This is a genomic window from Actinoallomurus sp. NPDC052274 (assembly GCF_040679475.1).
In the GTDB taxonomy this organism is placed as follows: Bacteria; Actinomycetota; Actinomycetes; order Streptosporangiales; family Streptosporangiaceae; genus Actinoallomurus; species Actinoallomurus liliacearum.
Genome location: NZ_JBFAUT010000023.1, coordinates 32,019 through 89,176, shown reverse-complemented (window position 1 = coordinate 89,176; position 57,158 = coordinate 32,019). Strand labels below are relative to the sequence as shown.

The following is a 57,158-nucleotide window of genomic DNA, read 5'->3' as shown; positions in this document are numbered from 1 at the left end:
GACCTGGTGGCGCGCGGCCGGCACCCCCACCAGGGCCTGTTCCGCCAGTGGTCGGCCGACGACGAACGCGTCGTCCAGGAGTCGATGGCCGCCACCGGCGTGGCGGAGCTGGCCGGCGCCTGCGTCGACGAGTTGTCCGGCGGTCAGCGCCAGCGCGTCTGGATCGCGATGGCGCTGGCCCAGGAGACCCCGCTGCTGCTCCTGGACGAGCCAACGACCTACCTGGACATCGCCCATCAGATCGACGTGCTCGACCTGTGCGCGCGCCTGCAGCGGGAGCAGGGCCGCACCCTCGTCGCCGTGCTGCACGACCTGAACCACGCGGCACGGTACGCCGACCATCTGATCGCGATGCGCGGCGGGCGGGTGGTCGCCGAGGGAGCCCCCGCTGAGGTGGTCACGGCCGAGCGGGTGGAGGAGGTCTTCGGCCTGCCCTGTCGCGTGATCGACGATCCGGAGACCGGGACGCCCCTGGTCGTGCCCGCGGCACGGCGGCGGTAGGGCCGGCGCGGACGGGGCGGGGCGGGGGCCGGTCCACCGCTCGGCGGCGCCCCGCGCGAGGTACCGGCGGCTCAAAGATTCCGTCGAATCGCGTTTCACAGGGGTGGCCCGGCCGGTCACCCGTGATCGTCTTCTTGGCGGAAACGACCTCTGCCAAGGAGATCAGATGATCAAGTCTTTCGACCGACGCATCGTCACCGCGGCCACGACCGTCGCACTCGGCCTCGTCCTCACCCAGGCGCCCGCAAGCGCGGCCCGTTTCTCCATGGTCTACACGTGCGCGGTGCCGATCCTCGGGGACCGGGGCGTGCAGTTCGACGGCACTCTGACCGCGACGCCGAACCGACCAACGGTCGGCACGTTCACGCGGGTCGACCTGCACGTCTCCCGGCTCAGCCTGCGTCCGCCGGTGGCGGTGACCTCCTGGACCGCCGTCGCCGTCGCCGACGTCGACGTCGCCGGCGCGCAGACCGGTACGTTCCGGCTGTCGGGTTCCGGCGGTCCGGTCGCCGCGTACGAGCCCGTCACCGGCGACCTCGCGGGCGGGTGGGTTCCGAGGGCGATCGGCGTCGATCGGCTCCGGCTCGCCAAGGTCGTGCTCAAGGTGAGCACCGCACCCTTCGGCGACGTCGTCGTTCCGTGTTCGCCGCGAGATCCGCGTCCGGTGGCCGAGACGCTCACCGTCTTCACCCGCTGACAGGCGGGAAGGACGCGGGACCCCGCCGGTCGAGCCGACCAGCGGGGTCCCGTCGTATCCTCCGGCGTTCACGTCGAAGAGCGCGGCGACCGCCTGCCTCGTATCACCGTTTCGCGAGTCAGTGGCCGCAAAAGCGGTATTGCCCGGTTAATTGGCGATGATCGATACTATGATGCTCAAATTACCGGGGATCTACCGATGCGCGCCTCCGTTCTGCCGTGATGAGCCGCGCATCTTTCTGCGCGAAGTGGGGTCATCAGTGCGCATCAGTCGATCGGGTCGATGGGTCATGCCGGCGGCGGCCGCGGCCCTTCTCACACTGGCCGCGGCGTGCTCATCGAGCGGCGACGCCTCCACGACGGGCAAGTCCGCCAAGGCACCGGACGCGGCGGCCACCATCACGCCGGCCAACGGGGCCGCCAAGGTGCGCCCGGACAAGGGCGTGACGGTGACGGCGGCCAGCGGCGTCCTGCAGCAGGTGAGCGTTCAGGCCGGATCCGGCACCGTCGACGGCGCCCTGTCCGCGGACAAGAAGACCTGGCAGACGAAGTGGACGCTCAAGCCCGGCACCGCGTACACCGTGACCGCCACCGCGAAGAACGCGGACGGCAAGGTCACGACCGCCACGAGTAAGTTCACGACCCTCAGGGCGTCCTCGACGGTGAAGATCAGCGACGTGATCCCACGGGCCGGGGAGACCGTCGGCGTCGGCATGCCGATCACCGTGAGCTTCGACCGGCCGGTCGCCAACAAGGCCGCCGTCGAGAAGGCGCTCGAGGTGCGGTCGACCTCCCCGATGCAGGGCGCCTGGCGCTGGATCACCAGCCAGCAGGTCATCTTCCGGACGAAGGACTACTGGCCCGCGCACAGCAAGGTCAGCCTCGTCGCGCACATGGCGGGCGTCCGGGCGTCCTCCGGCGTGTACGGGACCAAGGACGTCACGAAGAACTTCTCGATCGGCGCGTCCCACATCGCCAAGGTCAACCTCAAGACCCACCTGAACAAGGTCTACGTCGACGGCAGGCTCGCCAAGACCATCAAGGTCAGTGGCGGCATGGGCGGCGGCGACTCCCACGGCAACGACTTCCGCACCACGAGCGGCGTCCACCTGGCGATGGGCAAGTCCCCGGTCGTGACCATGACCTCGCCGAACATCAAGGAGGGCGAGCCCGGGTACTACCACGAGCTCGTCTACAAGGACGTGCAGATCAGCAACAGTGGCGAGTACCTCCACGAGAGCCCCGGCGAGTACGGGTGCCTCGGCCACAGCAACTGCAGTCACGGCTGCGTGCGGCAGACGCCCGCCGGCGCCAAGTGGTTCTTCAACCTGAGCAACCGCGGCGACGTCATCGTCATCAGCGGCACGACCCGTGACCTCGAGTGGAACAACGGCTGGGGCTACTGGCAGCTGTCCTTCACCAAGTGGATGAAGGAGAGCGCCACGAAGCAGCCGGTGACGACGACCGCCCTCACGGCGTCCTCCGGAGCCCCGGCGGGCAACTGACGAGCGACGAAGCCGGGCGGGTCGCACCGATCCGCCCGGCTTTCGCTTGCCCGAAGCGGCTCTCGCCCGGTCCCGGCACCTTACGCGGGCGCGAGTGGGACGCCCGGCTCTGTCGGCCGATGATAGGGGGCGAACCCTCCCCTCTCTAAGGAGCCTGAGTGGCAGAGTCGCTGACCTACGCCGACGCTCTGAAGATCCTCGGCGGCCGTCCCAGCCGGCTGATCGGCCTCGCCGACCGGCTGGCGGCCGCGGGCCTGGTGACGTGGTCCGTCGCCGCGCTGGCGACCGGGAACGACATGTCCGCCGCCCTCAACCTGTTCGACCTCAAAGAGGAGATCGTCAGGTTCGGGCACGACACCGTGCGCCGGATCGCGGAGCGGCGCAACGGGCTGTCGCGCTTCGACCGTACGCAGCGGCTCGCGGCGGCCCACGCCGTCCTCGTGGTCTGCTCCTACTTCGAGGCGCTGGAACAGTCGGATCCCGCGATCGGGCTGGAGCGTTTCGACCTGGCCCCCGGCGAGAAGGTCGCCCAGGCGACCGGCGGTCTGCCCGCGCGCGGGGGCGCCGAACTGGTCGACGGGCTGCTGAACGACCGGCTCCCGCTGCCCGAGCCGCACGTCCCGTACGAGAGCACCCGAGCGGCGATCAGGTCGACGTACGAGCAGATGTCGCGGCGGCTGACGGCCTTTCTGCGGGGCGTCGCCGCGTGGGACGCGCTCTCCGGCCCGGAGCGCGCTCGCCTGACCCGGGCGGTGGCGGCCGTGCCACCGGCCGCGCTCGAGAACTACGAGAAGGCGTTCCGGAGGCTCGCGACGGACAACCGGGAGTTCGAGGTCTGGGCGAATCTCACCCGGCTGGAAGCGCTCGGCGCGGGACTGTCCGAGGTGGGAAGGCTCCTCGGCACCATGGCGGCGAACCGGCCGGGCGACCGGCCGAGACGCCACCTGCTCCGGGGATACCGCGCGGCGCTGTCCGAGCCGATCGTCGCGACCGGCCGGGCGCCCGACGGGGTCGTCCTGCCCGCCCTCGGTGACGCGTACGTCAACCCGCGATGCAAGGTGGCGGAGGTCCCCCCGTCGGAGAGCCCGGCCGACCCGGAGTTCTGGGCGGACGAACAGGTGCGGGAGCCGCATGCCGCGGCGTTCCTGTCCGGGTTCCTGACCTCTCCGCGGGCGGTCCGGGCCCCGCTGGTGGTCCTCGGCGAGCCGGGATCGGGCAAGTCGAAGCTGACCGAGGTCCTCGCCTCCCGCCTGCCGGAGGAGGACTTCCTGCCGATCCGGGTCGAACTCCGGCAGGTCGCCGCCGAGTCGATGGTCCAGGAGCAGATCGAGCAGGCGATCCACCGCCAGTCGGGTGAACGGGTGAGTCTGCCCGACCTCCTCGAGGCGGCCGACGGCGCGTTGCCCGTCGTGATCCTCGACGGCTTCGACGAGATGCTGCAGGCGGCGGGCGTTAACCGGTACGACTACCTGGAGCAGGTCCGTGATCTGCAGCGCCGGCAGTCGGCGCTCGGGCAGCCGATCGCCGTGATCGTGACGAGCCGTACCGTGGTCGCCGACCGCGTACGGTATCCGGCGGGCACCGTCGCGCTGCGACTCCTGCCCTTCACCGACGACCAGGTGCGCTACTGGCTGGACGTCTGGCACCGGCACAACGCGGCGCTCCTCACGACGCGGTCCCGCCGGCCGCTTCCCGTCGAGACCGTCCTGGCCCATCGAGAGCTGGCGCGCCAGCCACTGCTCCTGCTCATGCTCGCCATCTTCGACGCCCAGGACAACGCGCTGCAGGCCGCTACCGGGAGCCTCGGCCAGGCCGACCTGTACGAGGCGCTGCTCCTGGACTTCGCGTTCCGCGAGATACGCAAGGCGCCGGAGACCGCGTCCCTGCCGTCGGACGCGCAGCGGCGGCTGGCGGAGGCGGAGCTGGAGCATCTGGCCGTCGCCGCGCTGGCCATGTTCAATCGCGGCCGGCAGACCGCCGACGAGGCCGAGCTGGATCGCGACCTGTCCGTCCTGCTGCCCCAGCACCGGGACCCCGGCGTCGACGAGCGGGCCGCGCTGAGTCCCGCGCAGCGCACGACCGGCCGGTTCTTCTTCATCCACCGCTCCGAGGCCCGGATCCACGATCAGCGGACCCGGACCTTCGAGTTCCTGCATCCGACCTTCGCGGAGTTCCTGGTCGCCTGGCTCGCCGTCCGCGTGCTCGACGACCTGACCGCCGTGAAGGAGGTGATGAGCGCGCGGTCGACGGCGGCCGGTGGCCGGCCGGACGACGGTTTCCTGTTCGCGGTCCTGTCCTTCGCGTGCGTCGCCGAACGCGGGCCGATCGTCGACTTCCTCGGCGAGTTGCTCCGCCGCCGGCCGGAGGAGCGTGGGCGCCGGGCACTGCTGTGCGAGCTCCTCGACGGCGCGCTGTACCCCCACGCCGGACGGTCCTACACCGCCTACGAGCCGGTGACGCATCCCGTCACCCGGCGGCTCGCCGCGTACACGGCGAACCTCACCGTCCTCCTCGTCCTCCTGTCCGGCGAAGGGATCACCGTCGCCGAGATGTTCCCCGGTTCCGGGGCCGCCGCCGTGGAGCGCTGGATCGGGCTGAGCAGACTCTGGAAGGCCCAGCTGTCCCCGTCCGAATGGGACAGGATCCTGAAGACCCTGCGGGTCAGGGTCTGGCTGGCCGATGAGCTGCGGATCCGGGTGAGCCGGGAGGACGGATCCGCGGTCTCGGTCCTCGACGCGTTCGCCATCGCGCCTCTGGGCAGCCGGCCCGAGGCGACCGACTATGAGGTCTTCCTCTCCGGCGATCCCGGATCGTACGACCTTCGGGTGGCCGCGACGAGCGACCTGGGGATGCTCGTACGGACCCTGGCGTTCCTGCCGGACTGGCGGATGGGGCTGCTGCTCCTCCAGTCCGTGCCGTCGTCCCATGCCATGGGCGACCGCGTTCGGTTCAGGTCGGCCGACGAGGAGGCCGACCTGCCCGGGTACCGGCTCGGGCGGCTCGACCACGCCCGCGACTCGGCCGGCGACGAGCGCGCGGCGCTCTACCGCGAATCCCTCCGGGCGGCGGCCGCCTTCCCCGAGCTGCACCGGCTCGTCCTCCTGCGCCTGCGCGACGACGTCGGCAGGCTGCCGGCCGCGGCGGTGCTCGACCTGCTCCACCAGGCGAACGCCGTGCGGCCGACCGACGCCTACCTCGAGACCGTCAACGAGCTGTGGCACCGGCTGCCCGAAGACGGGGCGGCGGGCCGCGGGGTCGACGGCCGCGACCTGGTGGCCGCGCTCGTCAGGGCGGTCGAGCAGCGGTGGCCGGACACGGACCTCGACCACCTCGCCCCGGGACTCCGGGTCGCGGCCGCCGGAAGACGGCGCACCGCCGATACCCGATGACCCGGAGCGGGCGGACGGGGCCTCAGGCGGGCAGGTCGAACGCGGTGAACGGGTAGCCGTCCCAGAGGGCGCGCTCCCGGCCACGCGGATCGTTCGCGACCGTGGCGTCGACGTTCCACATCATCGTGGCGCGCTGCGGCGCCCGGTACGCCGGCCAGGTGGGGCGCTGGACGGTACGCCGGGCGTTCGGGTCGCCGGCGCGGGTGAACGACGTCCAGGCGTCGATCATCTGGTCCGACAACGTGGTGAGGCGGGCCCGGTCGGCCTGGAACGCCTTGTCACCGCCCAGGATCCCGGTGAACCGGAACGACCCGAAGACGAACGGCAGCTCGATCGTGTGCACGGCGCCGTACTCCTCGGTCGGCCGCCAGCCGAACTCGTACAGGTACGTCGGCCGCCAGCGGCTCTGCGCCTGTGCGAGCCGGGTCGCCGGCACACGCATGCCCTGGTCGGTGAACATCGCCAGCGCCGCCGCGGTCGCCGACCGGCCCTTGCGGTAGGCCACGACCATGCGCTTCCGGCGCGCGGCGAGTTCGTGCGGGAAGAACACCGTCTCGTACTGCTGCGCGATGCCGGTCATCGCCTCGGGACCGAGCTGGCCGAAGAAGTTCATCTCGTCGCGGTTCGTCCCGAGCAGCAGGTCCACGCCGCGGGCGTTGCCCTGGGCGACCCGCTTGACCACCGAGTCCCGGACGAGGGTGCCGTCGATGTACGGGGCGAAGTACGTCGCACCGAGGATGCCCGGCTCGTCCTGGTCAATGACCTTGTTCTGCATGTCGAGGATCTGCTTCGTCGACATGCGGCGCAGCTCGGCCACGCTCTTCACCGGCAGCGCCGAGGCGACCTTGCGCTCGTACGCGGCGGAGTGCACGAGGGCGCCACTGCCGCTCTCCAGGATCACCCGCCGGAACAGCCGCTCCGGATGGTCGGTGGCCAGCATCGCGCTCAGGGAGAAGGCGCCCGCGGACTCCCCGACCGCGGTGACGTTCGCCGGGTCGCCGCCGAAGTCGGCGATGTGGTCGCGCACCCACCGCAGGGCGGTCATCTGGTCGCGCAGGCCGTTGTTGCCCGATCCCTTGTAGGAGGGGTCCAGCCCGCCAAGCTCGGACCAGCCGAGCACGCCGAGCCGGTAGTTGATGGAGACCACGACCGCATCCCCCCGGGTGGCGAGCTTCGCCCCGTCGTAGCGCGGTTCGTTGGCCGTGCCGAAGCGGGCGGCGCCACCATGGACGAACACGATCACCGGCCGGCGGCGGTGGTCGGTGGCGGGGGTCCACACGTTGAGGCGCAGGCAGTCCTCGTCGGTGAACAGCGTGCGGGCGTCGGGATAGTCCTCCGACATGGTGTCCCGGTCCTGCGGGCAGACCGCCTTGTCGTCGGTCGCCTGGAGCGTGCCGCGCCAGCGCCCGACGGGCCGCGGTGGGCGGAAGCGCAGCGACCCGACCGGCGCCTGGGCGTACCGGATGCCCCGGAACGCGCACAGGCCGGCGCGGGCGGTACCCGCGACCACCCCGAGCGAGGTGGTCGTGGTGCAGCCCGCGCGGCTCCCGGTGCCGGCGGGCGTCGCGGACGACGCGCAGGAGGACATCATCACCGCGGCGCCGGCGAACGCCAGCGCCGCGGAGATCCGTTTCAGCATGAGCAGACTCCTTCTCGAAGACCGCCGCAGCATCGGCCACCGGAGCGCTCCGCGGGATCGCCGACGCGAGTGAACCCCGTCTGGTCCCGCGGAACGAGACCGCTCAGTCGTCGCCGGGGACGACCAGCCCGGACTCGTACGCGAAGACCACCGCCTGGGCGCGGTCGCGCAGATCCAGCTTGGTCAGCAGGTTGCTCACGTGCGTCTTCACCGTGTGCTCGGTGACCAGCAGCTCGGCCGCGATCTCGGCGTTCGACCGGCCCTGCGCGAGCAGCCGCAGCGTGTCGATCTCCCGGCCGGTCAGCTCGTCGAGCCGGCGGCGCAGCCCGGGACGCGCCTTGCCCCGGCCGACGACGTCCGCGATCAGCCGCCGGGTGACGCTCGGTGCCAGCAGCGACTCGCCGGCGGCCACCAGGCGCACCGCCCGTACGAGCTCGTCGCGCCGCACGTCCTTGAGGAGGAAGCCCCCCGCGCCGGCGCGCAGCGCGTCGTAGACGTACTCGTCGACGTCGTACATGGTCAGGACGAGGACCTTCGCCGTCGTCCGCCGGCACACCTCGGCGGTGGCCTCGACGCCGTCGACGCCGGGCATGCGAATGTCCATGAGCACGACGTCCGGTCGCAGCTCGACCGCCTTCGCGATCGCCTCCGCTCCGTCGGCGGCCTCACCGACGACGGTGATGTCGTCATGGGCGTTCAGGATCATCGCGAAGCCGCCCCGGAACAGATCCTGGTCGTCGGCGACCAGGACGCGCAGGGCTCTCATGCGGCCTCCTCCGCCGAAGGAGTGACCGGAACCGTCGTGCTCATGATTCGTTCGCTTCGCTCGCTCATGCGATCGGCAGCGTGGCGGTCATCGTGCAGCCGCGGCCGCCGGAGCGCACGGCGAGCCTGCCGCCGCAGCCGGCGACGCGTTCCCGCATGCCGATGAGGCCGTGCCCCTCGCGCAGGTCGGGGAAGCCCCGGCCGTCGTCCGTCACTTCGATCTCCAATGTGTCGGGGGACCAGCAGAGCCGTACGGCCACGGTTCGGGCGCCCGCGTGCCGGATGGTGTTGGTCAGCGCCTCCTGGACGACGCGGTACGCGGCGGCGTCCACGTCGGCCGCGACCGGCCGTGGTTCACCGCGCACGTCCAGGGCGGCGTCGAGGCCCGCTCGGCGGGCGTTGCCCACCAGCCCGGGTATGGCCTCGACCCCGGGCACCGGCCCATCGTAGGGCCGGCCGCTCCGCAGGGCGCCGAGGATGAGGCGGAGCTGGCCGACCGCCTCCCGCCCGGCCTCGGAGATCGCCTCGAAGACGGCCTCGGCCTTGTCCGGGTCGTCGCGTACGACGAGCGATCCGGCCTCCGCCTGCACCACCATCACGCCGACCGAGTGGGTGACGATGTCGTGCATGTCGCGGGCGATGCGGGTGCGTTCGCGCTCGACCGCGGCGGCGCGCTCCTCCCGGATCCGGCGCTCGCGTTCCCGGTCGGCGGCGCGCGCGGCCCGCCGTGCCCGCGCGCCGATCCCCACGGCGTACGCCGCGACGACGGCCGTGACGAGATAGCGGTAGGTCTCCAGGTCCTCGCCCGGGACGGCCAGGGACACGAACACGCCGAAGGCCAGCGCGCCGATGCCGACGGCCCGCCGCGGTGGCGACAGGGCCCCCGCCGCGAACGTGTAGACGGAGACGAGCACGCCGTACGGCAGCAACAGCAGCGGCGGGTGCGGCAGCGAGGGGGCGATGATCGCCAGGACCGTCGTCGAGCCGCCGACCACGCCGCCCACGGTGAGGACGGCCCGGCGCCGCCAGACCACCGGCACCGAGGCCGACAGCGTCAGTACCAGGAACCACCACGGCTGCCGGTACGGGACGAACGCCGTCGTCACCGTCCCGACGGTGACGACGGCGGTCACGGCGACGTCGAGCCGTGAGACCCGGAAGATGCCAGTTCGCACGGCCGACTCCTGCGCTCAGCGGAATACCGCGGGCGAGTATGCCTCCTCGCGTCACTCGCCGCCTCCCTCCCTCGACCGATGCCCCCTCCCTCCTCCGAATGAACAGCCGTCCCGGCGTCCGCGCCAGGCCGTTGAATTACGAGACATAGCAGAGTTATGGTCGAGCTCGGCCCGCAGGCGCTCGCGTCGTGTGGTCATCGCGACCCGGCCCCCTCATCGATCCCCTGGCCCGACCAGGCTAGTCCCGGCGGCCGGCAGGAGCCGTCCGGGGCCGCGTCCCGGCCCCTCCCGGCGGCCCGCCGCGGCCGGTCAGCGCAGGTCGGTGACGTGCACGGCCTCGACCCAGGCGGGCGGGGACGGCGGGTCGGCGCCGATCAGCGCGGCGATGATCCGGGACGACGCCGGCTCCTCGGGCCAGGGGGTGAAGCCGTCGGTCAGCACGATGACGACGCCGGGGCGTTCGGGAAGGGCGAGCGCGGACCGGATCCCCACCCGCATGTCCGTGCCGCCGCCCCCGGCGAGCTCCACCTGCCGCGCGGAGGTCACCCGCGCGGCCGTCTGCACGTCGGCGTCGCAGGCCAGCACGGTGACCCGGTTGCCGCCCACGCCGACCTCGCGCAGCACGCCGGTCACCTCGGCCAGGGCCGCCGCCAGCTCGTCCTCGCCCATGGACCCGGAGGTGTCGATGACGATCGCCACGACGGGCAGAGGTCGGCGCAGGCTCGGCAGCACGACGCCGCGGAGGGCGGCGGTGCGCCGAGACGGGCGGCGATAGGTGTAGTCGACCGCTCCGGCGGCCCAGGCCACCGCCTCCCGCACGGCGCCCGCCAGCACCCGGCGCCAGTCGACCGACGGCTCGAGGACCTGCTCGGCCCAGCGCCGCCAGCCCCCCGGGAGGTCGCCGCGATTGCGGAGGTGGGCGCGCATCGCCTCGGCGGTGTGCCGGCGCAGCGCCTCGGCCTCGACCGAACTGACGCCGCCCGGTCCGTCCGCACCGGAGATCTCCCAGTCCGCCGGCGAGCCGTGGGCGCCGGACCCGCAGTCGGAGCAGGTCACCGACGGAGGAAGGTGGGGAAGGTACGTCTCGAACAGCTCGCCGGTGGCCAGCCCGAAGGAGCGGGGCTCCACCCGGCCGGCCGGCAGCGTCAGCCCGTCGGCGAGCAGGTCGTCGTTGATCTCGCAGTCCTGGGCGACGTTCACGCGCAGCCGGTCCCGCCGGTCGGCGGGGGAGAGCCGGTCGGCGCGGCCGTGGTGGTCGCGGAGCAGGTGCGCCACCTCGTGGATCCACACGCCCGCGAGCTCCGGCACGGGCGTGGCGTCCACGAACGCCGGGGACACGTAGCACCGCCAGTGCCGGTCGACGCCCATGGTCGGCACGCCGGTGCTCGGCACGACCGTCAGCGAGTACAGCGCCGACGCGAGGTACGGCCGGTCGGTCGCGGCGCGGTACCGAGCGGCGAGCAGTTTGACCCGGTCGAGTCCGGCCATGCTCAGGCACCGCCCGGCAGCGCGCCGGACAGCTGGAGCAGGTCGATGAACGCGTCGATGCCGCGGGGCACCGGCCAGTCGGTGTCGCGCAGCACGGCCAGGTCGGCGGCGGCCCGGGCCGCCACGTCCGGCACTCCCGCGTCGACCGCCTTGGCCAGGACCGTCCAGCCCGCCTCCCAGCGCCGGCGGGTGAGGTTCGTCTGCACCGCGGAGACGACGGCGGTGAGGAACGCGAGCTGCCGGTCGCCCCGCTCGGGCAGCGCGAACGCGTCCGGGTCGGCCAGCACGCGGTTCGGGTCCGGGAGGTCGAGCTCTTCGAGGTAGGAGAGCAGTTCCAGGCCGGTGCCGTCCCCCACCGCGCCGACCACGGCGGCGGCGACCGCCTTCTGGTCGGCGCCGGTGGCGTAACCGGTCGCGAGCAGCCGCAACGTCATCTCCCAGGTGCGCGGCGACGGCCAGCCGCGGCCCCGGCCCTCGGCGTCCTCGGGCAGGTGGTGCGTCAGGCCGGGCCGCGCGGTGAGGAACCCGGAGATCGCGCCTCGGGCGCGGGCGACCGCACTGGGCACCCGGCCCGGGTCGACGCGGGGGATCACGACCTCCGGCCAGGTTCCGGCCATGCCGCGCGCCACCGTTCTCGGGTCGTGCGTCCACTGCAGGTGGACGAACCGGTTGGCGAGGGGCGGGCTCAGGTGCCACCCGTCCGCCGCGCTCGACGGCGGATTGGCGGCGGCGACCACGCGGACCGGTTCGGGCAGGGTGAGGCTGCCGACCCGGCGTTCGAGCACGACCCGGAGCAGGGCCGCCTGCACGGCCGGGGGAGCGGAGGACAACTCGTCGAAGAACACGAGACCGCGCCCCGCCGTGGCCAGCCGGACCGCCCAGTCCGGCGGGGCCATCGGCACCCCCGAGGCGGCGGGGTCGTCCCCGATGATCGGCAGGCCGGCGAAGTCGGACGGCTCGTGCACGCTGGCGATCACGGTCTCCAGCGGAACGCCGAGCCCGGCCGCGAGCTGCTGGAGCGCCGCGGACTTGCCGATGCCGGGCTCGCCCCACAGCAGCACGGGAAGGTTCGCGGACACGGCCAGGGCCAGTGCCTCGAGCTGCGGGTTCGCGGCCGGCTCCGTCCGCCGCGCCCCGAGCCGGCGCACCAGGTCGTCGGCGGCGCTCAGCGGATCCCCGGCGGAGGAACGATCGGCGGTGCTCAGGGCATCCGCGGCGGAGGGGCGGCCGGTGGCGCTCAGGGCATCCGCGGCGGAGGGGTGAGCGGCACCGCTCCGGGCATCCGCGGCGGGGCGGTCGGCGGCGGTCGGTTCCTCGGTGGACAGGCGGTCGGCTGCGCTCACGCGTTCTCTTTCTCTTACGACCGGCGCCAGCGGCCGTGGCCGACGCCGGGATGGTCTCGGTCCAGCGCCTCGGCGAGGAAGGCCAGGTCCGTGCGCCTGCACCGATGAATGTGGTCGCGTATCGACGAGCCCCAGCGGTCGGTGACGTCGAGCCGCGCACCGGCGTCCAACAGCGCCCGTACGACCGGGACCGGGGCGGAACGGCACACGGCGAGAAGCAGCGGGGTGCTCCCGTCCTGGTTCACGGCCTCGATCCCCGCCCCGGCGGCCAGTAGCGCCCGCACCAGGTCGGGCGATCCGTCGCCGCTGACCGCGGCGTGCAGCGGGGTGGAGTCGTAGTGGTCACGGGCGTCGATGTCCAGGCCGGCCGCCAGGAGTCGCGGCAGCAGCCGTTCGTGATCGAGGAGGTGGAGCACGTGCAGCAGCGTGCGCCTGCCGCCGTCGCGGATGTGCGGGTCCATCCCGGCGTCCAGGAGCCGCAGCACCCCCGATGTGTCCCCGTGCGCGGCCCGGGCGAACAGCTCGCGCCGCTGCGCTCGCAGGGCCTTCGGCAGCCGGCCGGTACCGGACCGCACCACCGGCAGCACGGCGAAGCAGCCGGTGACGGCGCCGCCGAGCGCTCCCAAGGCGCGTTCCCGCCGTCGCTCGTCCTCGTCGTGCGGGATGTGGAGCGTCCCGTCCCGGAAGGCGGCGACGTGCCATTCGCCGCGGCACCGGACCCGTACGGGGGCGGGGACCTCGGGGCCCGGCGGGCCGATCGGGCCGCCGGAGTCCGCACGGCGAGGGAACAGCGCGGCGCGGACCAGCGGATGGAGGTGGTCCGGCTCGGTGTCGCCGTGCCGCAGCGCGTCCAGGTCCGGCAGCCGCCGCCAGCAGGGCTCGGGCAGGACCGGGACCCCCTCGGCGTGCTCGCGATCGACCACCCAGGCCCGCAGGCCGCCATCGTCCTCGACCTCCACCAGCAGGACGCAGCGCCAGTCGTGCACGGACGGCACCTGGAACCGGCGACCGAAGCCCTGGTCGGCCCGCCGCCGGATCTCCGGTCCGAGACGGGCCAGGGCGAGGGGGACCCTCTCCAGCATGGCCGACGGCCGGGTGTGCGGCGGGAATTGGCCCGGCCGCTCGGTCGAAGGGGCCCAGCGGGTCCGGTGCCGGGAGGCGTCCAGCCGGATCCCGGCCACGGCGAACGCCGCCTCCACCTCGCCCGCCTCGTGCAGCAGGGTGACCCATTCGGTGTGTCCTGCCGGGTCGCCGGGGCCGGGGTCGGCGGCCGGCAACGCCAGGGGAGCACCGTCCGCCTCGAAGAACGGCGCGCGCTCCGAGCCCCCGCAGCGCGCGAGCAACTCGCCGGCGCGGCGTGCGTCCCACAGCTCCCGGATCAGGGTCCAGTCGTGCAGCAGCCACGGGTCCTCCGGCAGCCACGGCCTTCGTGCCCGGTCCTCGGACCGGACCGGGCCGAAACGCAGCACGAGACGCTGCGGCGCGAGCGCACTCGGCGGCGTGGTCACGTGCAGCAGGGCCGGCGCGCCCGTGGACCGGTCGCCGTAGCCGCCGAGCAGCACCTGCTGGGCGGCACGGATCGTCGTCTGCGCGTAGGGGCCCCGGGGGACGTGCCAGCGCAGCAGGTCGGGGGCGAAACTGAGGAGGTCGTCCTCGAGTTCGGCGGCGATGGCGGCGCCGTACTCGTCGGCCACGTCGGCGAGGTCGAAGGCGACGTCGACGTTCGCGGCCGCGCAGGCGCCGCGCCAGTCGCCGGCGAGCCGGCGTTCGGTGGCCTGCTCGATCATCGACCGGGGCACGGCGTACCGCCGGATCCGGCGCAGGCTCCCCGCCTCATCCGGCGGATAGGACGCCGACCGGGCGTGGCGCCGCCGGGCGGGCCGGGGGACGGGCGTGCTGATGGCGTTCACCATTCCTCGGTGAGCTCCGGATGTTCGCGCTCGATCCGCTCGACGAGGAAGTCCAGGTCGTCGCGGACGTGCAGGTCGAGGAGCCGGTGGATCGACATCTCCTCCTCGTGGACCTCGCCCTTCAGGTCGATCCGGGCGCCGGCGGCGAGCAGCGCCCGCACCAGTGCCGGCGAGCCGTCTCCGCAGATCGCCGCGAACAGCGGCGTCCGCCCCTCCACGTCGCGCGCGTCGATGTCCACGCCCGCGGCCAGGAGCCGGGCGAGCAGACCGTCGTGGTCGAGGAGGCTCAGCCGGTGCAGCAGTTCGCGGCGCTTCGGACCCACGCCCCGGACGTCGACGCCGGGGTCCAGCAGATGCAGCAGGTGCAGCAGGGTGCGCCGTCGGCCGTCGCGGATCCGTGGGTCGACACCGGCGTCGAGCAGCTCGATGACTCCGGGCAGATCTCCGTGCTCCACCCGGGAGAACAGCTCCCGACGCTGGTCGCACAGCGCCTTCGGCAGCCGCCCGGCGCCGGACGTCCACGTCTCCCGTACGGCGAAGCAGCCGGCGATCGCGCCGCCGAACGCCCGCATCGCGCTCTCGCGCCGCTGCTCCTCTTCGTCGTGCGGGATGTGGAGGACGCCCCCGCGGGAGGACACCTCGTGCCAGGCGTCCCGGCAGCGCACCCGGACCGGGGCGGGTGGCTCCGGGCCGGGCGGGCCCACCGGGCCGTCGGCGGCCGCGCGGCCGGGGAACAGCGCCTCCCGTACGAGCGGATGCAGCCGCTCCGGCGGGGTGCCGCCGTCGCGCAGCAGGTCCAGGTCGGGCAGGCGGCGCCAGCACGCCTCGGGCAGCACCTCGGCGTCGTCCGGCTCCCGGCCCCCTTCGTTGGCGACGACGCGGGCCCGGACCTGCGAGGGACCGGCCTCGAAGATGACGGCGGCGTAATGGGTGTACGGGATCCAGAAGCGGTCCCGTCCCGTCCGCTCCGCCAGTCTCCGGATCTCCGCCTCCAGCCGCGTCAGGGCCAGGGGCATCCGCTCGAACACGTCGAGCGGTTCGACCTGCTTGACGCTGAAATAGGGGTCGATCTCGACGGGTTCGGCGTCCAGGGCGACGCCCGCCGCGGCGAAGGCCGCCGCGACCTCGCCCCTCTCGTGCAGCAGGGTGACCCACTCGGTGTGCGCCGCCGGATCGGCGCGGCCGGGGTCGGCGGCGGGCAGCGCCCGGGGAGTGCCGTCGGCCTCGAAGAACGGCGCCCGGCCCGCGTCCCCGCCACAGCGTTCGCGCAGGTCGCCGGCGTGCCGCACATCCCACAGGTGCCGGGCGGTGCTCCACCGCTGGACGAGGCCGTGCCAGAACGCGCAGTAGGAGACGTCGGTGTCCAGGAAGACGTAATCGGCCGACGCGTGGCCGAAGTCGAGGGTCAGCCGCTGCGGGCCGTGGACCATCCAGCGCGGCGTCCGGACGAACAGCGAGCGGAGCGCGGAGGAGGGGGCGCCGGGCGGCGTCCCCGGCGCACTGAGGACGATCAGCTGGTCGGGGACGATCGTCGTACGCCCGCGGTCCAGCCGGGGCAGGTGCCAGCGCAGCAGGTCGGGGGCGAGGTTGAGGAGGTCGTCCTCGAGTTCGGCGGCGACGGCGTCGCCGTACTCATCGGCCACGTCGGGGAGGTCGAAGGCGACGTCGACGTTCGCGGCCGCGCAGGCACCCCGCCAGTCGCCGGCGAGCCGCCGTTCGGTGGCCTGCTCGATCATCCAGCGGGGCACGGCGTACCGCCGGATCCGGCGGAGCCGGGACGCCTCGTGCGGCGGATGGGACCGCGACGGTGGCCGGGGCGGCAGCCCCGGGACGACGGCGGAACTCACCGGTACAGGCTCGCGATCGCGTGCACGTCCGGATGAGGCCCGGACACGATGGGCCGCAGCCGGGGCACCAGGGCGCGCTTCACCCGGCGCGGCACCCCCGGCCCGAACCCGACGAACTCCAGCCGGGTGTCGTCCGGAACGGCGGCCAGCACGGCCTTGGCACCATGGCCCGTGATCCCCGTGTGGCGCAGGTCCAGGCGGCGCAGCGGGCTGCCGGGCAGCGCGGCGGCCAGCGTCGCCGCGCCCGCGTCACCGGTGACGTTGGCAGGCGCTCCCAGGGCGCGCTCGGACGGCGGGCGTCCCAGGTCCAGCGCCTCGACGCCGTGGAGGGCGTCGGCCAGCGCCCGCGCGCCGTCCGGGCCGATGCCGTTGCCGCCGAGGCCGAGGGACACCGGTCGCGCCGGGTCGGCCGCCGCGGCGAGCGTCGCGGCGCCGCCGTCGCCGAGGTGGTTGGCCGGGGCGTACAGTTCGCGGACTCCCGCCTCACGGACCAGCGCGGCGAGGGTGTCCGCCGACTCGGGACCCAGCCCGTTGCCGCCGAGGAACAGCCGTTCGACCGGCGTCGGCCGCTCGGTGAGCGCGGCCAGCAGGGCCCGCAGCCCATCGACGGTGAGCCCGGTGTTGACCAGGTCCAGCGTGCGGATCGTCGTGTTCCGGCGCAGCATCGCGGCGAGCGCGCGCACGCCGGCGTCCCGCACCGGGTTGCGCTTCAGCCACAGGGCACGGACGGTGGTGTCGTCGGCCAGCCGGTCGGCGAGCGCCTCGGTGCCGGTCGCGTCGATGCGGTTGCAGCCGAGGTACAGCGTCCGCAGGCCGTGCCCGGGGACCAGCGCGGCGGCGACGGTTCGCGCTCCCTCGGTCCCGATCGCGTTGGTGCCGAGCAGCAGGTGCGCGGCGTGCGGCGAGGCCGCCGCGACGGGGAGCAGCAGGGCCGCGCCCGCCGGGCCGAGGCCCTGCTTGCACAGGTCGACCCGGCCGTCCGGGCGTACGGCGCCGAGCGGAAAGGTCTCGTCGGCCGTCACGGGGGCCGGGGCGGCGAGCCGGTCGAGCAGCGGTGCCAGGTCCGCCGGGTCGGCGGGCGGCACGTCGGGATGCTCGATCGCGGGGCAGCGTACGGGCGTCGGCTCCATCTTCACCAATCCACCGGTCGGTAGTCCTTCAGGAACAGGCCGGACAGCCGTTCGCCGCCCACCCCGCGCACGATCGGGTCGTAGACGCGCGCGGCGCCGTCGATGACGTCCAGCGGCGGACGGAACCCGGCCTCGCGCTGGGCGAGCTTGTCCGGATGGGGGCGTTCGTCGGTCACCCAACCGGTGTCCACGCTGGTCATGTAGATGCCCGAGGCCGCGTAGTCGGCGGCGGAGGTACGCGTCAGCATGTTCAGCGCGGCCTTGGCCATGTTCGTGTGCGGGTGACGTACGGTCTTGAACCCGCGGGAGAAGCTGCCCTCCATCGCCGAGACCTGCACGACGTAGCGGTCCGGCCAGGGAGACGCCTCCAGCAGGCCGCGCAGCCGGGCCGTCAGCAGGAACGGCGCGAAGGAGTTCACCATCTGGACCTCCAGCCACTCGGCCGGGTCGACCTCGTGCAGCCGGAGACTCCAGCTGTTGCGGTCGCGCAGGTCCAGCGGCTGCCCGGTCTCGTCCGTGCGACCGGACGGGAAGAGCGCCTCGATCGCATCGCCCCTCGTCTTGATCGCGTCTCCGGACGCGGCGCGGGCGGGGCCGGTCGCCGGCACCGCCGCGTCGGCGAGTGGCGCCGAGCCGTCGGGCGCCGGGAGCCCGGACGCCGCCGCGCCCGGCAGGGCCGACACCTCGAACGCGAACCCGGCGGCCCGCCGGGCGTCGGTCACGTCGATCCGCGCGGCGAGGCCGGTCAGCGGGACGTCCTCGGCCTCGCGCACCGCACGGTGGTACGCCGCGGGCCGGCGGATGGTCTGCGCCGCGTTGTTCACGAGGATGTCGAGGGAGGAGAAGCGGTCGTGGACGGAGTCCAGCAGGCGCGCGACGGCGGCCAGGTCGAGCAGGTCGACGCCGTGGACGTGCAGCCGGTCCAGCCAGTCGGCGGCGTCGGGCACGGCCGCGAACCGGCGGGCGGCGTCCCGGGGGAAGCGGGTGGTGACCAGCACCTCCGCCCCGTCGCGCAGCAGTTTCAAGGCCAGCTGGAAACCGATCTTCACCCGGCCGCCCGTCACGACGGCCCGGCGGCCGCGCAGGTCGCACCGGGCGTGGCGGCGGGCGGAGTTCTCCTCGGCGCAGGCCGCGCACAGCAGGTGGTACTCGGGATGCACCTGCCCGTACGAGGCCTTGCAGACGTAGCAGCGCCGGGTGCCGGCCAGTGGGCGCGCGGGCCGTGCGGACCGCTCCTCCACCGGATCGGGCCCGGACGAGGGGTCCTGATCGTGGAACCGCGCGGACGCGGCCATGGCCTCGCGGTCCTGGCGTCTGCGGTCGGCCCGGCGTATCGCCTTCCGCGCCTTCTTGTCGGCCTGATAGAGCTGCGCGGCGGCCTCGCGGACGGCGGCCCAGCGCGGATCGTCCGGGTGCGTCCCGCGGGCCTGCGTGAGCACCCGAAGGCAGGCGTCGAGCTCGGCGTCGCCGGGGCCGGTGCCGGACCCGGCCCACGCCTCGGTCAGGTCCGGATCGACCACCACCACCGACACCCCCGCCGAGCGCATGACGAAAAGGGGCAAGGCCGGCCGGATTCGAACCGGCGTCCTCCAACCCGCTGTAAGGCGCGACGACCTCTGCGCTACGGCCTTGCCGTGGGAGAGCGTAGCGAACGTCCCGGACATTGCAGGAACGGCTCGCGATTCCCGGCCTTCCCCGCGAAAAGGCCACGGCGCGGGGGTCGTTCCCGCGCCGGCTTCGGGCGGGTACGGGCAGCCGGGGCAGGCAGGACGGGACCGGAGCGGCCGAGGCGGAGCCGGCCGGAATCGAACCGGCGTCCTCCCGCTTTGGCGTCGGGCGCGACGACCTCTGCGCTACGGCTCCGCGGAGCGAGCATAACGGACACGGGGCAGGGCCGACCGGAATCGAACCGGCGTCCTCCCGATGTGCAGTCGGGCGCGACGACCTCTGCGCTACGACCCTGCGGGAGCGAGCGTAACGGATGCGAGGCCGCGTCGTTCGCTGCCGTCGCGAGCGTACGGAGACGGGCAGCCGACCCCTCGTGGAGGGCCGGAGTTCAGCCGTCGGACATCGTCTGGTCGTCGACCTGCACGACTCTGGGACGTCCAGGGGAGACTCCGGCCGCGGCCGGACGGCGAGACGGGGGTCGGGTGAGCACCCGGATGCTGCCGCGACCGGCCGATCGGGCGGTGCCGAAGCCGGCCGACCTCATCCGCCGTCCCGCCGTGTGGCTGGTCGCCGTGGCCGTGGCCCTGACCGCGGTGGAGTTCGCCGTCGTCGTACGGCACGGCGTCGTCGGCTGGGACGAGGCCCTCTACATCACCCAGGTGAGCCCCCGGACCCCGGCGGCGTTCTTCAGCGCGCCCCGGGCGCGCGGCATCACGTACCTCATCGCGCCGGTCGTGTGGGTCACGGGGTCGGTCGTCGTGCTCCGGGCCTACCTCGCCGTCGCCGGAGCGGCCGCGATCGTTCTCGCGTACACGCCCTGGCTCGCGGTGACCTCCCGCCGGGCCGTCGTGCCGCTGGCGGCGCTCCTGTTCAGCGGGCTGTGGGTCACCGGCTATTACGTCTCCGAGGTCATCCCGAACTTCTGGGTCGCCGTCGGGGGAGTGGCCCTGGCCGGCTGGTTCGCGCGGTACGTCGTGACGGGCGGCCGGGGTGCCCTCGTGGGGGTCGTCCTCGCGGGGGCCGTCACCACGCTCATGCGGCCGGGGGACGCCTTCTGGATCGCGCTGCCGCTGCCGGTCGCGGCGGTGGCGGTGCGGAGGTGGCGGCGTCCGGCCCTGATCGCCGCCGTCGTCGCCGGCCTCGCGCTCGGCGCCGCGCAGTGGATCGCCGAGGCGTACCTGCGCTACGGCGGACCGCTCGCGCGGCTCAGCAGGTCCAGCGCCATCGAGGGCGGCATCGCCTGGCATCCGCGCGGGCTGCTGTACGAGCTGTCCGCCGTGAACGGGCCATTGCTCTGCCGTCCCTGCGGGGTCGGCGTGCAGCGCCCGGGACTCACGCTCTGGTGGGCCGCCGTTCCGCTGCTCGCCGCCGGCGGCCTGGTGCTGGCGGCCCGTGCCCGCGCCGTGGGCCCGGCCGCGGTCGCCGCCGCCTGCGGCGTCTCGGCGGCCGTGCCGTACCTGCTGCTCCTGGGATACGCCGCGCCGCGGTTCCTGCTACCCGCGTACGCGCTGCTGGCGCTGCCCGTCGCCGAGTGCCTGACCCGGCTTCCGGCGGCCGTTCCCCGTCTCCGCCGGCCGCTGGCCGGGCTGATCGTCATGGCCCTGCTGGCCCAGCTCGGCTCCCAGGGGATGGCGCTGTCCCGGCAGGCGCGGGAGAACGCGGCCGAGCGCCGGACGTACGTGCGCGGCGCGGCGGCGCTCGAACGACTCGGGCTGCGCCGGCCGTGCCTGCTCAGCGGACCGCGGTCGGTGCCGGTCGCCTTCTACCTCGGCTGCGGGACCGGGGAGACCGGCGGCGTTCTCGCCTCGACCAGCCCCGCGCGGCTGCTCGAGACCGCGCGCCGGGAGCCGACGGGGATCCTGTCGCCGGGCGCGCCACCGCCCGGCTACGCCGCCACCTGGGTCGCCCACCCGCTGTCCGGGCTCGGGCGTCACTGGCGGGTCTATCTCCCGCCCTGGTTCACGCCGTCGCGCTGAGCGGGCGCGGACGCGCGGCCGCATCCGGCCGTCCCGGCCCCTGGGGGCGCTCCGGCCATTGTCGGCGGCAGATGATCACTTTACCTTCAGTGTCAGAAAACGCTTTCTTCCCTGGAAAGGTGGGCGTATGCCGAACACACGGAGGCGCGGACCCGCAGGCGTACGGGCCCTGGTCGCGACGGCCCTGGGCCTGGCGTCCGCCGTGGCGGTCGCGCCGGCGGCCGTCGCGGCCCCGGCTGCTCCGGCCGCCCCGCCCCGGCCCGCGGCGCACGCCGGGCAGGGCTGGGTCGGAGCGTGGGAGGCGTCACCCGCCGTGGGCCTGTCCTCGCCCATCGGGGCGGAGTCCGGCTCCTCGATCCGCGAGGTCGTGCACCTCAGCGCGGGCGGCGCGGCCGTGCGGATCCGGCTGTCCAACCGCTTCGGCACCGCTCCGCTGACCCTCGGCCACGTCACGGTCGCCGTACGGGCCGCGGACGGCGCGCGGGCGGTCTCCGGAACGCTGCGTGAGGTGACCTTCCACGGCGCCCGGTCGGCGACCGTCCCCGCCGGCGCCGACGTCACCGCCGATCCGGCCGTCCTGCCGGTACGGCCCGGCACCGACCTTCTCGTCACCGCGTACCTGCCGGTCGTCTCCGGGCCGGTGACCACGCATCCGCTCGCCCAGCAGACCTCCTACTACGCTCCCGGCGGCGACCACGCCGGTGACGTCTCCGGGGACGCCTACACCGGCACGTTCGGCAAGTGGTACTACCTGACCGGCGTCGACGTGTTCGACCCGCCGATGCGCGGCAGCCTCGTCACCCTCGGCGACTCGATCACCGACGGCGCCGACTCCACCGCCGGGGCGAACCACCGCTGGCCGGACTACCTGGCCCGCCGGATCCAGACGCTGCCGTTCTCCCGGCGGCTGGGCGTGCTCAACGCCGGGATCAGCGGCAACCGGTTGCTACTGGACGGCGGATCGTACGGCGTGAACGCGCTCGCCCGGTTCGACGAGGACGTCCTGTCGCGGGCGGACGTCCGCACGCTCATCGTGCTGGAGGGCATCAACGACATCCAGCAGAGCCCGCACCAGACCGACCCCGCCAAGATCACCGCGGCGTACGAGACGATCGCGGCCCGCGCCCACGCCCACGGCATCACGGTGATCGGTGCGACGCTCACGCCGTTCAAGGGCTGGTCGGTGTACGACGACACGCTGGAGGCCACGCGCGAGGCGGTGAACACCTACATCCGCAGCAGCCGGATCTTCGACGCCGTCATCGACTTCGACGCGGCCACGCGCGACCCGGCCGACCCCCTCGCCCTGCGCCCCGCGTACGACTCCGGCGATCACCTGCACCCGAACGACGCGGGCTACCAGGCCATGGCCGAAGCCATCGACCTGACCCGTCTCTGAGGCTCCCGACAGGGGCGGACGATCCGCTCTGCTCGGTGAAGGCCGCCGCCGGCGACCTGACGCGGTGGTTCCCGCGCATCGGCGGCGGCGGTCACCGAGCCTTCGGCACCCGGCGTGCCGCTCCGCGCCGCCGGCCTCGCCGAGGACGGCGGCGCGGACCAGGCGGTCAGAACCGGACGCCGGGCAGCTTGTCAGGGTTGCGGATCGCGTCGATCGCGGTGATCCGGCCGGCGTCGACGGTGAACGCCATGACGGTGAGCACCCCGGCCGGGTCCCGCAGGACGAGCCCGGGCGCGCCGTTGACGTCCGCGATCCGTACCTCGACGGACGGCTGGGCGGTGAACCCCACCAGCAGGCGCGCGACCTGCTCGGCGCCTCCCTCGACCCGGCTCACCGCCGGGACCTTGCCGCCGCCGTCGCCCCGCATGGTGACCTCGGGGTCGAGCACGCCCACGAGCCGCTCCAGGTCGCCGCCCTGACAGGCCGACATGAACGCGGACACGAGCTCCCGCTGTTCGTCGTACGTCGGCGGGAACCGCGGCAGGCCCTCCTCGACGTGCTTCCGTGCCCGCGAGGCGAGCCGGCGCACCGCCACCGGCGTACGGCCCACCACCTCGGCGACCTCGTCGAAGGGAATCCCGAACACGTCGTGCAGCAGGAACGCCGTCCGTTCCGCCGGGGACAGGCGCTCGAGCACGACCAGCAGGGCCATGCTCACCGTTTCGTCGAGCGTCACCCGGTCGGCGGGATCATCCGCGTGGGCGTCCTGGACCAGCGGCTCGGGCAGCCACGGACCGACGTACCGCTCGCGCCGGACGCGCGCGCTGCCCAGCGCGTCCAGGGCCAGCCGGCCGACGGTGGTCGTCAACCACGCGGGCAGCTCACGGATCGTGGACGGGTCCTCGAGGCGGCGCAGCCGCAGCCACGCGTCCTGCACGCAGTCCTCAGCCTCGGCCAGGGACCCGGTGGTCGCGTACGCGACGCTCAGCAGGCGCGGCCGCTCCGCTTCGAAGGCCCGGGCGAGGTCCTCCTGCGTCCACCGGCCTCCGGCGGGCATGTCACCGTTCCTCGGCGCTCCGGTCACGACCGCTCTCCTCCAGCCACAGCGCATCTCATGTTCCAGGGACGACGTACCGCGCCGAAGTGTGACATGAGGACCGGCTCACCGAGGATCCGGCACGGCCTCCCGCGAACCGGCCGGCGGAGACGAGACCGGGTGGCCGTCCCGGAAGCCGTGGGCGCGGGCTGCGAGCACCACCAGCAGGACCGGTGCCATGAGCACGAGGACGCTCCAGGGGAACGCCCCCGGGCCGGACCGGGCGAGCAGGAGACCGCCGACGATCCCGCCGCCGGCCATGGCGACGTTCCACAGGGTGACGAGCATGGCCTGGGCCGCGTCACCCTGCTCACCGCCCGCCTGGCCCGCGGCGGTCTGCAGGAGGGTCGGAACGCCTCCCCAGCCGAGGCCCCACAGGGCGCTCGCCGCGTACACCGGCGCGGGATCGTCGGCGAACAGCGCGAGGACGGTGGCCGCCAACGCGACCAGGAGCGTGGCGGCGATGGTGAGAGTGCGCAGCCGCCGGTGGATGTGCACACCGACGACCCAGATGCTCACCAGGGACGCGATGCCGAACACCAGCAACACCAGGTCGGTCGAGGCGCCCATCCCGTGCCGGTCGAGGAACGTGGCGATGTAGGCGTAGAGGATCGTGTGGGCCAGGACGAACACCAACGTGACGACCAGGACCGCCGCCACGCCGGGAACGCGGAGCGCGCCGAGGATCGGAGTCCGTTCGTGCTGCCGCAGGCCGGGATGGTCGGGGACCGACGCGGTGATCCACGCGATGAGGACGACGGTCAGCGCGGTCATGCTCCAGAACGCCGTCTGCCAGCCGAGCGCCTTTCCCACGAAGGTCCCGGCGGGCACTCCCAGCGACAGGGCGATCGGGATGCCGGCCATGGCGATGGCCATCGCCCGGCCCTGAAGGTGGGCGGGGGCCAGGCGGCGGGCGTACCCGGCCAGCAGCGCCCACGCCACGCTCGCCGCCACCCCCGCCACGAAGCGGGCCGCCATGGTCAGGGGGTAGTTCGTCGAGACGGCCGTGACCGTGTTGGCGACGGCGAATCCCGTCATCGCGGCCAGCAGCAGCCGCTTGCGCCGCCACCCCGCCGTCGCGGAGGTCAGCGGAATCGCGGTCGCCGCCGTGGCGACCGCGTAGACGGTCACCAGCTGTCCGGCCGCCGACTCGCTGACGTGGAGGTCCGCGCTGATGCCGGGGAGCAGACCGGCGGGGAGCGTCTCGGTCAGGCTGGTGATGAACACGGCCGTCGCCAGCGCCAGCAGCGGGGACAGCGGGAGGCGCCGGCCTTCGGTCTGATCGGCCGGCGGAGCTGCGTCATGGAGAGACATGCCCGTATGCTCAAACCTTCACATTGATGTGATGGTCAACTCGGGATCCTGTGAGGTGGCGCACATGCGCATCGGAGAGTTGGCGGAACGCACGGGCACGTCGAGGCGGCTGCTGCGCTACTACGAGGAGCAGGGTCTGATCGTCTCAGCTCGCTGCGCGAACGGCTACCGCGACTACGATCCGCGCTTCGTCGACCGGGTCATCCAGATCAGGGGGCTCCTCGACGCGGGCCTGCCGACGCGGATCATCAAGCAGATCCTGCCCTGCCTCGACAAGCCGAGGTCCATCCACTTCCCGGACGCGACCCCGGAGATGATCGCGACACTCGAGCGCGAACGCGACCGGATGACCGAGCGCATCACCTGCCTGATCCGCAACCGGGACGCCATCGCCGAGTACCTCGATGTGGTCCGCGGCGACGCCCCTTCCAGCGCCGACGCCGCGTCCTGACCGCCTCAGCCGACGCGTACAGCACCGCCCTGCCCGCTCACGCGTAGCCTCATCCGGTTGTGCGTGGCCTCATCCAGCCAGGCGTGTCCTAAGGCGGTCGCGCGTGTTCTCAGACGGTCGTGCGCGGCATCATCCGGTCAGGCGTGTCCTCAGGCGGGCGACGGGGCGCAGGTCCTCGCTTCGCAGCGCGTACCGCTCGTCGAGCGAAGCGGTCCTGAGCAGGCGCGCGGTGATCTCACCGCGTTCCGCCTCGCCGCCGATCGGCAGCACGTCGGCGTGCACCCGGCGCGCGGTCGCGCCGGCGTCGATCCTCTCCCGGAGCCGTGCCGCCTCCGCGGCGTCGTCCGCGCCATCGGTGACCACGGCGACGGCCGTACGGGAGCCGCCGTCCTCGACCTCCATCGTCACGCCACCGGTGCCGCACAGGTCGCGTACCCGCTCCGACGCGGTCTCGGCGGCGCGCACGAGGACGATGTAGTCCCCGCCGTCCCGCAGGTAGTCCACGGCGAACGGATAGAGTCGCGGGACCTCGCCGACCTCCGTCAGGCGAGCGGTCGGCGTGCCGTCGAACCGGTACGGCAGGATTCGGCCGCGAGACATCCGGAACACCACCCGGTTGACGGCTCCGAGGAGGTGGACCGCCGCAGCGTCCAGCAGATAGCCCATATCGTGCCCTTCAGGTCCGCCCGGTCTCCTACCGTAGCCCGGCCCCCAGCCGGTCCGGATGATCACGTCGGGACGCCGGCCACAGCGATCCGTGTGGGTTCGCGGTGGCTCAGCCGTGAGGCGGCCGTAGCGCTCGGTGAAGCCGCTGAGAGCGGGCCTGTTATCGGGACGAATCACCCGGCAGGGCAGGCTTTCGCCGAGCGTTGTGCTCGCCTCCGGGCGCGCGGTGCCGTCATCGGGTCGTGGAGCCCGACTTGCTCGAGCCGCGGAGTCACCCAGCCGGATCGATCAGCCACTGTGACGTCGGTAGTGACGTGGCAGACCCGGCAAATCGGTCATTGACCCGTCAACCTCGACGGCAACGAGACCACGACGACGGCAACGAGACCACGACGGCGCCGTGACTGCGCCGGGGCACGGTGACAACGACGGTGGCGAAACGAATGCTCGGTGAATGGCGTAGCCGGGCGGCGACTTGGGGCGTTCGCTCCGGGTCCGCGATCAGGATTACCGAGCCTTGTGCGCGTTCGCGTGCCCGTCCCCGCGCACACCGTGGCCCGGTGACGCCTGCGGCTTCGTGCGCGGTGCCGCGCTCACGAAGGGTGACGGCGCTTGGGCCTCGGCGGCGGACCGTGCAGCCGGTCGAGCGCAACCCGGACGGCGACGCGCCCGGCCATCCGAAAGGACGCGTCGCGCGAGTCCACCTCGTGGACGCGCAGGTGCCGAAGGACGACCGCGACGGCCAGCGGCACGTCCGTCACCTTCTCCGCCAGTTCCTGCCGTATCCCCTCCACCAGCGCGGCACGGAAACCGGGCAGTTCGGATCGGAAGTGGTCCTCCGCGGTGGCACCGTTGGCGACCTCGAACGCGAAGCCCTCCTCCCACGGCTCAAAGTCGACGATCACCTCCGCGAAGTCACTTGGACAACTCGTCTGGTGAAAGTAGCGCGCCCGCACGTCTCGGATCGGGCACGGCGGGAAGGTCACGACCTGCGGCTCCATGACACCGTTTTACCGGGTCAGCGGATCGCGACACGCTCCATGATCACTGGCATCTACTGATGATAGAGAGCCGCGATGGCCAGTGATCTGTGACGCGCAGCCGGTCAGGCCACCACCAGGGACGTCACTTCGACACAGTTTCCCTCGTTAGATCCACTGTGTGTGCTTTTGAGCCAGGTGGCAGTAGCGAGATCCAGTTGGTTCATGTCTCTGACGCTATCTCCTTGAGAAGCTGAAGCGAAGAGGCTTCGTCAAGGGCCGCCCCTTGGAAGTAAGTGAAGATCCTCTTGTAAGCGGCGACCGTCGTCTCGTCTTCCACGAACGTGCTTTGTGTGAAGTCCTCGACAACGGTCACGGTAAGCCGACCAGGTGATCGGAGTGACAGGATATGGAACGGGCCGGCGATGCCGAGGTGGGTATTGGCGGAGAAGGGCAGCACGCGCAGCCCTGTCAGGCCAGTACTGGATACCTCGATGAGGCGCTGGAGTTGACCACCCATCGTCAGGCTGCCACCGACCTGCTGACGTAGCGCGGCTTCCCCGATCACTACTTCAAGGGACGGCGGGTCGGACTTCCCAAGGACCCGTTGCCGTTGCATCCGGAATCGCACTAGCTCGGTGTTATTGCGAGTTGGACTACGGAGCCCGGCCCTCATCAGCGCGTGCGCGTAGGCTTCGGACTGAAGGAGTCCAGGGATGACGTTCGGCTCGAAGTTGCAGATTCGTTCCGAATCGCCTTCCAGGCTGGCGAGGTCGAGAGCTGCGGCTGAGATACGCCCTTCGTAAGCACGCACCCACTGCTTGCCGCGGTCGTGATTCGCGAGGTGAAGGAGTGACTCGCGGAGGGGGCCGGCGGGGACGCCGTAGAAGTCGAGGAGGTCGGCGAGTTCCTGGGGGTCGATGGAGTGCAGGCCGTTCTCCAGGGTGCTGAGCCAGCTCTTGGAACGGCCGTAGCGGCGACAGGCCGTTTCGATGGTCAGCCCGTTCTCTTCGCGGGCCTTGCGCAACGCGGAGCCGATCCGGCGTAGTCGGACGGAGGGCGCTTTCGCGAACGGCATCCATCAATGATGTCACCCTCGGTCGCGAAATGTGCGCGCTAAGTGTCATTGCTGATGTTCGGTCGCCGCACGGAGCAGCGACGGCCCCGGGCGGCCGGGACGGCTGCCCGGGGCCGTGCTCGACGCGGTGCTGGAGGAGGTGCGGTCAGACTTCGATCAGGGAGCCGTGCTCGTCTCTGCGGTCGGCGGTCTCGTCGTCGAACCACACGCCGCCGGTGGCCAGGTAGCGGAACCGGTGGACGCCGGGGGAGAGGATCACCGAGACGGTGCGCCTGCCATGACGCCGCCTGATGAGCTCGTGGCGGCCGGGCTCCCAGTCGTTGAAGTCGCCGACGACGCTGACGACGCCGTCGGGCTGGTCGGGGGGAAGGCTGAAGGTGACACGGGTCTTGCGGCCGAACAGCCGCGAGCGCCTGAGCATCGAGTTCCTCGCACAGGTGTCGATCAGAGGGGGACTCACAGCATGGCGTGCCCGAAGGCGGACGGCGCGGACGACACGGCGTGTAACGCAGAATTCACGCGATCGATCCTCCGGGCGCGGTGTCAGAGGGCGCAGGGCAGTCGGCTGATCCCGTTGATGAAGCTCGTGCGCTGCCGGACGGGCGGGGCGGTGGCGTGGATGGCGGGCAACCGGGTGAACAGTTCGCGCAGCAGCACCGTCATCTCGCGGCGGGCGAGGTGCGCGCCGAGGCAGAAGTGCGGACCGGGCCCGCCGAACCCGACATGGGGGTTGGGTGTCCGGGTGATGTCGAAGACGTCCGGGCGGTCGAAGACGGCCTCGTCGCGGTTGGCCGAGTTGTAGTACAGGACGACGCGGTCGCCGGCCCGGTAGGTGTGACCGAGCAGGTCCACGTCGCGGGTGACGGTGCGGCGCATCCAGGTCACCGGCGTGGCGTACCGCACGACCTCCTCGACGGCGCCGGGCAGCCGGGCGTCGAGATCCTCCATCAGCAGCGCCCGCTGGTCGGGGTGGTCGGTGAACAACGTCAGGGCGTGGCTCAGCGCCGTGCGGGTCGTCTCGTTCCCCGCGATGACGAGGAGCCCGAAGAACCTGCCCAGCTCGCGTTCGGTCAGTGACTCGCCGTCGACGTTCGCGGTGACGAGGGCGGTGACCAGGTCGTCCGACGGCCGTGCCCGGCGCTCCTCGGCGAGCCGGCCCATCAGGCGGTGCAGGTAGGCGAACCGCTCGGCGACCATCGAGATCCGGTCCCGTCCGTCGGGGCCCACGTAGTCGGGGTCGCCCACCCCGATGATGAGGTTGGTGGCGTCGATCACGCCGTCGTACTCCGACTCCGGGATCCCCATCATCGCGCAGATGATCGTGAGCGGCAGGGGCATCGCCACCTCGGTGACGAAGTCACACGGCCCACGCTCGACCAGCCGGTCCACGATGTCCCTGGCGACCAGCGCGACGTCGTCCTCGAACTTCTTGATCATCCGGGGCGTGAAGGCGCGGGAGACGATCCGGCGCAGCCGCGCGTGCCGGGGGTCGTCGATGCTGATCATGGATCCGGTGAACTCGCTCAGGGCGGGTGGCGGGTCGTCGAGACTCGTCGCGGTCGGCTCGGAGCTGAAGACCTCCGGATTCCGGCTGACCTCGATGATCTGCTCGTGCCGGGTCAGCGCGAAGAACCCGTTCACCGGCTGCGCCGCGTCCGGTGCGTAGTCGACGAACACCGGACGCCCGGTGGCCCGCAGCGCCGCGAACGCCCGCTCGCGCTCGGCCTGTGGCCGCCCCCAGAACTCCAGACGCGCCAGGTCCGCCCCGTACGTCATCGCTCATCGCTCCCCGGGTCGCCGATCCGCTGACACCCACGGTAAGTCACGGTTGCTGTCGCTGTCATCGATCCCGCTTCGTCCGGGTTTTACGGAAAGGGCCGCTCGGTTACCTGGACGTCACGGCGCTGACCGCAGGGCGCAACGCGGGTTCCGCAGAGTGGCCCCCATGGGATTGAAGATCAGGAACGGCCGATCGTTCGACCGCGTCGGTGCCCCCCACGGTCACGGCAGGCGGGCCTGGCGGCGCGAGGCCGTCGAGTTCGCTGCGCTGTTCGTGGCGGCGGGCATCGCGCACCTGTTCTCCACGGCGCTGGGCCATCGCCGGTCCGGCGCCCTCATGCTCGTCGTGCTCGGCGGTGTCCTCTGCGCCATCGTGTCGGCGCACATCTGGCTGACGCACCGGCGTGACCACCACGGGCGCCCCTCGTCCTCGCGGACCGACCCCGCACCGGAGGCCGCTCTTCCGGCGGCGCGGCTATGGCGGGTACGGGCGCGGGTGCGCGAGACGCCGGGACAACTCGCGGCGCTGGCCGCCGCCACCGCCGCGCTCGGCGGCAACATCCTGTCGCTGAGCACCCAGTCCGACACCGACGGAACCGTCGACGAACTCCACGTCCAACTGCCCGAGCCCGTCACCGCGCCCACGCTGGTCGACGCGCTCACCGCGGCGGGCGGCCGGTCGGTGCGGGTCCGCCCGGCCACCGTGCGGGAACTCGTCGATCCGGTCACCCGCGCGCTCCTGCTGGCGTCCTGGGCCGGCGAGGACCCACGTCGGCTGCCGGTCGCCCTGGCGGCGCTCCTGGAGGCCCGTCTCCTCCCGGACACGGGCGACCGCGTCGACCGGGTCGAACGGGAGACGCTGTCCCTCACCACTCCGACCGGCGACCGGGTCCGGCTGCACCGGCCCGGCCTGCCGTTCACCGCGACCGAGACCGCACGCGCGCTGGCCCTGCTCGGCCGCGCCCACCGGTCCGCGCCGGCCCGGCCCGCCTGAACCCACCGCGCTCAGCCGCGCACGGCCCGCTTCGCCGCGACGGCCACCGCGCCAAGCCGCGTACGGTCCCGACCGCATCGACCGGTGACATCGGCGGGGCGTACGGCTCCGACGGGGCGCGTGCGGGGTGGCGCGGTTCAAGCTCGCGACATCGCCGAGGCCGCAGCCGCCCTGGAGAGCTGAAGGGCCCGACGATGTCGGGCCCTTCAGCTGGGGGCTTGTCCGCGCCGCGGGTCCGCCCGCATCGCGCCTGTGCGGTCAGCCGTGTCCGGCTTCGGCCAGCCGGACGACCTCTTCCAGACAGTCGGCCGGGGAGACGGAACCGCCCTCGGCGTACGCGGCGGCGAACTCCGCCTCCGGGAGCGCGGCGCGGACCCGCGCCGTGGCGCGGTCGACGTGGTCGCGTTCGGCGGGGCCGGCGGTCAGCCCGGAGGACCGGCGGAGCGCGGCCGCCGTGCCCAGCAGGCGCGCGGCCCGGGCGGGGTCACCGGCGAGGCCGAGCGCGCCGGCGGCGCCTTCGAGGGCGCCCGCCGTGTCGCGGGGCGCGCCCATCCGCAGCGCGGCGGCCAGGGCGTCCCGGTGGAAGACCAGGGCCGTGGCCGCGTCGCCCCGGTGCTCGGCCACGAAGCCGAGGCCCGTCTGCAGCATCGGCAGGTGCAGCGGCGGCACGGTGTCGGGGTCGTCCCGGGGCACCGCGCGCAGCAGGGTCTCCAGGTGCTCCTCGGCGACATCGAGGTCGCCCTCGCGCAGGGCCGTGTAGCCCAGTGTGGTCCGCGCGAACACGGCGGCCGGCTGGTGACCCTGCTCGAGGGCGAGCCGCAGCGCCCGCCGCCCGTACTCGCGTGCCGACGGGTACGCGCCGCGCATCATCGCGGTCCAGCCGAGCCAGGTGAGCCGTACGGCGACGTCCGGCCAGAGCCGCAGTTCCTCGGCCGCGGCCAGCCCCCGCCGCTGCAGTCGCTCCGCCCGCTCGTGGTCGCCGGTCAGCTCGGCCAGGGCGCCGAGCCACTCAGAGGCCTGCAACTGGCCCCAGCGGTCACCGAGCTCGGTGAAGAGGCGCGCCGCCCGTTCGGCCTCGCCTTCCAGCACCGCGAGCTCGCCACGGGCGTGCGCGTGCTTCGCCTTGAGGATGAGCGCGGCCGCCCGCCCCCACCGGTCGCCGGCCGCGTCGAAGCCGGTGAGCGCCCGGTCGAGCAGTTCCTCGCCGGCGGCGGGATCCTCGACCTCGCCGGCGGTGAAGGCCAGGAACCACTGCGCCCGGGCCGTCGCCGCCGGGTCGTCGTCGGCCGTGAACAGCTCCAGCGCCGCCGCCCTGCGGGCGGCCCAGTCGGTCCGGTCGCCCTGCAGCAGGGCCAGGCCGGCGCGCCACGCCAGGGCCCTGGCGCGGTGCGGCCGCGCACGGCCGGGGTGGTCGAGCGCGAGGGCCGCATCGAGGGACCGCCGCGCCTCGGTCAGCCTGCCGCGCAGGAACCAGTACCACGCCAGCGCGTTGACGAGGCGCAGCGCCGACTCGGCGTCCCGGTCGGTCACCGCGCCATCGAACGCGGCCCGCAGGTTGGCCGCTTCGGCGTCGAGGACGTCCAGCCATCGGGCCTGGTCGGGCCCGTAGAGGTACGGCTCGGCGCGCTCGGCCAGCTCCGTGTGGTGGCGACGGTGCCGGCGGCGTACCCGCTCGTGCTCGCCCGCCTCCGCGAGCCGGTCGGCGCAGTAGGCGGCCACGGACTCCAGCAGGCGGTAGCGCGGCCCGTCGTCGCCGTCCTCGGCCATGACGACGAGCGACCGGTCGACGAGGCGCACGAGCAGGTCGAGCACCTCCTCGGCGGGCAGGTCGGGCCCGGAGCAGACGGCCTCGGCCGCCTCCAGCGCGCAGCCGTCCGCGTGGACGGCGAGCCGGCGCAGGACCGCGCGCTCCGGGTCGGACAGCAGCTCCCAGCTCCAGTCGATCATCGCCATGAGGGTTCGCTGCCGCTGTGGCGCGCCCCGGTGGCCGGTGGCCAGCAGCCGGAACCGGTCGTCGAGCCGGGCGACCAGGCCGTGCACGCCCAGGGCCCGCATCCTCGTCGCGGCCAGTTCCAGGGCGAGCGGGATGCCGTCCAGCCGCCGGCAGAGCACGGCGACGGCCGGCGCGGTCTCCGCGTCCAGCCGGAACCCGCGCGCCGCCGCCGTCGCCCGGTCGACGAAGAACCGCACCGCGCTGAACTCCGCCAGCGCGGCCGGATCCGCCTCGTCGGCCCGCGCGGGGATCCGCAGCGGCGGCACGCTCCACACGACCTCGCCGGTCAGCCCGATCGGCTCTCGGCTCGTGGCGAGGACGCGCAGGCCGGGCGCCGCCCGCAGCAGCCGGCCGGTCAGCTCGGCCACCGGCTCGATCAGGTGCTCGCAGTTGTCCATCACCAGGAGCAGCCGCTGCGCCGAGAGCGCGTCGGCGAGCCGGTCGACCGGCGCGACGGGGCGCCCCTCGCCTGCGGCGTCCCGGATGTCGAGCGCGCGCAGCACCACGTCGGCCAGTGCGTCCGCCGCCTCGGGCGCGGTACCCGACGGCCCGGACACGCCCGCCAGCTCCACGAGCCACGCTCCGTCGGGGAGGTCGTCGACCAGCCGGCCGGCGGCCTCGAGCGCCAGCCGCGTCTTCCCGACGCCGCCCGGCCCGGTGAGCGTGACCAGCCGGTCGGTCGCCAGCCGGGCGCGTACCGCCGCGAGGGCCTCGTCGCGGCCGATCAGCTCAGTGGCCGGCGCGTGCAGGTTGGTCCGCGGCCGGCGCGAGGCACCGGCGCGCGGGGGCTGCGGCGCCTCCAGCTCGGGGTCGTGCTCGAGGATCGCCCGGTGCAGGGCGACCAGGTCCGGACCGGGATCCAGGCCCAGCTCGTCGGCGAGTTCGGCGCGCAGCCGCTCATAGCTCTCCAGGGCCTCGGTCTGCCGCCCGCCGCGATACAGGGCGCGCATGTGCGCGGCGCGGAGGCGCTCCCGGAGCGGATGCGCGGTCAGCAGGTCGCCGAGCTCGCCGACGAGCGCGCCGTGCTCGCCGAGGGCGAGCCGGACCTCGGCGTGGTCCTCCAGCGCGGTGAGCCACTGCTCCGTCAGCCGGGCGACGGTCGCCTGCGCGAACGCCTCGTCGGCGAAGTCGGCGAGCGCCGGGCCCCGCCACAGCGCCAGCGCGTCGGCCAGGGCCGCCGCCGTCTCGGCGGGCTCGGCGGCCGTACGCGCCCGGCGGGTCAGGGTCTTGAACCGGTGCGCGTCCAGCCGGTCGTCGTCGACCGCGATGAGGTACCCCGCCGGACGGGAGACCACCAGGGCGCGCGCTCCCGGCTCGGCGTCCTCCAGGACGCGCCGCAGCTGGGAGACCTTGGCCGACAGCGCGCCGGCGGGATTGCCGGGCAGCCGGTCGCCCCACAGGTCGTCGATCAGCCGGTCGGCGGGGACGGGCCGCCCCGCGTGCACCAGCAGATCGGCCAGTAGTGCCCGTACCTTCGCCCCGGGCACCGGCACCGGCCGTCCCTCGTCGGTCCACACGGTCAGCGGGCCGAGCATCCCAAAGCGCATGAGCGGCACGATAACCGCAGACGTTCCGTCGTGCCGTCATCCGGACACAGGCCGGAGGGGCAGAGCAGGCGCGATGCCCGGGTTCCGGCGGTCAGAGCAGGCGGGCGATCTCGTTCGCCGCGGTGAGGACGCGCGGCGCGATCGCGGACTCGTCCTGCGCTCCGATCTTCACCACGCCGATGCTCGCCTCGGCGGGCCGCCCCCTCGCGACGATCGGCGCGGCGACGCCCCACGCGCCGGACTGCAGCTCACCGGCGGTGACCGCGTAACCGGCCCGGCGGGACTCGCGCACGATCGACCGCTCGTCCGGGTGCGGCGGCCGACCGGCGAGGATGGCGATTCCCGGCGCGCCACGGTCCACGGCGTGCCGGTTGCCCGCCCGGTACGCCACGTGGAAGTCGGATCCCTGCGGCTCGGCGACGGCCAGTACGACGACCTCCTCCTCCGCGTCCAGCACGCTGATGAACGCCGTCGCGCGGCAGTCATCGGCCAGCGACTGGAGCGCTCCCTCGGCGGCGGCGCGCAGCCGGTGCTGTACGGCGGCGCCGAGTTCGACGATGCCGAGCCCCAGCGTGAAGCGCGTTCCGTTCCGGGAGACGAGGCGGTGGTTGCGCAGCGCGGTCAGGTGGCGGGCCACGGCGTTGCGGTGCACGTCCGCGGCGCGGGCGAGCTCGCTGATCGTCATGCCGTCGGGGTGGTCCCGGAGGATCTCCAGGAGCCGCAGGCCGGTGTCGATGGTCTTCGACCCGGTGGCGGGGGACGGCTGCGGCTCCGTGCCGGAGGACGGCGTCCCGACGTCGGGGGAGGACGGCGGCCCGCTGGTGCGGGAGGACGGCGTCCCGGCGCCGGGGGAGGGCGGCGAGTCGGCGTGCGGGCGGCCGGGTGGCGCCGAGCGGCGCGGTCGGTCGTTCATCGCACGTCGCTCCGTCGTACGGGCGTGTAGCGGACGGGCAGGTGTTTGATCCCGGCGATGAAGTTCGACACCAGCCGCACGGGCGGCCCGGCGGGCTCCAGGTCCGGCAGCCGCCAGAGGAACTCGCGGTAGAAGATCCGCAGTTGCAGGCGGGCGAAGTGCGCGCCGAGGCACACGTGCGGGCCGTCGCCGAACGCCACGTGGTCGCCCGTCCGCCGGGCGACGTCGAACCGCTCCGGATCGGCGAACGCCCGCTCGTCGCGGTTGGCGGAGGCGTGGAACACGACGACCTTGTCCCCAGCGGCGATCGGCCGTCCCGCGAGCACGGTGTCCCGTACGGCGGTGCGGCGGAAGCTGAGCACGGGCGGATGCCAGCGCAGCATCTCGTCGATCGCCGAGTCGAGCAGTTGGGGCTGATCGAGGAGCCGCCGGTGCTGGTCCGGGTGGTCGAGGAGCGCCATGACCCCGCCCGGCAGGCCGGACCGTACGGTGTCGTTGCCGGCGATCACCAGCAGGAAGAAGAACATCGAGAGTTCGGGATCGCTGAGGCGCCGGCCGTCGACCTCGGCGGTCGCCAGCGCGGTCATCAGGTCGTCCGAGGGATCGCGGCGCTTGGCGTCGGCGAGCGTGTGCGCGTACTCGAACATGTCGGCGAGCATCGCGGGCGATCGGGGGTTCACCGGCCTGCCGTCCGGGCCGCGGGCGGCCTCGGCGTGGTCCGGGTCCTGGTAGCCGATCACCCGGTTGGTCCAGGCCAGGATCCGGTCGCGGTCCTCTTCGGGGATGCCGAGCAGGTCGGCGAGGTTCTGGATGGGATAGTCGTCGGTGACGTCGACCGGCAGGTCGCACTCGCCGCGTTCGACGATGTCGTCGACGAGCCGGCGCGCCCGGCGCTCGATGTCGGCCGCGAACCGTTCGACCCGGCGGGGCGTGAACACCCGGGAGGCGATCCGCCGCAGCCGGCCGTGCTCCGGCGGGTCGAGGTTCAGCATCATCCGTCGGATGAACGGCAGGTCCGCCGGGTCCGGGTCGCGGATCTGCGTCGCCCCGATCCACGAGCTGTACTCGGTCGGACTGCGCAGCACGCGGACGACGTCGGCGTGGCGGGTCACGGCCCAGAATCCCGGACCGGCCGGCCAGCCGCCGACCTCGTACTCCTCCTGCCAGTGCACCGGGTCCTCGTCCCGGAGCCGGCGGTAGGTCTCGTGCGGGACACCCCGCGCGTAGACGTTCGGGTCGAACACGTCGAGGTCCGCGGCGGGGTTCGCCGGGACGGCGGTGGTGTCTCGTTCTTCGGCCGGCAACATGCCCCCTCGGATCCTCGGACGGCTGGAACGTTCCGGGCGGCCGGTGGACCGGCGGGCCGGAGGTCGCTCAGGCGGCCAGGAAGCGCTCGATCTCGGCCACCAGCGCGAGCGGCGTCTCGTCCATCGCGTAGTGGCCGGCGTCCTGGAACGTCGTCAGTCGCGCGTTGGGATACCACTCCAGCCACGTTCCCCGCATGACGTCGGCGGACAGCGCCGGGTCGTGCGCGCCCGCGATGACGAGCACCGGCGTGGTGTCGCCCACCACCTCCTCGTGGAAGTCGCTACGGGCCCAGGCGTCCAGGTAGGCGCGGAACGCCGGGACCGTGGAGACGCGCAGCGAGTGGTCCACCATCTCGTCGAGCCAGGCGCCCGGGAGACGGCCGCCCGTGGTGAGATCGATGATCGCCCGGCGGTTCCCGGCCTCGTCCGCCGCGCCGGAGAACAGCGCCCAGCCCTGCTCGTCGAACGGGACGCCGGAGGCGGGGACCGGCGAGACGCCGACCATCCTGCGGACCCGCCCGGGCGCGTCCAGCATCACCCGTTGCATCGCCGTCCCGCCCATCGAGTGTCCGACCAGCGAGAACTCGTCCCAGCCGAGCTTGTCGGCCAGCGCGATGACGTCACTGGCGATCTCCGCGAGGGTGTAGTCGCCGGTGATGTCCCGGGCCTCTCCGTAGCCGCGATAGTCCGGGAACGCGTACGTGAACGCCTCCCCGTTCAGGTACGGCCGGATCTTGGCGAAGGCGTCGCGATCGCCGAACCAGCCGTGCAGCGCGATCACCCGATGCGGTCCGGTGCCGCAGAGGGCATGGGGAAGGGCGACGGGAGACATACCGGATCCTGTTCTGTCGATGGCGGTACGGACGGATCGGGCGAGACGGGCGGCTCAGGCGCGACGGCGACGATGAGCTCCGGGCGCCGGGCGGTCGCCCGGACGGCGCGGGCGGCGTACTCCAGTGCGAACCAGACGTACTTGCCGCCGTGGTACCGGACGAAGCCCCACTGGTCGGCCTGGGCGTCGACCAGGAACAGGCCGCGGCCGCACTCGGCGACGAAGTCGGGCGTCCGCCGCACGGGCAGGGTCGGGTCCCGGTCGCAGACGGTGAGCCAGACCATGCCGTAGGCGACCCGGACGTTGACCCTGATCTCCTGGTCGCCCGAGGGCCCCGGGCTCGCGTGCTGAACGGCGTTGGTCACCAGCTCGCTGGTCAGCTCCGCGACCGTCGCCCGGTCGTCCGCGGGCAGCGCGAGGTCCCACGAGTCCAGCATGGCCGCGACCCAGCGCCGCGCGATGGAGGGCGCGAGGCGCGAGCCCGGGAGATCGCACCATCCGGACAGGCGGCGTCCGTCCGCGGGATCGGACGTGGTCGCCACGGCGTCGTTTCCCGGGGCGCCGGAAGGTCGCTGCTCCCGTGAATCGGACAAGAACTCGCGCTCCAGCCTGTGCTGCCCGAATAGTGGGCGTGGTGGGCAAAATTTGGGCGTACGTCCCGGAGCATCGAGCGTCGAGGGCCTGATGTCAACGGAAACGTCGGAATACCCGGGAATTCGTTGGCGGCGTAGGCCCGCGCCGTGGACCGGTCCGGGTGCCGTTCCCTTCGCGGAACGACGCCGCCCCCGTACGACACGGGCGGTCGTACGGGGGCGGCGTCGTCGATCGGATCAGCGGAGCGGGCCGGCGGCGAACATGGCCCCTGGACCGCGCGCGGATAGAGTCGTGTTCGCACGGAGTGTTCCCGATGGAGGAGGAATGCGTGGTTCCGCCGAACGTCTCGGAGCCGTCCCCGCAGCCGCCCGCCGGTCTGGACCTGTCCGGTCGCCGGGCCCTGGTGACCGGCGCGGCCGGCGGCATCGGCCTGGCGTGCGCCCGGCGGCTGGCGGCCGCCGGAGCCGAGGTCGTCATCGTCGACCTGCGCGAGGAGGAGGCCAAGGCCGCCGCCGAGGAGATCGGCGGCCGGGCGGTCGCGGCGGACCTGTCCGACGCCGCGGCGGTCGAGACCATCGACTGTGACGTGGACATCCTGGTCAACAACGCCGGGCTGCAACACGTCGCCCCGGTCACCGAGTTCCCCCCGGACGTCTTCGCGCGCATCCAGCGGATCATGGTGGAGGCGCCGTTCCGCCTCGCCCGCCGGGCACTGCCCGGAATGTACGAACGCGGCTGGGGGCGGATCGTCGGGATCTCCTCCGTGCACGGCCGGATCGCCTCGCCGTACAAGGTCGCCTACGTCACCGCCAAGCACGCCCTGGAGGGGATGACCAAGGTCATCGCGCTCGAGGCCGCCGAGCACGGGGTCACCGCGAACTGCGTCAGCCCGGCGTACGTGCGCACCCCGCTCGTCGAGCACCAGATCGCCGACCAGGCGGCCGCGCACGGGATGGAGCCCGACCGGGTCGTCGACGAGATCATGCTGGCCCGGGCCGCGATCCGGCGGCTGATCGAGCCGGAGGAGGTCGCCGAGATGGTCGCCTATCTCTGCTCGCCGCACGCGTCGATGATCACGGGGGCGTCCCTCACCATGGACGGCGGCTGGACCGCGCACTGACGACCGACGGCGCCCGCGCGCGGTCGCGCGGGCGCCGGTCGGGTTCCGTCGAGGGCTTACGTGGACGGGGCCGGGCCCGCCGTGGGCGAGCCGAGGAAGGGCGGGTAGCGGTCGCCGGGCACGAGGTTGCCGCCGTACAGCTCGGAGACCGTCACGAAGGCGTAGCCCTGTTTGGTCAGAGCGTCCAGAATGCCGGGTACTGCGGCCACGCTGGTCGGCCGGATGTCATGCATGATCACAATGTGGCCCGGCTTCGCGCCGGCGAGGACGCGCTTCGTCACCACCGCCGTGTTGCGGTCCTTCCAGTCCACCGTGTCGACGGTCCACAGAATCTGCGCCAACCCCATCTGCTTCGCGATCTCATTGACCTGTTTGTCCGAGTATCCATAGGTCGGTCGCATCACCGTCGGCGCCGTGCCGGTCGCCTGCAGGATGGCCTCCTGGGTGCGGATGAGCTCATCCTCGACCTTCGCCCGCGGGGCTCCGGTCAGCTTGGCGTGGTCGAAGGTGTGGTTGCCGATCTGGTGCCCCTCGGTGGCCTCCCGTTTCAGGATGTCCTGGTTGTTCGCCACCTGCTGGCCGAGGACGAAGAAGGTCGCGTGCGCGCCGTGCGCCTTGAGGATGTCGAGGAGCTTGGCGGTTCCGGTGACCGGTCCGTCGTCGAAGGTGAGCGCGATGCACTTGCGCACATGACAGTCGACCTTCGCCGGGGCCGCGGGCCGCGCCTTCGCGGCCCGGTGGGCGGCGGACCGGTCCTCGCGCGACCCTGAGCCGGCGAGGAGGAACGCCCCCGCGCCCACCGCACCGCCCAGCAGTACGGCCGCGCCGAGGGCGGCGGGCAAGATCCAACGCCGTTGCAGAAATCCGCTTTTTTCGTTTTCATGGCTTTTATTATTTTCGTCGTTCGTCACCTTTTGCCCCCGACTGAGCGACTTTTGGTCATGCGCAGGGTTCAGGGGGCGGCTAAGAACGGTCCGGAATGTCGAGCCGAACAGCGGAGACCGTGCTGGCCACCCCCGTCGCGATACCTATACCCGCGAAATCGAGCCGTTCGAACTCGCGATGACGAACGCTGTCAGAAAAGACGAGCGCCGTGGGCGACCGGCGGCGTGGGGCGCCGAAAAATCCGGTTTCCGCCTGTCGGTGCCCGCTGGCATACTTCCAGCGGAGGTAAGTGATCACTGTGACTGTGGAACCTTACAGGCGGGTGCTGGCCATCCCCGGTGTCCGGATGCTGCTGCTCGTCGGGCTGGTCGCCCGGATCCCGGTCGTCGCCTGCGGGCTGACGCTGACCCTGCACGTGGTCGGCGGCCTGGGGCGCGGCTTCATGCAGGCGGGTCTGGTCGGGGCGGCCTCGACCGCCGGAGTGGCGGTCGGAGCCCCGATCGCCGGGCGCTTCGTGGACCGACGTGGCCTCCGGCCGGTCCTGGTGGTCACCACGCTCGCTCAGCTTCTCTTCTGGACCGTCGCGCCGTTCCTGCCGTACTGGCCGCTGCTCGTCGGCGCCTTCGTGAGCGGGGTCCTGGCACTGCCGGTCTTCACCGTCATCCGCCAGTGCCTCGCGGCCGCCGTCCCGGCCGAATACCGCCGTAGCGCCTACGCCCTGGACTCGATGCTGGTCGAGGTGGCCTACATGACCGGCCCGGCGCTCGCCGTGGCCGGCACGACCGCGCTCGGCGGCTCCTGGACCATGGCACTCGTCGGGCTCGGACTGGTCGTGTCCGGCACGGCGCTGCTGGCGCTCGACCCGCCCATCCATGTCGGCGACGAGCCGGAGGCCGCCGGAGCCACGGTGCGCCGCCGCCAGTGGCTGACGCCCGCGCTCTTCGCCCTGCTCGGCGTGACGTCCGCCGCCACCTTCGTGCTCGCCGGGACCGAGCTCGGCCTGGTCGCGGTGCTCAAGGCCGACTCCGCGACCAGATGGACCGGCCTGGTGCTCGCGTTCTGGGGCATCGCCTCGCTGGTCGGGGGATTCGTGTACGGCGCGCTGCCCCGGGGCTTCTCCCCGCTCGTCATCGTCGGCGCCATGGCCGCCCTCACCGCTCCGATGGGCCTGGTGGGCCACTGGGAGTGGCTCTGTATCGCGCTGCTCCCGGCGGGGATGCTGTGCGCCCCGGCGATCTCCGCCTCGATCGACACCCTCAGCCGGTGGGTGCCCGCCTCGGCCCGCGGCGAGGCGACGGGACTGCACAGCACCGCGATGACGCTGGGACTGGCCGTCGCCGGACCCGTCACGGGCGTCGTCATCGACGGCTTCGGCCCCCGCTGGGCGTTCGCCCTCTCCGGCGCCGCGGGTCTCCTCGTCGTCCTGCTCGCCACCCCGATGTGGCGGCGCGCCGCGCGGCCGCCGGCGCCGCGGACGACGGCCGCCGAGCCGGTCGCCGACGCCGCTTGACGCGCTCCCCGGCCCGCACAAGGCCGGGGATCCGGTCCGCGCCGCGTCACGCGGGGTCTCCGTCCGATAGTGGACGCCGCCCGCCCGCCGGACCCGGGTTCCGCGCGCGGTGGAGCCGGTGTATAGCTGATCCATGCGACGACCGAACGACCCGGCGGCGCTGCGCGGGCGCCGCGTGCTGGTCACCGGAGCCGCGCGCGGCATCGGCGCGGCCCTGGTCCGCCGCCTGCATGCCCGGGGCGCTCGGGTGGCCCTGGCGGGTCTGGAGCCGGACGGCCTCGCGGCAGTGGCCCGGGACTGCGGCGACGCGCCCTGGCGGACGTGCGACGTGACCGACCGCGACCGTGTCGAACGGGTCGTGACGGAGCTGGCCGACGAACTGGGCGGCCTGGACGTCGTGGTGGCCAACGCCGGGGTCGCCTGCCAGTGGCCGGTCCTCGGCGGCGACCCGCGCATCCTGGAGACGACGATGCGCGTGAACGTCTTCGGCACCTACCACACGCTGCGCGCGGCGGGCCCGTACATCGCCCACCCTGGCGGCTACGCGCTGGCCGTCGCCTCGCTCGCCGCCGCCGTCCACGCTCCCCTGCTCGGGGCCTACAGCGCGTCCAAGGCCGCCGTCGAGGCGCTCGGTGACACGCTCCGTCTCGAGCTGCGGCACACGGGAGCGCGGGTCGGCGTCGCGTACTTCGCCGAACTGGACACCGACATGACGCGCCGCGGGTTCGGCACCCGGGCGGCCTCCGTGCTGCAGGGCCGGCGCGGAGGGTTCACCGGGGTCACGCCGCTCCGCGCCGGGATCGACGCGCTCGAGCGCGGCATCGCGACGCGCGCCCGCCGGGTGCACGCTCCGCGCTGGGTGGGACCGGTCCTGTACGGGCGGATGGCGGCCCAGCGGGTGGTGGACACGGCGCTGCGGGCACGGGTGGAGCCCGCCCTGCGGATCGCGATCGAGGAGGAGGACCCGCCGATGACGACGCCGCAGCCCGAGGACCGGGCAGGATGACCGCCGACCGGCCCCCCTCGCCGGGGCGTGGGGTGCCGCGTGTGCCGCCCGGATCGCGGCGTGAACTGGGCGCGCCGGCGTGGACGTTCGTCCGGCTGGCGGGACGGCGCGCCGGCACGCGGGCGCCGGTGCTGTTCCGGGTGCTCGGCCGGCACCGCCGCCTGTTCCGCGGCTGGCTGCACTTCGCCGGCCGGCTGATGCCGGGCGGCGTGCTGCCGCGCCGCGAGACCGAGCTGGTCATCCTGCGGGTGGCGCACCTGCGGGACTGCCGCTACGAGTTCGATCACCACGTACGGCTCGGCGCCCGGGCCGGGGTCACCCGCGCCGACCTTGCCCGGCTCGTCGAGCGCGGGCCCGAGGACGACGGCTGGTCGCCGCGCGAACGCGCCATCCTGGCGGCGGTGGACGCCCTGCAGGCCGAGCGCGACCTCGACGACGCCGCGTGGGAACGGCTCCGAGAGCACCTCGACGACCAGGAGTGCATCGAGCTGGTCATGCTCGTCGGCCATTACGACATGCTGGCGACGGCCATCACCGCGCTGCGGATCCCGCCCGACCTCCCCCGGCGCTGACCTCCGGTGGCGCCGATTCCGTTGGGCTCGCCGGGCACCGGCCGTCGCGGGCCGGGGGGGCGATGCGCTGATCCCTCGGTCGGCGCTGACCTCCGGTGGCGCTGACCCCGCCGGGGCTCGCCGGGCCTCCGCCGCTGCGGGCCGAGGGGCGGTGCGCCGACCCGGCCCCGTGGCGGAGCCGGTCGCGTGGCCGCGGACGGCTCAGAGGGCGGCGCCGACCGCGTAGCCGAGGGCGGCGATCGCGGTCCCGAGGATGAGCCCGCCCACGGCGTTCAGGCCCGCCTCGCGGAACGAGCCGTCCTCCAGGAGCCGTACGGTCTCGAATCCGAAGGTGCTGAAGGTCGTCAGAGCTCCGCAGAATCCGGTGCCCAGCAGCGTGACGACGTGCGCCGGCAGGGCGTGGGCGGAGCCGGTGAGCAGACCGAGGATCAAGCAGCCGATGAGGTTCACGGTGAACGTGCCCCAGGGGAAGACGCCGTCCCGCCGGCGCTGGACGTACCGGTCGATCAGGTAGCGGCTCGGCGCCCCGACGGCGCCGCCGAGCAGCACGAGCAGAACGGTCACCCCCGCCGTCCTTCCCGGCCCCGGAGCACGGGCAGCCCGGCGATCAGCCGGGCCAGCGTCATCCCGCACCACACCGCGGCGAATCCGCCGAGGAGGCTGCCGAACGCGTACGCCGCGGCGATCCCCCAGGACCCGTGCGCGGCCAGCGTCCGCAGCTCGACCGCGAAGGTCGAGAAGGTGGTGTAGCCGCCCAGGACGCCGACGCCGAAGAACGGCCGTACGTAGCGGTTCGGCGGCCAGACGTCCAGGACGAGGACCATGAGCAGCCCGATCGCGAGGCACCCGCTCAGATTGATCGTGAAGGTCGCCCAGGGGAAGCGGCCGGGGGACACGTGGAGCGCCTGGGAGATCAGGTAGCGGGCGACGCTGCCCAGCCCGCCGCCGAGCGAGATCGCCGCCAGCACCCGCCACTGCCGGTCGCGGCGACCGGCGCGGACCGCGAAGACGTCGGCGACCGGCGCGGGCCCGTCGATCGGGCCGGTGTCGGGGTCGACGGGCAGGAGATCGGGGTCGGCGGGCGGCTCGTCGGTGCGGCGATCCACCGAGCCCTTGGAGAATCGTGCGGCCACTGCGTCCTTTCGGTCTGTCCCCTACCAGGGTGAGGGATCCGCGCAGCGGTCGCGTCCCGGCTCCATTCTCGTCCGTTCCGGCCGCCGGGACGGCCCGGCTCCCGCCGGTCCCGGGACGGCCGGGGTCGCACACGGGGTCTCGCCGACGGCGGTCACGAGCCCGGCTCGTCGAGGTGCGCGGCCGCCTGGAGACGGAGGGATTCGGCGCACGGCCCGTCTGATCATCCACGGTGCGGCGGACCGGAACCCGGCGCCTCCGGTACTCCGGGCGACGCCGCCGTTCCAGGCGCTGATCGCCGACGGGACCCGAGCGCGGTTCGTCGTGCTGCCGGGGGAGGGGGATGTGCTCCGGGGCCGGGAGGGCGTCGCGACCGCCCTCACGGAGAAGGGCGCCTGGCCCGCCGCGGTTCAGGGCCCGCTGTGATCTGCCGCGCGTGGCTCCACGGCGGACCGCCGCCGGAGGGGCTACGAGCGGCTTATCGCGCCGCAGTCAGATCCGCGTCGCCGGTGGGTGCTTCACCCGGGATCTCATCCGTGCTGGACAGGAACCGGTCGAGTCCGGTGATCTTGAGCATCCGTTGGACGTGCCCGGCGGGCCGGAGCAACAGCAGCTCGCCGCCGTCCTTACGAGCGCGCTTCCAGGCGCCGACGAAGCAGCCAAGCCCGACGGAGTCGCAGAACTCGAGCTTCGACAGGTCGAGTGCGATCCGGACCTGGCCCGCCGCCAGTATGGCGTCCAGCTCGTCGCGGATGCCCCCGACGGTCGTGTAGTCGAGCTCGCCCGCCACGTGCACCAGCGCCCACTCGCCCCGTGACTCGACCGCCACGTCCAGCGTCGCTTCGTCCGGTCGATCCGCCGCCATTCGTCCCCACCTCCACGCCGAATGATGGTGGTCTTCACTTTACGGCCCCCAGTCATTCTTGGCCGATGGTACGTCAACGCCGACCACGTCCGTCTGCTTCCCCATATACAGATATTGTCGACTGGCAAAGTAGGGAATATAGTCCGTTCATGCCACGACTCCAGATCGCGCAGCTCGACACCCACCTACGCGAAGCATCGCCCGACCTCGATGTGGGGCCACCGCCGGTCCCGGACGACCCGCCACCGGGCGGCCTCCTGGAGGTGATCCCGCTTCCCGGCACCGGACAGGTGGTGGTGATCACCGCCCATCTCCTTCCGGCGGCGGACCTCGGTACGCCGGTCGCCGTTCCCCGGGTGGTCGGGTCTGTGGACCGGAGGCCGGGCGGGCGGGAGCCCGACGACCTGGTCGTCGACCGCGACGCCAGGCGTGTCTGGCTGGACGGCGAAGAGCTGTCGCTGACGTTCCAGGAGTTCGAGCTGCTGGACTACCTGACGGCGCGCCCCGGAAAGGTGTTCTCTCGCATCCACCTGATGAACGCGGTGTGGGAGGGCGCGGCCGTCGTCGTGCCGCGGACGGTGGACGTCCACGTGCATCGCCTGCGCCGCAAGCTCGGGCGCCACGGCGGTCGCCTGGTGACCGTCCGGCGGGTGGGCTACTGCTACCGGCGGCCGGAGGCCGACCCCGCGGCGGCCGGCTGAGCCATCGCGGGCCTCCGGCGCGCGGTCACGGCGCGCCGGCCGCCCGCGCGGAGGAGTCCCCGGGCCGATATTCCGCGCGGAGCCGGGCTCAGCCTTCGAAGAAGGTGATCCGCACGCCGGAGACGACCCGCTCGACCGGGACGAAGCGGCCCAGGACGGTCTGTTCGCGCAGGGTCTCGCTGAGGTAGACGCGGCCGGGGCGTCCGAGGTCCTGGGCCATCTTGGACGCGACGTTGACCGGGGCTCCGGCGATGTCGCGGCCGCCGCCCGGTGTCTCCCCGGTCAGCACCGGCCCGGTGTCCACGCCGATCCGGCACACGATCTCCCGCTCGGCCAGCCCCGCGCGGAGTCGAAGGGCGAACTCGACGGCGGCTCCCGGATCGTCGAAGAGGTAGATGCCCAGTGGACCGGCGACCTTGATCTCCATGGCGCCGGCCGACGGCAGCAGGCCCAGCGCCGTCTCGCGCATCGTGGTGGACAGGGCCAGCCCTCTCAGCACCGCCAGCTCGGGCGTGGCCGCCGCCGCGCCGCCACGTTCGACGAGCACGACGGTCCGCTCCCGGAGGTGCCGGGCGGTGAGCCGGGCGAGGAGGTCGGCGTCACCGGGGGAGCGCTCGAGGAGAAGGAGGTCGGCGTGGAGGTCGGGGGAGTACGGGATCGGGTACCGCTCGCCCTCGACGGGGCGCGCGTCGGTCAGGCGCGGGCCGTCGAGCAGCCGGTAGACCGGGCCGATCGGATGCCGTAGGTCGTCCCTGCGGGCCACGGTGAAGGGGTGGCCGGGCGGCAGCAGGTCGACGACCGGTTGGGTAATGGCGATCTCCCCGCCCTCCACGTGGTTCTCCGCGACGTCCTCGATCCCGTCGGCCTCCTCGCCGTACAGCCCGCCGGACAGCTCGGTGAAGGTCCCCCGGTGGACGCCGATGCCGATCCGGATCCGGCACCGGCGCTCGATGTCGTCCTGGACGCTCAGCAGGGCCGAGAGCAGCTCCGCGGCGCGGGTGCCGGCCGGATGGAACAGCTGGGCGTTGTCGGCCGCCCAGACTCCCACCGCCCGGCCGCCGATGGCCCGGCCGTACGCGTGCAGGATCCGCTTCGGCCGGTCGATGAGCGCCAGCACCTCCAGCAGTGCCAGTCGCTCGCTGAGCCTCGTCAGGCCCGCCGAGTCCGACACGACGCTGTAGCCCTCGACGGCGTATCCGCTCAGCAGGCGCCGCGCGTCGTCGGCCGTCTGACCGCTGCGCCGCCAGCGCTCGACGAGGGCGTGCGGCAGCCCGCCGACGACGTCGCGGGTGAGGTCGTAGTCGCCGGGAACGTGCCGGCCCGCGGGGGATTCGGAGGTCACGCCGGCAGCATAACAACACACAGTGATCACTTAAGTGCGAGTCGTAATAAAAATCTACAATGTAAAGGCGGCGGCCGTGCCGGTGACGCGAGTCGGATCCCATAAGTGGACTCTTGTGCGGAAGGTGAGCCATGTGACATTTTACCGCTCGTGAGCACTGCTGACGTGGTGATCGTCGGCGGCGGCGTCGTCGGTGCCGCGTGCGCGTACTACGCCGCGCGGGCCGGACTGGCGGTGACCGTCGTGGAACGCGGCGCGGTGGCCGGAGGCACCACCGGAGCGGGGGAGGGCAACCTCCTCGTCTCCGACAAGGAGCCCGGCCCGGAGCTCGACCTCGCGGTCTTCTCCTCCGCCCGGTGGGCGGAGCTGGCCGCCGAGGACGGGCTCGGGGCGGCCTTCGAGTACGAGCCCAAGGGCGGCCTCGTCGTCGCCGAGAGCGAGAAGGGCGTGGCCGGGCTCGCGGCGCTGGCCGAGCAGCAGCGCGCGGCGGGTGTCGACACGGTCGCCGTGCCCGCGGCGGAGCTGCCCGGCTACGAGCCGCATCTGGCCCGAGACCTGGCCGGCGGGATGTTCTACCCCCAGGATGCCCAGGTCCAGCCGATGCTGGCCGCCGCGCACCTGCTGCGCGCCTCCGGGGCCGAGGTCCGTACGGGTGTCACCGTGACCGGGATGCTGCGCGCCGGCGATCGGGTCACCGGGGTGCGCACCGACCGGGGGGACCTCGCCGCGGGGGCGGTCGTGAACGCGGCCGGCACGTGGGGCGGGGAGGTCGCGGCCCTCGCCGGGGTGACCGTCCCGGTGCTGCCGCGCCGGGGCTTCATCCTCGTCACCGAGCCACTGCCGCCGCTGATCCGGCACAAGGTGTACGCCGCGGAGTACGTCGCGAACGTCGCGAGCGACGACGAGGGACTGGAGTCCTCCGCGGTCGTCGAGGGCACCCCGGCCGGCACGATCCTGATCGGCGCCAGCCGGGAGCGGGTCGGGTTCGACCGGACGCTGTCGATGGCGGCGCTGCGGCGCCTGGCCGCTCAGGCGATCCGGCTGTTCCCGGTGCTCGGCGACGTCCAGGCGATCCGCGCCTACTGCGGGTTCCGGCCGTACTGCCCCGACCATCTGCCGGTCATCGGCCCCGACCCGCGCGCCGAGGGGCTGGTGCACGCCTGCGGCCACGAGGGCGCGGGGATCGGCCTGGCGGCGGCGACGGGCCACCTGCTCGCCCAGTCCCTCACCGGCGCGCGGCCGGACCTCGACCTCGCGCCGTTCCGCCCCGACCGCTTTCCGGAGCAGCCATGAGTCAGATCGTCTTCGAGGGCCGGCCGCTGCCGTTCGAACCGGGTCAGAGCGTCGGCGCCGCCCTGACCGCCGCGGGCATCAGGTCCTGGCGGACGACCCGGTTCGGCGGGCGGCCGCGCGGGCTGTACTGCGGGATCGGCGTGTGCTTCGACTGTCTGGTCACCGTCAACGGCCAACCATCGCTGCGGGCCTGCATGGTCGAGGCGCGGGACGGCGACGTCGTGGAGGGCGGTGGCCCGGATGCGTGACCTGGTGCCGACGGCGGAGGACGGCGACGTGGGGAAGGGCGGTGGCCCGGATGCGTGGCCTCGTGCCGACGGCGGAGGACGGAGACGTGGGGAAGGGCGGTGTCCGCGATGCATGACCTGGTGGTGATCGGCGCGGGACCGGCGGGCCTGGCCGCGGCGGTGTCCGCGGCGACGGCCGGGCTGGACGTCGCGCTGGTCGACGCGGGACGGCGGCCGGGCGGGCAGTACTACCGGCACCACGCGGCCGAGACGGGCCGTCTCCACCACGACTGGGACGCCTTCGTACGGCTCCGGGACGCGCTGGACCGCCTCACCTACCTGCCGGAGCACCGGGTCTGGCACGTCGAGGACGGGTTCACCGTGCACGCGATCGCGGGGGACCGCGACGAGCGCCCGGTCCGGATCGGCGCGCGGACGCTGGTCGTCGCGACGGGCGCGCACGACCGGTCGCTGCCGTTCCCCGGCTGGGACCTGCCGGGCGTGCTCACCGCGGGCGGCGCGCAGGCGCTCCTGAAGGGCGACCGGGTCACGGCGGGCGAGCGGATCGTCGTCGCGGGCACCGGCCCGTTCCTGCTCCCCGTCGCCACCGGCCTGGCCGGGGCCGGCGCGACCGTCGTCGGGGTCTTCGACGCCGGCCGCCCGTACGGCTTCGCCCGGCACGTCGCCCGGCATCCGGACAAGGCGCGGGAGGGCACCGGGTACGCCGCCCTGCTGGCGCGGCACCGGATCCCGTACCGCACCGGTCATGCCGTCGTCGCGGCGCACGGGGACGACCGGGTCGAGGCGGTCACCGTCGCCCGGCTCGACCGGGACTGGACGCCGGTGCGCGAGCGCGTCGTCGCCTGCGACACGGTGGCGGTCGGCTACGGGTTCACGCCGCAGCTGGAGATCCCCCTGCAGCTCGGCTGCGCCACCCGGATGGACGCCGACGGCAGCCTGGTCGTCGCGGTCGACGTGGCGCAGCGTACGAGCGTGCCCGGCGTGTACGCGGCGGGGGAGACCACCGGGGTCGGCGGCGCCCAGCTCTCGCTCGTCGAGGGGGAACTGGCCGGGCTGTCGGCCGCGGAGGCGGCGGGCGGCGTCGCGCCCGACCCGACCGACGTACGGCGCCTGCTGGCGCGACGGCGGCGGCTGCGGGCGTTCGCCGCGGCCATGCACCGCGCGTATCCCGTCCGCCCGGGCTGGATGGACCGGCTGCGGGAGGACACGATCGTCTGCCGCTGTGAGGAGGTCACCTGCGGTCGGCTGACCGAGGCCGCGGAGCTCGGCGCGACCGACCCGCGCTCGGCCAAGCTGCTCAGCCGGGCGGGCATGGGCCGGTGCCAGGGCCGGGTGTGCGGCTACGCGGCCACGTGGCTCGCGGCGGGGATCTGCGGTCGGCTGCCCGACGCCGACGACCTGCGGGGAACCGCGCGCCGACCACTCGCCCAGCCCCTGCGGCTGCGTGACCTCGCGGCCGAGGACCGGCCCTACGAATAGAGCGAACGGCCGCGGCCGGAGGGGCGAATCCCTACGGCCGCGGTCCGGAAACCGTCCGATCAACCCGGCATAACGGACGGATCACGAGTCCTGCGACATCTTGACGGCCATGCTCGGCCCAACGTGAAATGTCACATCGCATAAGGGAGAACCGCATGAGCGCCCCCCGTAAGCCCTGGCACGGCATCCTCGTCGCCACCGCGCTGCCGCTGCGTGAGGACCTGTCGGTCGACTTCGACCGGTACGCCCGGCACGTTCGCGATCTGGTCGACGCGGGCTGCGACGGCGTGTGCCCCAACGGCTCACTCGGCGAGTACCAGAACCTCACTCCCGAAGAGCGGGCCCAGGTCGTTCGGACCGCGGTCGAGGCGATCGGCGGCGACCGGGTCGTGCCGGGCGTCGCGGCGTACGGCTCGGCGGAGTCGCGGCGCTGGGCCGAGCAGGCCGCCGAGGCCGGCGCGGGCGCGGTCCTGCTCCTGCCGCCGAACGCCTACCGCGCGGACGACCGGATCGTCGAGGCCCACTACGCCGAGGTGGCCAAGGCGGGGATGCCGATCGTCGCGTACAACAACCCGTACGACACCAAGGTGGATCTGACCCCCGAGCTGCTGGCCCGCCTGCACGAGGCCGGTCACATCGTCGCGGTCAAGGAGTTCAGCGGCGACGTGCGCCGCGCCTACCGGATCGCCGAGCTGGCCCCCGAGCTCGACGTGCTGATCGGCGCGGACGACGTGCTGCTCGAGTTGGCCATCGCCGGTGCCAAGGGCTGGATCGCCGGCTACCCGAACGCCCTGCCGAAGGCGAGCGTCGCGCTGTACCGGGCGGCCGTCGCCGGCGACCTGGAGCGGGCGCTGCCGCTGTACCGGGCACTGCACCCGCTGCTGCGCTGGGACTCGCGGACGGAGTTCGTCCAGGCGATCAAGCTGTCGATGGACGTCATGGGCGGGCACGGCGGGCCGTGCCGGCCACCCCGCCTCCCGCTGACCGAGGAACAGGCCGCGACCGTGCGGGCCGCAACAGAGGCCGCCGCGCACCTGGAGAGCAATGCGTAGCAAGCACGTGTTCCACGCCGTGGACTCGCACACCGAGGGGATGCCGACCCGCGTCGTCACCGGCGGGGTCGGCGTCATCCCCGGCGCGACGATGTTCGAGCGGCGCGCGTACTTCATGGAACACCTCGACCACATCCGCACCCTGCTGATGTACGAGCCGCGCGGGCACGCCTCGATGAGCGGCGCGATCCTCCAGCCGCCGACCCGGCCGGACGCCGACTACGGCGTGCTGTACATCGAGGTGTCCGGCTGCCTGCCGATGTGCGGGCACGGCACGATCGGGGTCGCGACCGTGCTGGTCGAGACCGGGATGGTGGAGGTGACCGAGCCGGTCACCACGATCCGGCTGGACACGCCCGCCGGGCTCGTCGTCACCGAGGTCGCGGTGCGCGACGGCGCGGCGAAGAGCGTGACGATCCGCAACGTCCCGTCGTTCGTCGACGCCCTCGACCAGACCGTCGACGTGCCGGGGATCGGCCCCGTCACGTACGACATGGCCTATGGCGGCAACTTCTACGCGATCCTGCCGATCGAGCGGGTCGGGCTGCCGTTCGACCGAGAGCGCAAGAACGACATCCTCACCGCCGGCCTGGCGACGATGGCGGCGATCAACGAGCAGCGCCGCCCGGTGCACCCGGAGAACGCCGACATCGCGGGCTGCCATCACGTGCAGTTCGTCGCGCCCGGCTCGGACGCGAAGCACTCCCGGCACGCGATGGCGATCCACCCGGGCTGGTTCGACCGCTCGCCGTGCGGCACCGGCACCTCGGCCCGCCTCGCCCAGTTGCACGCGCGCGGGGAACTGGCCCCCGGCGCGGAGTTCGTCAACGAGTCGTTCATCGGCAGCCGGTTCATCGGCCGGATCGCCGAGGAGACGACCGTCGCCGGCTCCCGGCCCGCGATCGTCCCGGCGATCACCGGCCGCGCCTGGGTGACCGGCACGGCGCAGTACCTGCTCGACCCCGACGACCCCTTCCCCGAGGGGTTCCTGCTCTGACCTCCCGTTCCCGGGCCCTCTGACCCCCGTTCCTGAACCCGACCGTCCGACGCGGCGCGGCCACCCCGGCCGCGCCGCCATCTCCCCCTACCCGTCGTTCACGCATCGGAGATCCCCATGAGGAAAGCAGCGCTCGGCGTCGCACTGGCGGCGACCGCTCTGACCGCCTCGGCCTGTGGCCAGGGCGTGCTCGGTGGCGACAGCAAGAAGGACAAGGGCCCCATCCTGCTCGGGATGGACATCCCCCTGTCCGGCAGCAGCGCCGACATCGGCCCGTACATGAAGAACGGCGCCCAGATGGCGATCGACGAGATCAACGCGAAGGGCGGTGTGCTCGGCCGCAAGCTGGAACTGCGCGCCGAGGACGACGCCTGCGACCCCAAGACGGCGGTCGCCGCGGCGAACAAGCTGGTCGCCGCGAACGTCGCGGTGTCGGTCGGCGGGTACTGCTCGGGCGCGACCCTGCCCACGCTCCCGGTCTTCGACCGCCGCAAGATCCCGATGATCATCCCGGCGGCCAACTCGACCGAGCTGGTCGACCAGAAGCTCAAGCACGTGTTCTTCGTCAACGGCACCGGTGACCAGCAGGCCGTCGCCGCGATGACGTGGATGACCAAGAGCGGCGCCAAGAAGGTCGCGCTCCTGCACGACAACACGTCCTACTCCAAGGACATCGCGGTGCGCACCGCGGCCGAGCTCGACAAGCCCGGCGGCCCCGACAAGGCGACCCTGGACGCGGTCAACCCCGGCGAGAGCGACTACTCCGCGAACGTCACGAACGTCCTCCGGAAGAACCCGGACTTCATCTACTGGACCGGCTACTACCAGGAGGGCGGCCTGATCCTGCGGCAGCTCCGGCAGGCCGGGTACAAGGGCAGGTTCATGGTCGCCGACGGCTCGGTGGACGCCAAGCTCGTCAAGATCGCCGGTGGGACCGCCGCCGAGGGCGCGTACGCCACCATGACCCAGACCCCGGACACCATCCAGGGCGCGGAGAACTGGATCGCCACCTACAAGCAGAAGTTCGGCGCCGACCCCGGCCCGTACTCCACCCAGTCCTACGACGCCGTGCGGGTCGCGGCCGAGGCCATCAAGAAGGCCGGCGGCACCGACGGCGACAAGCTCGCCACGGCGCTGGAGGGCATCAACGGGCTGCAGCTGTTCTCCGGCCCGCTGAAGTTCACCGACCGGCACACGCTCACCAGCGGCGGCTTCGTGATCCTCGTCGTCAAGAACGGCAAGTTCGTGCTCCAGGACGCGCTGAAGTAGGCCCCTGCCAATGTCACAGCTGATCTGGAACGGCCTGTTCGTCGGCTCGTTCTACGCCTTGGTCGCGCTGGGCTACAGCATGGTGTACGGCATCATCAAGCTGCTCAACTTCGCCCACGGCGACCTCTACATGCTCGGCGCGTTCAGCGGGTTCGCGATGCTCGGGGCGATGGGCGGGCTGGTGAAGTCCTCCTCTCTCGTCGCCCTGTTCGTCGTGCTGATCCTGACGATGGTGGCGACCGGCCTGTCCGGCGTCGTCATCGAGCGGGTCGCCTACCGGCCGCTGCGCGGCGCGCCCCGGCTGTCGCTGCTGATCACCGCGGTCGGGGCGTCGTTCGCCCTGGAGTACGGCACCCGCATCGTCGCCGGGCCGAACCCGAAGGTGTACCCGGTCCGGCTCGACGGCACGGCGCTGAACGTCCTGGGCGCCCGCGTCACCTGGCAGCAGATCGCCCTGATGGCGGTCTCCGTCGTCCTCATGGTGGCGCTGAACGTCCTGATCACCCGCACCCGGCAGGGCCGCGCCATGCGGGCCATCGCGCTGGACCCGAAGGCGTGCCTGCTCATGGGCATCGACGTCGACAAGGTGATCTCGCGGACCTTCTTCATCGGCTCGGCGCTCGCCGGTGCGGCGGGCGTCATGGCCGGCGGCTACTACGGGAAGATCGACTTCCTGATGGGCTTCATCATCGGGCTCAAGGCGTTCACCGCGGCGGTCATCGGCGGCATCGGCAACATCCCGGGCACGATGCTCGGCGGTCTGCTGCTCGGCCTGCTGGAGTCGTTCGGCACGCACTTCGTCGGTGGCCAGTGGCGCGACGTCTTCGCGTTCGGATTCCTCATCCTGTTCCTGACCGTGCGGCCCACCGGCCTGCTCGGCGAACGCGTCACGGAGCGCGTATGAGCGAGCGAAGCGTGGGCGCAGCGCCTCCGGCCACTCCTCCGGCGAAGGAGGCCGTATGACCGAAACAGTGCAGGATCCGCCGGTCAAGCCGGTGAAGGGGCGGGGTCCGACGTTCATCACGCGGTTCCTGGAGAGCCGGCACCTCGGCTGGGCGGGCCTGGCGATCGGGCTGCTCGCGCCGTTCGTCATCGCCACGCCGTACGCGATGGACGTGATGACCAGCGCGGTCGTCTTCGTCATGCTCGCCGTCGGGCTGAACATCGTCGTCGGCTACTGCGGCCTGCTGGACCTGGGGTACGCCGCGTTCTTCGCGGTCGGCGCCTATACCAGCGGCGTGCTGTCCACCGAGCTGAAGATCCCGCTGCTGGCGACGGTCCCGGCGGTCGTCATCGTGACCGTGGTCGCGGGCGTCATCATCGGCGGTCCGACGCTCCGGCTGCGCAGCGACTACCTGGCGATCGTGACGCTCGGCTTCGGGGAGATCATCCGGATCACCGCCAACAACCTGAACATCACCGGCGGCCCGTCGGGCATCTACGGCATCCCCGGGCTGTTCGGCGACGCCTCGTCGAACCAGGTCGTCTTCTACTACGCCGTGCTGCTCATCGTCGCCGTGGCCGTGCTGCTGGCGGCCCGGCTCGGCCGGTCCCGGATCGGCCGGGCGTGGCGGTTCGTCCGCGAGGACGAGGACGCCGCCGAGGCGATGGGCATCAACACGTACAAGGTGAAGCTGGCCGCCTACATCGCGGGCGCGGTCTGGGGCGGCCTGGCCGGGGTGTTGTTCGCGGCGCAGCTCTCGGCGATCTCGCCGGCCAGTTTCACGTTCCTGCAGTCGGCGCTCGTGCTGATGGCGGTCGTGCTGGGCGGCATGGGCTCGACGCCCGGCGTGGTGCTCGGCGCGATCGTGATCAGTCTGCTGCCGGAGGTGCTGCGCGGCCTGGCCGACTACCGGTTCTTCGCCTTCGGCGTGCTGCTGATCATCGTCATGATCGCTCGTCCGCAGGGGCTGTGGCCCCATCGATCGAGGGAGCGGTGATGCTGCAAGTCGAGGACCTTCGGCTGTCCTTCGGCGGCGTGCTGGCGGTGGACGGGCTGTCGTTCGGCGTCGACGCGGGCGAGATCGTCTCGGTGATCGGCCCGAACGGCGCCGGCAAGACGTCGGCGTTCAACTGCGTCACCGGGTTCTACAAGCCCACGGCCGGCCGGATCCGGATCGACGGCGCGGACGTGACCGGGCGGCGGCCCTCGCTGATCGCCTCGCGGGGCGTCTCCCGCACGTTCCAGAACCTGCGGGTGTTCGGCGAGATGTCGGTGCTGGACAACGTACGGGCCGGCACGCACCTGTGGCTGCGCCAGCGGGTCGTCGACGCGCTGCTGCACACGCCCCGGTACCGCCGCAGCGAGCGCGAGGGCACCGAGGAGGCGAACAAGTGGCTCGACTTCGTCGGCCTCCGCGGCGACCGGGCCGGGCTCGTACGGAACCTGCCGTACGGTGAGCAGCGCCGGGTGGAGATCGCCCGTGCGCTGGCCCGCCGCCCGAAGCTGCTGCTGCTCGACGAGCCCGCGGCCGGACTCAACCACGGCGAGAAGGCCGAACTGCTCGACCTGATCCGGCGGATCCGCGACCTCGGCATCGCGATCGCGCTGATCGAGCACGACATGGGCCTGGTCATGGAGGTCTCCGACCGGGTCGTCGTGCTCAACTTCGGCCGGGAGATCGCCGACGGGCCGCCCGACCAGGTCCGCGGCGACCCGGCGGTGATCGAGGCGTACCTCGGGCGGGACGCCGACGAGGCGGAGGTCGAGGCGGCCAGAGAGGAGGTCGGCGGTGCTCGAGGTGAGTGACCTGGAGGTGAGCTACGGCGGCGTCCAGGCCCTGCGCGGGCTGTCGCTCACCGTGGGCGAGGGCGAGATCGTCGCGCTGCTCGGCAACAACGGCGCCGGCAAGACGACGACGCTGTCGGCCGTGTCCGGGCTGGTACGGCCCGGGGCGGGACGGATCGTGTACGAGGGCGACGACATCACCCGCACGGCGCCGCCCAAGATCGTCGGACGTGGTCTGGTGCACGTGCCGGAGGGGCGCAGGATTTTCAGCACGCTGACCGTGCACGAGAACCTGCTGCTCGGCGGCTACCTCGTGCGCGACGCCAAGGAGCTGGCCCGCCGCGTCGACCGGGCGTACTCCCTGCTGCCCAAGCTCGCCGAGCGGCGCGCCCAGCACGGCGGCACTCTGTCCGGCGGCGAGCAGCAGATGCTGGCCATCGGCCGGGCGCTCGTCGCCGGGCCGCGGCTGCTGATGCTCGACGAGCCGTCGATGGGGCTGGCCCCGCTGATCGTCGCGGCGGTCATGGACGTCATCCGCGACATCAACGAGGCCGGCACCGCCGTCCTGCTCGTCGAGCAGAACGCCAAGGCCGCGCTCAAGATCGCCCACCGGGGCTATGTGATCGAGAACGGCCGCTGCGTGCTCGACGGCCCGGCCGCGGACCTGGCCGCCGACTCCCGCGTCGTCGAGGCCTACCTCGGCGGCGTCGCCTGATCCTCGTCCCGGTGTCGTGGCCGGCTCGTCCGGACCGGCCACGACGCCAGGGGCGAGACCTGGGAGGATCGTCACCGTGGCCGGGATCAGAAAGGACGGGGCATGAGTGAGCGGAGCGAGCGAATCATGAGCACGGCGTCTCTGGTCGCTCCCGCGACGGAGGAGGGCGCTTGAGTGAGCGGAGCGAGCGAATCATGAGCACGGCGTCTCTGGTCGCTCCCGCGACGGAGGAGGGCGCTTGAGTGAGCGGAGCGAGCGAATCATGAGCAC

50 protein-coding genes and 3 tRNA genes (1 of these 53 only partly in view) are annotated in these 57,158 nt (G+C 73.1%); 23 read left to right on the top strand and 30 right to left on the bottom strand.

The genetic code is table 11. The features are described 5' to 3' along the window. The 4 genes from AB0K82_RS21000 to AB0K82_RS20985 all read left to right on the top strand — a co-directional run. Positions 1-501: the 3' portion of an ABC transporter ATP-binding protein gene (locus AB0K82_RS21000; protein WP_364399209.1), read on the top strand. The gene continues 273 nt to the left of window position 1, outside the view; the window shows 501 of its 774 coding nt (coding positions 274-774); its start codon lies beyond the left edge, outside the window; its stop codon occupies positions 499-501. Positions 502-667: 166 nt separating this feature from the next. Further along, a complete protein-coding gene (locus AB0K82_RS20995; protein WP_364399144.1) occupies positions 668-1,198 on the top strand; it encodes a hypothetical protein in 531 nt (176 codons plus the stop codon). A gap of 289 nt (positions 1,199-1,487) precedes the next feature. After that, complete coding sequence (locus AB0K82_RS20990) at positions 1,488-2,702, top strand: Ig-like domain-containing protein (RefSeq protein WP_364399142.1); 1,215 nt, start codon at positions 1,488-1,490, stop codon at positions 2,700-2,702. 158 nt (positions 2,703-2,860) lie between these two features. Next, positions 2,861-6,091, top strand: a complete 3,231-nt coding sequence (locus tag AB0K82_RS20985) for a hypothetical protein (protein WP_364399141.1) — start codon at positions 2,861-2,863, stop codon at positions 6,089-6,091. A gap of 22 nt (positions 6,092-6,113) precedes the next feature. Here AB0K82_RS20985 and AB0K82_RS20980 read toward each other — a convergent pair whose 3' ends face one another. The 12 genes from AB0K82_RS20980 to AB0K82_RS20925 form a co-directional block, all read right to left on the bottom strand. Then, complete coding sequence (locus AB0K82_RS20980; RefSeq protein WP_364399139.1) at positions 6,114-7,730, bottom strand: carboxylesterase/lipase family protein; 1,617 nt, start codon at positions 7,728-7,730, stop codon at positions 6,114-6,116. A gap of 103 nt (positions 7,731-7,833) precedes the next feature. Then, a complete protein-coding gene (locus AB0K82_RS20975; RefSeq protein ID WP_364399137.1) occupies positions 7,834-8,496 on the bottom strand; it encodes a response regulator transcription factor in 663 nt (220 codons plus the stop codon). 64 nt (positions 8,497-8,560) lie between these two features. Beyond that, on the bottom strand, positions 8,561-9,670 hold the full coding sequence (locus AB0K82_RS20970; protein WP_364399135.1) for a histidine kinase: 1,110 nt from the start codon (positions 9,668-9,670) through the stop codon (positions 8,561-8,563). A gap of 309 nt (positions 9,671-9,979) precedes the next feature. After that, positions 9,980-11,158 carry a VWA-like domain-containing protein gene (locus tag AB0K82_RS20965; RefSeq protein WP_364399133.1) on the bottom strand — a complete coding sequence of 393 codons (1,179 nt, stop codon included), beginning with the start codon at positions 11,156-11,158 and terminating at the stop codon, positions 9,980-9,982. Between the two features lie 2 nt (positions 11,159-11,160). Next, the gene (locus AB0K82_RS20960; protein WP_364399131.1) at positions 11,161-12,501 is read right to left on the bottom strand and encodes an AAA family ATPase; all 1,341 of its coding nucleotides are present in this window, start codon (positions 12,499-12,501) and stop codon (positions 11,161-11,163) included. A 14-nt stretch (positions 12,502-12,515) separates the two neighbouring features. Beyond that, positions 12,516-14,414, bottom strand: coding sequence for an ankyrin repeat domain-containing protein (locus AB0K82_RS20955; protein WP_364399129.1), 1,899 nt, complete (start codon positions 14,412-14,414; stop codon positions 12,516-12,518). Further along, a complete protein-coding gene (locus AB0K82_RS20950) occupies positions 14,408-16,258 on the bottom strand; it encodes a hypothetical protein (RefSeq protein WP_364399127.1) in 1,851 nt (616 codons plus the stop codon). The genes AB0K82_RS20955 and AB0K82_RS20950 overlap by 7 nt, the downstream gene beginning before the upstream one ends. Continuing rightward, positions 16,255-17,388, bottom strand: a complete 1,134-nt coding sequence (locus AB0K82_RS20945) for a gala protein (RefSeq protein WP_364399125.1) — start codon at positions 17,386-17,388, stop codon at positions 16,255-16,257. The genes AB0K82_RS20950 and AB0K82_RS20945 overlap by 4 nt, the downstream gene beginning before the upstream one ends. 2 nt (positions 17,389-17,390) lie before the next feature. Next, entirely contained in the window at positions 17,391-18,950 is a 1,560-nt protein-coding gene (locus AB0K82_RS20940; RefSeq protein WP_364399124.1) for an SDR family NAD(P)-dependent oxidoreductase, read from the bottom strand. Further along, a tRNA-OTHER gene (locus tag AB0K82_RS20935) sits at positions 18,948-19,019 on the bottom strand. Before AB0K82_RS20935 ends, AB0K82_RS20940 begins: the two co-directional genes overlap by 3 nt. A 159-nt stretch (positions 19,020-19,178) precedes the next feature. Next, positions 19,179-19,251 (bottom strand) — tRNA-Trp (locus tag AB0K82_RS20930). Between the two features lie 26 nt (positions 19,252-19,277). After that, positions 19,278-19,350: transfer RNA gene (locus AB0K82_RS20925), tRNA-Cys, on the bottom strand. A gap of 188 nt (positions 19,351-19,538) precedes the next feature. Between AB0K82_RS20925 and AB0K82_RS20920 the strand changes: the two genes are divergently transcribed. Beyond that, entirely contained in the window at positions 19,539-21,032 is a 1,494-nt protein-coding gene (locus tag AB0K82_RS20920) for a hypothetical protein (protein ID WP_364399122.1), read from the top strand. 127 nt (positions 21,033-21,159) lie between these two features. Next, positions 21,160-22,431, top strand: a complete 1,272-nt coding sequence (locus tag AB0K82_RS20915) for an SGNH/GDSL hydrolase family protein (protein ID WP_364399120.1) — start codon at positions 21,160-21,162, stop codon at positions 22,429-22,431. A 166-nt stretch (positions 22,432-22,597) separates the two neighbouring features. Here the strand turns inward: AB0K82_RS20915 and sigJ are convergent, their stop codons facing one another. Then, positions 22,598-23,515: an RNA polymerase sigma factor SigJ gene (gene sigJ, locus AB0K82_RS20910; protein WP_364399118.1), complete on the bottom strand. Its 918-nt coding sequence runs from the start codon at positions 23,513-23,515 to the stop codon at positions 22,598-22,600. Between the two features lie 78 nt (positions 23,516-23,593). Then, positions 23,594-24,841, bottom strand: coding sequence for an MFS transporter (locus tag AB0K82_RS20905; protein WP_364399116.1), 1,248 nt, complete (start codon positions 24,839-24,841; stop codon positions 23,594-23,596). 64 nt (positions 24,842-24,905) lie between these two features. Here AB0K82_RS20905 and AB0K82_RS20900 point away from each other — a divergent pair, with 64 nt between their 5' ends. Further along, positions 24,906-25,292 (top strand): MerR family transcriptional regulator, encoded by a 387-nt coding sequence (locus tag AB0K82_RS20900; protein WP_364399114.1) that lies wholly within the window; start codon positions 24,906-24,908, stop codon positions 25,290-25,292. A 129-nt stretch (positions 25,293-25,421) separates the two neighbouring features. Here the strand turns inward: AB0K82_RS20900 and AB0K82_RS20895 are convergent, their stop codons facing one another. The 6 genes from AB0K82_RS20895 to AB0K82_RS20870 all read right to left on the bottom strand — a co-directional run bounded on the left by AB0K82_RS20895 (position 25,422) and on the right by AB0K82_RS20870 (position 29,792). After that, positions 25,422-25,958, bottom strand: a complete 537-nt coding sequence (locus AB0K82_RS20895; protein WP_364399112.1) for a hypothetical protein — start codon at positions 25,956-25,958, stop codon at positions 25,422-25,424. A gap of 593 nt (positions 25,959-26,551) precedes the next feature. Then, positions 26,552-26,959 carry a hypothetical protein gene (locus AB0K82_RS20890; RefSeq protein WP_364399110.1) on the bottom strand — a complete coding sequence of 136 codons (408 nt, stop codon included), beginning with the start codon at positions 26,957-26,959 and terminating at the stop codon, positions 26,552-26,554. 104 nt (positions 26,960-27,063) lie between these two features. Next, entirely contained in the window at positions 27,064-27,165 is a 102-nt protein-coding gene (locus AB0K82_RS20885) for a DUF397 domain-containing protein (RefSeq protein WP_364399109.1), read from the bottom strand. Continuing rightward, entirely contained in the window at positions 27,162-28,016 is an 855-nt protein-coding gene (locus tag AB0K82_RS20880; RefSeq protein WP_364399107.1) for a helix-turn-helix transcriptional regulator, read from the bottom strand. The genes AB0K82_RS20885 and AB0K82_RS20880 overlap by 4 nt, the downstream gene beginning before the upstream one ends. Positions 28,017-28,161: 145 nt before the next feature. Continuing rightward, positions 28,162-28,437 carry an isoamylase early set domain-containing protein gene (locus AB0K82_RS20875; protein ID WP_345363197.1) on the bottom strand — a complete coding sequence of 92 codons (276 nt, stop codon included), beginning with the start codon at positions 28,435-28,437 and terminating at the stop codon, positions 28,162-28,164. 122 nt (positions 28,438-28,559) lie between these two features. Beyond that, positions 28,560-29,792, bottom strand: coding sequence for a cytochrome P450 (locus AB0K82_RS20870; RefSeq protein WP_364399105.1), 1,233 nt, complete (start codon positions 29,790-29,792; stop codon positions 28,560-28,562). Positions 29,793-29,961: 169 nt separating this feature from the next. On the opposite strand from AB0K82_RS20870, the gene AB0K82_RS20865 reads away from it, so the two are divergent. Beyond that, the gene (locus tag AB0K82_RS20865) at positions 29,962-30,789 is read left to right on the top strand and encodes a hypothetical protein (protein WP_364399103.1); all 828 of its coding nucleotides are present in this window, start codon (positions 29,962-29,964) and stop codon (positions 30,787-30,789) included. Between the two features lie 258 nt (positions 30,790-31,047). Here the strand turns inward: AB0K82_RS20865 and AB0K82_RS20860 are convergent, their stop codons facing one another. From AB0K82_RS20860 to AB0K82_RS20840, 5 genes are all read right to left on the bottom strand, one after another. Then, a complete protein-coding gene (locus AB0K82_RS20860) occupies positions 31,048-34,329 on the bottom strand; it encodes a BTAD domain-containing putative transcriptional regulator (RefSeq protein WP_364399101.1) in 3,282 nt (1,093 codons plus the stop codon). A 91-nt stretch (positions 34,330-34,420) separates the two neighbouring features. Further along, positions 34,421-35,242 carry a helix-turn-helix domain-containing protein gene (locus tag AB0K82_RS20855; RefSeq protein ID WP_364399099.1) on the bottom strand — a complete coding sequence of 274 codons (822 nt, stop codon included), beginning with the start codon at positions 35,240-35,242 and terminating at the stop codon, positions 34,421-34,423. Further along, a complete protein-coding gene (locus AB0K82_RS20850) occupies positions 35,239-36,549 on the bottom strand; it encodes a cytochrome P450 (RefSeq protein ID WP_364399097.1) in 1,311 nt (436 codons plus the stop codon). The genes AB0K82_RS20855 and AB0K82_RS20850 overlap by 4 nt, the downstream gene beginning before the upstream one ends. A gap of 67 nt (positions 36,550-36,616) precedes the next feature. Continuing rightward, complete coding sequence (locus AB0K82_RS20845; protein WP_364399096.1) at positions 36,617-37,381, bottom strand: alpha/beta hydrolase; 765 nt, start codon at positions 37,379-37,381, stop codon at positions 36,617-36,619. Continuing rightward, positions 37,327-37,923, bottom strand: a complete 597-nt coding sequence (locus tag AB0K82_RS20840; protein WP_364399094.1) for an ATP-binding protein — start codon at positions 37,921-37,923, stop codon at positions 37,327-37,329. Before AB0K82_RS20840 ends, AB0K82_RS20845 begins: the two co-directional genes overlap by 55 nt. Before the next feature lie 380 nt (positions 37,924-38,303). On the opposite strand from AB0K82_RS20840, the gene AB0K82_RS20835 reads away from it, so the two are divergent. After that, positions 38,304-39,095, top strand: a complete 792-nt coding sequence (locus tag AB0K82_RS20835; protein ID WP_364399092.1) for a 3-hydroxybutyrate dehydrogenase — start codon at positions 38,304-38,306, stop codon at positions 39,093-39,095. 56 nt (positions 39,096-39,151) lie between these two features. Here AB0K82_RS20835 and AB0K82_RS20830 read toward each other — a convergent pair whose 3' ends face one another. Then, positions 39,152-40,006, bottom strand: a complete 855-nt coding sequence (locus AB0K82_RS20830; protein WP_364399091.1) for a polysaccharide deacetylase family protein — start codon at positions 40,004-40,006, stop codon at positions 39,152-39,154. A 278-nt stretch (positions 40,007-40,284) separates the two neighbouring features. Between AB0K82_RS20830 and AB0K82_RS20825 the strand changes: the two genes are divergently transcribed. From AB0K82_RS20825 to AB0K82_RS20815, 3 genes are all read left to right on the top strand, one after another. Further along, positions 40,285-41,490 carry an MFS transporter gene (locus AB0K82_RS20825; protein ID WP_364399088.1) on the top strand — a complete coding sequence of 402 codons (1,206 nt, stop codon included), beginning with the start codon at positions 40,285-40,287 and terminating at the stop codon, positions 41,488-41,490. 133 nt (positions 41,491-41,623) lie between these two features. After that, entirely contained in the window at positions 41,624-42,496 is an 873-nt protein-coding gene (locus AB0K82_RS20820) for an SDR family NAD(P)-dependent oxidoreductase (RefSeq protein ID WP_364399086.1), read from the top strand. A gap of 41 nt (positions 42,497-42,537) precedes the next feature. Continuing rightward, entirely contained in the window at positions 42,538-43,068 is a 531-nt protein-coding gene (locus AB0K82_RS20815) for a carboxymuconolactone decarboxylase family protein (RefSeq protein ID WP_364399084.1), read from the top strand. Positions 43,069-43,269: 201 nt separating this feature from the next. On the opposite strand, the gene crcB (AB0K82_RS20810) is transcribed toward AB0K82_RS20815, so the two are convergent. From crcB (AB0K82_RS20810) to AB0K82_RS20800, 3 genes are all read right to left on the bottom strand, one after another. Beyond that, positions 43,270-43,632, bottom strand: a complete 363-nt coding sequence (gene crcB / locus AB0K82_RS20810; RefSeq protein ID WP_364399083.1) for a fluoride efflux transporter CrcB — start codon at positions 43,630-43,632, stop codon at positions 43,270-43,272. Further along, entirely contained in the window at positions 43,629-44,201 is a 573-nt protein-coding gene (gene crcB / locus AB0K82_RS20805; RefSeq protein ID WP_364399081.1) for a fluoride efflux transporter CrcB, read from the bottom strand. Before crcB (AB0K82_RS20805) ends, crcB (AB0K82_RS20810) begins: the two co-directional genes overlap by 4 nt. 476 nt (positions 44,202-44,677) lie before the next feature. Continuing rightward, positions 44,678-45,064, bottom strand: coding sequence for an STAS domain-containing protein (locus AB0K82_RS20800; RefSeq protein ID WP_364399080.1), 387 nt, complete (start codon positions 45,062-45,064; stop codon positions 44,678-44,680). A 149-nt stretch (positions 45,065-45,213) separates the two neighbouring features. On the opposite strand from AB0K82_RS20800, the gene AB0K82_RS20795 reads away from it, so the two are divergent. Then, positions 45,214-45,765, top strand: coding sequence for a winged helix-turn-helix domain-containing protein (locus AB0K82_RS20795; protein ID WP_364399078.1), 552 nt, complete (start codon positions 45,214-45,216; stop codon positions 45,763-45,765). Between the two features lie 88 nt (positions 45,766-45,853). Here AB0K82_RS20795 and AB0K82_RS20790 read toward each other — a convergent pair whose 3' ends face one another. Next, positions 45,854-47,107, bottom strand: coding sequence for a hypothetical protein (locus tag AB0K82_RS20790; RefSeq protein WP_364399076.1), 1,254 nt, complete (start codon positions 47,105-47,107; stop codon positions 45,854-45,856). Between the two features lie 150 nt (positions 47,108-47,257). Between AB0K82_RS20790 and AB0K82_RS20785 the strand changes: the two genes are divergently transcribed. From AB0K82_RS20785 to AB0K82_RS20740, 10 genes are all read left to right on the top strand, one after another. Continuing rightward, the gene (locus AB0K82_RS20785) at positions 47,258-48,400 is read left to right on the top strand and encodes an FAD-binding oxidoreductase (protein WP_364399075.1); all 1,143 of its coding nucleotides are present in this window, start codon (positions 47,258-47,260) and stop codon (positions 48,398-48,400) included. Next, the gene (locus AB0K82_RS20780) at positions 48,397-48,648 is read left to right on the top strand and encodes a (2Fe-2S)-binding protein (protein ID WP_364399073.1); all 252 of its coding nucleotides are present in this window, start codon (positions 48,397-48,399) and stop codon (positions 48,646-48,648) included. The genes AB0K82_RS20785 and AB0K82_RS20780 overlap by 4 nt, the downstream gene beginning before the upstream one ends. 108 nt (positions 48,649-48,756) lie before the next feature. Next, complete coding sequence (locus AB0K82_RS20775; RefSeq protein WP_364399207.1) at positions 48,757-50,127, top strand: FAD/NAD(P)-binding oxidoreductase; 1,371 nt, start codon at positions 48,757-48,759, stop codon at positions 50,125-50,127. A gap of 155 nt (positions 50,128-50,282) precedes the next feature. Continuing rightward, positions 50,283-51,179, top strand: a complete 897-nt coding sequence (locus tag AB0K82_RS20770) for a dihydrodipicolinate synthase family protein (protein ID WP_364399071.1) — start codon at positions 50,283-50,285, stop codon at positions 51,177-51,179. Continuing rightward, positions 51,172-52,176, top strand: coding sequence for a proline racemase family protein (locus AB0K82_RS20765; protein WP_364399069.1), 1,005 nt, complete (start codon positions 51,172-51,174; stop codon positions 52,174-52,176). The genes AB0K82_RS20770 and AB0K82_RS20765 overlap by 8 nt, the downstream gene beginning before the upstream one ends. Before the next feature lie 117 nt (positions 52,177-52,293). Beyond that, the gene (locus AB0K82_RS20760) at positions 52,294-53,445 is read left to right on the top strand and encodes a branched-chain amino acid ABC transporter substrate-binding protein (RefSeq protein WP_364399068.1); all 1,152 of its coding nucleotides are present in this window, start codon (positions 52,294-52,296) and stop codon (positions 53,443-53,445) included. A 10-nt stretch (positions 53,446-53,455) separates the two neighbouring features. Beyond that, positions 53,456-54,349 (top strand): branched-chain amino acid ABC transporter permease, encoded by an 894-nt coding sequence (locus tag AB0K82_RS20755; protein WP_364399066.1) that lies wholly within the window; start codon positions 53,456-53,458, stop codon positions 54,347-54,349. A 55-nt stretch (positions 54,350-54,404) separates the two neighbouring features. Then, positions 54,405-55,385: a branched-chain amino acid ABC transporter permease gene (locus AB0K82_RS20750; protein WP_364399064.1), complete on the top strand. Its 981-nt coding sequence runs from the start codon at positions 54,405-54,407 to the stop codon at positions 55,383-55,385. Further along, the gene (locus AB0K82_RS20745) at positions 55,385-56,194 is read left to right on the top strand and encodes an ABC transporter ATP-binding protein (protein WP_364399062.1); all 810 of its coding nucleotides are present in this window, start codon (positions 55,385-55,387) and stop codon (positions 56,192-56,194) included. Before AB0K82_RS20750 ends, AB0K82_RS20745 begins: the two co-directional genes overlap by 1 nt. After that, entirely contained in the window at positions 56,178-56,888 is a 711-nt protein-coding gene (locus AB0K82_RS20740; RefSeq protein ID WP_364399060.1) for an ABC transporter ATP-binding protein, read from the top strand. Before AB0K82_RS20745 ends, AB0K82_RS20740 begins: the two co-directional genes overlap by 17 nt. Positions 56,889-57,158 lie beyond the last annotated feature (270 nt).

Coding starts and splice junctions, on each gene's coding strand:
- AB0K82_RS20995 (WP_364399144.1), top strand. CDS start 668: ATGATCAAGTCTTTCGACCGACGCATCGTCACCGCGGCCACGACCGTC.
- AB0K82_RS20990 (WP_364399142.1), top strand. CDS start 1,488: ATGCCGGCGGCGGCCGCGGCCCTTCTCACACTGGCCGCGGCGTGCTCA.
- AB0K82_RS20980 (WP_364399139.1), bottom strand. CDS start 7,730: ATGCTGAAACGGATCTCCGCGGCGCTGGCGTTCGCCGGCGCCGCGGTG.
- AB0K82_RS20975 (WP_364399137.1), bottom strand. CDS start 8,496: ATGAGAGCCCTGCGCGTCCTGGTCGCCGACGACCAGGATCTGTTCCGG.
- AB0K82_RS20965 (WP_364399133.1), bottom strand. CDS start 11,158: ATGGCCGGACTCGACCGGGTCAAACTGCTCGCCGCTCGGTACCGCGCC.
- AB0K82_RS20955 (WP_364399129.1), bottom strand. CDS start 14,414: ATGGTGAACGCCATCAGCACGCCCGTCCCCCGGCCCGCCCGGCGGCGC.
- AB0K82_RS20945 (WP_364399125.1), bottom strand. CDS start 17,388: ATGGAGCCGACGCCCGTACGCTGCCCCGCGATCGAGCATCCCGACGTG.
- AB0K82_RS20915 (WP_364399120.1), top strand. CDS start 21,160: ATGCCGAACACACGGAGGCGCGGACCCGCAGGCGTACGGGCCCTGGTC.
- AB0K82_RS20905 (WP_364399116.1), bottom strand. CDS start 24,841: ATGTCTCTCCATGACGCAGCTCCGCCGGCCGATCAGACCGAAGGCCGG.
- AB0K82_RS20900 (WP_364399114.1), top strand. CDS start 24,906: ATGCGCATCGGAGAGTTGGCGGAACGCACGGGCACGTCGAGGCGGCTG.
- AB0K82_RS20895 (WP_364399112.1), bottom strand. CDS start 25,958: ATGGGCTATCTGCTGGACGCTGCGGCGGTCCACCTCCTCGGAGCCGTC.
- AB0K82_RS20890 (WP_364399110.1), bottom strand. CDS start 26,959: ATGGAGCCGCAGGTCGTGACCTTCCCGCCGTGCCCGATCCGAGACGTG.
- AB0K82_RS20885 (WP_364399109.1), bottom strand. CDS start 27,165: ATGAACCAACTGGATCTCGCTACTGCCACCTGGCTCAAAAGCACACAC.
- AB0K82_RS20880 (WP_364399107.1), bottom strand. CDS start 28,016: ATGCCGTTCGCGAAAGCGCCCTCCGTCCGACTACGCCGGATCGGCTCC.
- AB0K82_RS20875 (WP_345363197.1), bottom strand. CDS start 28,437: ATGCTCAGGCGCTCGCGGCTGTTCGGCCGCAAGACCCGTGTCACCTTC.
- AB0K82_RS20870 (WP_364399105.1), bottom strand. CDS start 29,792: ATGACGTACGGGGCGGACCTGGCGCGTCTGGAGTTCTGGGGGCGGCCA.
- AB0K82_RS20865 (WP_364399103.1), top strand. CDS start 29,962: ATGGGATTGAAGATCAGGAACGGCCGATCGTTCGACCGCGTCGGTGCC.
- AB0K82_RS20860 (WP_364399101.1), bottom strand. CDS start 34,329: ATGCGCTTTGGGATGCTCGGCCCGCTGACCGTGTGGACCGACGAGGGA.
- AB0K82_RS20855 (WP_364399099.1), bottom strand. CDS start 35,242: ATGAACGACCGACCGCGCCGCTCGGCGCCACCCGGCCGCCCGCACGCC.
- AB0K82_RS20850 (WP_364399097.1), bottom strand. CDS start 36,549: ATGTTGCCGGCCGAAGAACGAGACACCACCGCCGTCCCGGCGAACCCC.
- AB0K82_RS20845 (WP_364399096.1), bottom strand. CDS start 37,381: ATGTCTCCCGTCGCCCTTCCCCATGCCCTCTGCGGCACCGGACCGCAT.
- AB0K82_RS20820 (WP_364399086.1), top strand. CDS start 41,624: ATGCGACGACCGAACGACCCGGCGGCGCTGCGCGGGCGCCGCGTGCTG.
- AB0K82_RS20800 (WP_364399080.1), bottom strand. CDS start 45,064: ATGGCGGCGGATCGACCGGACGAAGCGACGCTGGACGTGGCGGTCGAG.
- AB0K82_RS20795 (WP_364399078.1), top strand. CDS start 45,214: ATGCCACGACTCCAGATCGCGCAGCTCGACACCCACCTACGCGAAGCA.
- AB0K82_RS20780 (WP_364399073.1), top strand. CDS start 48,397: ATGAGTCAGATCGTCTTCGAGGGCCGGCCGCTGCCGTTCGAACCGGGT.
- AB0K82_RS20775 (WP_364399207.1), top strand. CDS start 48,757: ATGCATGACCTGGTGGTGATCGGCGCGGGACCGGCGGGCCTGGCCGCG.
- AB0K82_RS20770 (WP_364399071.1), top strand. CDS start 50,283: ATGAGCGCCCCCCGTAAGCCCTGGCACGGCATCCTCGTCGCCACCGCG.
- AB0K82_RS20765 (WP_364399069.1), top strand. CDS start 51,172: ATGCGTAGCAAGCACGTGTTCCACGCCGTGGACTCGCACACCGAGGGG.
- AB0K82_RS20760 (WP_364399068.1), top strand. CDS start 52,294: ATGAGGAAAGCAGCGCTCGGCGTCGCACTGGCGGCGACCGCTCTGACC.
- AB0K82_RS20755 (WP_364399066.1), top strand. CDS start 53,456: ATGTCACAGCTGATCTGGAACGGCCTGTTCGTCGGCTCGTTCTACGCC.
- AB0K82_RS20750 (WP_364399064.1), top strand. CDS start 54,405: ATGACCGAAACAGTGCAGGATCCGCCGGTCAAGCCGGTGAAGGGGCGG.
- AB0K82_RS20745 (WP_364399062.1), top strand. CDS start 55,385: ATGCTGCAAGTCGAGGACCTTCGGCTGTCCTTCGGCGGCGTGCTGGCG.